At 59.5% G+C, this 55890-nt stretch carries 39 protein-coding genes and 2 pseudogenes; 26 read left to right on the top strand and 15 right to left on the bottom strand.

Annotated elements, in window-relative coordinates; translation table 11 throughout:
- Positions 1–1160: pseudogene (locus NMG80_RS37755) on the bottom strand (hypothetical protein); the annotation flags it as partial.
- A 1922-nt stretch (positions 1161–3082) separates the two neighbouring features.
- On the opposite strand from NMG80_RS37755, the gene NMG80_RS06640 reads away from it, so the two are divergent.
- The 4 genes from NMG80_RS06640 (at position 3083) to NMG80_RS06625 (ending at position 7571) form a co-directional block, all read left to right on the top strand.
- The gene (locus tag NMG80_RS06640; RefSeq protein WP_077376423.1) at positions 3083–3427 is read left to right on the top strand and encodes a hypothetical protein; all 345 of its coding nucleotides are present in this window, start codon (positions 3083–3085) and stop codon (positions 3425–3427) included.
- 402 nt (positions 3428–3829) lie between these two features.
- A complete protein-coding gene (locus NMG80_RS06635) occupies positions 3830–4720 on the top strand; it encodes a SctD/MshK family protein (RefSeq protein ID WP_254017400.1) in 891 nt (296 codons plus the stop codon).
- Positions 4721–4951: 231 nt separating this feature from the next.
- Positions 4952–7003: a type III secretion system export apparatus subunit SctV gene (sctV, locus tag NMG80_RS06630; protein ID WP_254017399.1), complete on the top strand. Its 2052-nt coding sequence runs from the start codon at positions 4952–4954 to the stop codon at positions 7001–7003.
- A gap of 58 nt (positions 7004–7061) precedes the next feature.
- Positions 7062–7571, top strand: a complete 510-nt coding sequence (locus NMG80_RS06625) for a tetratricopeptide repeat protein (protein ID WP_254017398.1) — start codon at positions 7062–7064, stop codon at positions 7569–7571.
- A 459-nt stretch (positions 7572–8030) separates the two neighbouring features.
- Here the strand turns inward: NMG80_RS06625 and NMG80_RS06620 are convergent, their stop codons facing one another.
- Positions 8031–9563, bottom strand: coding sequence for a hypothetical protein (locus NMG80_RS06620; protein ID WP_254017397.1), 1533 nt, complete (start codon positions 9561–9563; stop codon positions 8031–8033).
- Positions 9564–11951: 2388 nt separating this feature from the next.
- Here NMG80_RS06620 and glyA point away from each other — a divergent pair.
- The 4 genes from glyA (at position 11952) to tdh (ending at position 17322) form a co-directional block, all read left to right on the top strand.
- On the top strand, positions 11952–13289 hold the full coding sequence (glyA, locus tag NMG80_RS06615; RefSeq protein WP_254017396.1) for a serine hydroxymethyltransferase: 1338 nt from the start codon (positions 11952–11954) through the stop codon (positions 13287–13289).
- Positions 13290–13342: 53 nt separating this feature from the next.
- A complete protein-coding gene (metK, locus tag NMG80_RS06610) occupies positions 13343–14518 on the top strand; it encodes a methionine adenosyltransferase (protein ID WP_254017395.1) in 1176 nt (391 codons plus the stop codon).
- Between the two features lie 107 nt (positions 14519–14625).
- Positions 14626–15618: an adenosine kinase gene (locus NMG80_RS06605; RefSeq protein ID WP_254017394.1), complete on the top strand. Its 993-nt coding sequence runs from the start codon at positions 14626–14628 to the stop codon at positions 15616–15618.
- Between the two features lie 669 nt (positions 15619–16287).
- The gene (gene tdh, locus NMG80_RS06600; RefSeq protein ID WP_254017393.1) at positions 16288–17322 is read left to right on the top strand and encodes an L-threonine 3-dehydrogenase; all 1035 of its coding nucleotides are present in this window, start codon (positions 16288–16290) and stop codon (positions 17320–17322) included.
- Between the two features lie 229 nt (positions 17323–17551).
- Here the strand turns inward: tdh and NMG80_RS06595 are convergent, their stop codons facing one another.
- Positions 17552–18589, bottom strand: coding sequence for a cytochrome-c peroxidase (locus tag NMG80_RS06595; RefSeq protein ID WP_254017461.1), 1038 nt, complete (start codon positions 18587–18589; stop codon positions 17552–17554).
- A 538-nt stretch (positions 18590–19127) separates the two neighbouring features.
- On the opposite strand from NMG80_RS06595, the gene NMG80_RS06590 reads away from it, so the two are divergent.
- Positions 19128–19595 (top strand): Ros/MucR family transcriptional regulator, encoded by a 468-nt coding sequence (locus NMG80_RS06590; RefSeq protein ID WP_254017460.1) that lies wholly within the window; start codon positions 19128–19130, stop codon positions 19593–19595.
- A gap of 200 nt (positions 19596–19795) precedes the next feature.
- Positions 19796–21127, top strand: coding sequence for an oxygen-independent coproporphyrinogen III oxidase (hemN, locus tag NMG80_RS06585; RefSeq protein WP_254017392.1), 1332 nt, complete (start codon positions 19796–19798; stop codon positions 21125–21127).
- Between the two features lie 399 nt (positions 21128–21526).
- Here hemN and NMG80_RS06580 read toward each other — a convergent pair whose 3' ends face one another.
- A complete protein-coding gene (locus NMG80_RS06580; protein ID WP_254017391.1) occupies positions 21527–22360 on the bottom strand; it encodes a prephenate dehydratase in 834 nt (277 codons plus the stop codon).
- A gap of 755 nt (positions 22361–23115) precedes the next feature.
- Here NMG80_RS06580 and NMG80_RS06575 point away from each other — a divergent pair.
- Complete coding sequence (locus NMG80_RS06575) at positions 23116–24117, top strand: DMT family transporter (RefSeq protein ID WP_367185934.1); 1002 nt, start codon at positions 23116–23118, stop codon at positions 24115–24117.
- Between the two features lie 296 nt (positions 24118–24413).
- Here NMG80_RS06575 and NMG80_RS06570 read toward each other — a convergent pair whose 3' ends face one another.
- Complete coding sequence (locus NMG80_RS06570; protein ID WP_095777381.1) at positions 24414–24626, bottom strand: cold-shock protein; 213 nt, start codon at positions 24624–24626, stop codon at positions 24414–24416.
- Between the two features lie 797 nt (positions 24627–25423).
- Here NMG80_RS06570 and NMG80_RS06565 point away from each other — a divergent pair.
- Positions 25424–26731, top strand: coding sequence for a M16 family metallopeptidase (locus tag NMG80_RS06565; protein WP_436798560.1), 1308 nt, complete (start codon positions 25424–25426; stop codon positions 26729–26731).
- Between the two features lie 4 nt (positions 26732–26735).
- On the top strand, positions 26736–28136 hold the full coding sequence (locus NMG80_RS06560) for a M16 family metallopeptidase (RefSeq protein WP_254017388.1): 1401 nt from the start codon (positions 26736–26738) through the stop codon (positions 28134–28136).
- A 569-nt stretch (positions 28137–28705) separates the two neighbouring features.
- Here the strand turns inward: NMG80_RS06560 and NMG80_RS37245 are convergent.
- Positions 28706–29272 (bottom strand): HipA domain-containing protein, encoded by a 567-nt coding sequence (locus tag NMG80_RS37245; protein ID WP_367185931.1) that lies wholly within the window; start codon positions 29270–29272, stop codon positions 28706–28708.
- 248 nt (positions 29273–29520) lie between these two features.
- Here NMG80_RS37245 and NMG80_RS37240 point away from each other — a divergent pair, with 248 nt between their 5' ends.
- The 4 genes from NMG80_RS37240 (at position 29521) to NMG80_RS36985 (ending at position 35034) form a co-directional block, all read left to right on the top strand.
- The gene (locus NMG80_RS37240; protein WP_367185930.1) at positions 29521–29673 is read left to right on the top strand and encodes a hypothetical protein; all 153 of its coding nucleotides are present in this window, start codon (positions 29521–29523) and stop codon (positions 29671–29673) included.
- Between the two features lie 1838 nt (positions 29674–31511).
- Positions 31512–34349 carry a xanthine dehydrogenase family protein molybdopterin-binding subunit gene (locus NMG80_RS06550; RefSeq protein ID WP_254017387.1) on the top strand — a complete coding sequence of 946 codons (2838 nt, stop codon included), beginning with the start codon at positions 31512–31514 and terminating at the stop codon, positions 34347–34349.
- 23 nt (positions 34350–34372) lie between these two features.
- Positions 34373–34903: a (2Fe-2S)-binding protein gene (locus tag NMG80_RS06545; protein ID WP_254017386.1), complete on the top strand. Its 531-nt coding sequence runs from the start codon at positions 34373–34375 to the stop codon at positions 34901–34903.
- Positions 34900–35034 (top strand): hypothetical protein, encoded by a 135-nt coding sequence (locus tag NMG80_RS36985; RefSeq protein ID WP_301942873.1) that lies wholly within the window; start codon positions 34900–34902, stop codon positions 35032–35034. Before NMG80_RS06545 ends, NMG80_RS36985 begins: the two co-directional genes overlap by 4 nt.
- 150 nt (positions 35035–35184) lie before the next feature.
- Here NMG80_RS36985 and NMG80_RS06540 read toward each other — a convergent pair whose 3' ends face one another.
- From NMG80_RS06540 to NMG80_RS06520, 4 genes are all read right to left on the bottom strand, one after another.
- The gene (locus NMG80_RS06540) at positions 35185–35703 is read right to left on the bottom strand and encodes an SH3 domain-containing protein (protein WP_254017385.1); all 519 of its coding nucleotides are present in this window, start codon (positions 35701–35703) and stop codon (positions 35185–35187) included.
- 479 nt (positions 35704–36182) lie between these two features.
- Complete coding sequence (locus tag NMG80_RS06535; protein WP_254017384.1) at positions 36183–37148, bottom strand: omptin family outer membrane protease; 966 nt, start codon at positions 37146–37148, stop codon at positions 36183–36185.
- A 302-nt stretch (positions 37149–37450) separates the two neighbouring features.
- Positions 37451–37906, bottom strand: coding sequence for a GNAT family N-acetyltransferase (locus NMG80_RS06530; protein WP_254017383.1), 456 nt, complete (start codon positions 37904–37906; stop codon positions 37451–37453).
- Between the two features lie 1647 nt (positions 37907–39553).
- Positions 39554–39772 carry a hypothetical protein gene (locus NMG80_RS06520; protein ID WP_254017381.1) on the bottom strand — a complete coding sequence of 73 codons (219 nt, stop codon included), beginning with the start codon at positions 39770–39772 and terminating at the stop codon, positions 39554–39556.
- Between the two features lie 681 nt (positions 39773–40453).
- Here NMG80_RS06520 and NMG80_RS06515 point away from each other — a divergent pair.
- The 4 genes from NMG80_RS06515 (at position 40454) to NMG80_RS06495 (ending at position 43643) form a co-directional block, all read left to right on the top strand.
- Positions 40454–40720 carry a hypothetical protein gene (locus tag NMG80_RS06515; RefSeq protein WP_254017465.1) on the top strand — a complete coding sequence of 89 codons (267 nt, stop codon included), beginning with the start codon at positions 40454–40456 and terminating at the stop codon, positions 40718–40720.
- Positions 40721–41110: 390 nt separating this feature from the next.
- Positions 41111–41539, top strand: a complete 429-nt coding sequence (locus NMG80_RS06505) for a methyltransferase domain-containing protein (RefSeq protein ID WP_254017380.1) — start codon at positions 41111–41113, stop codon at positions 41537–41539.
- A 46-nt stretch (positions 41540–41585) separates the two neighbouring features.
- Positions 41586–42053: a hypothetical protein gene (locus NMG80_RS06500; RefSeq protein ID WP_254017379.1), complete on the top strand. Its 468-nt coding sequence runs from the start codon at positions 41586–41588 to the stop codon at positions 42051–42053.
- Positions 42054–42167: 114 nt separating this feature from the next.
- Positions 42168–43643, top strand: coding sequence for an NAD-dependent succinate-semialdehyde dehydrogenase (locus NMG80_RS06495; RefSeq protein WP_254017378.1), 1476 nt, complete (start codon positions 42168–42170; stop codon positions 43641–43643).
- Positions 43644–43971: 328 nt separating this feature from the next.
- On the opposite strand, the gene NMG80_RS06490 is transcribed toward NMG80_RS06495, so the two are convergent.
- Positions 43972–44202 carry a hypothetical protein gene (locus NMG80_RS06490; protein WP_254017377.1) on the bottom strand — a complete coding sequence of 77 codons (231 nt, stop codon included), beginning with the start codon at positions 44200–44202 and terminating at the stop codon, positions 43972–43974.
- Positions 44203–44908: 706 nt separating this feature from the next.
- Here NMG80_RS06490 and NMG80_RS06485 point away from each other — a divergent pair.
- Positions 44909–45682: an HAD-IIA family hydrolase gene (locus NMG80_RS06485; protein ID WP_254017376.1), complete on the top strand. Its 774-nt coding sequence runs from the start codon at positions 44909–44911 to the stop codon at positions 45680–45682.
- Positions 45683–46031: 349 nt separating this feature from the next.
- Positions 46032–46451, top strand: coding sequence for an aminotransferase class V-fold PLP-dependent enzyme (locus tag NMG80_RS06480; protein WP_367185933.1), 420 nt, complete (start codon positions 46032–46034; stop codon positions 46449–46451).
- Between the two features lie 760 nt (positions 46452–47211).
- Here the strand turns inward: NMG80_RS06480 and NMG80_RS37750 are convergent.
- The 4 genes and pseudogenes from NMG80_RS37750 to NMG80_RS06460 all read right to left on the bottom strand — a co-directional run bounded on the left by NMG80_RS37750 (position 47212) and on the right by NMG80_RS06460 (position 49339).
- Positions 47212–47514, bottom strand: coding sequence for a DNA -binding domain-containing protein (locus NMG80_RS37750; protein ID WP_254017458.1), 303 nt, complete (start codon positions 47512–47514; stop codon positions 47212–47214).
- A 328-nt stretch (positions 47515–47842) separates the two neighbouring features.
- A pseudogene (locus NMG80_RS06470) lies at positions 47843–48019 on the bottom strand (transcriptional regulator domain-containing protein); the annotation flags it as partial.
- Between the two features lie 413 nt (positions 48020–48432).
- On the bottom strand, positions 48433–48651 hold the full coding sequence (locus tag NMG80_RS06465) for a hypothetical protein (protein WP_254017375.1): 219 nt from the start codon (positions 48649–48651) through the stop codon (positions 48433–48435).
- Positions 48652–49057: 406 nt separating this feature from the next.
- Positions 49058–49339 carry a hypothetical protein gene (locus NMG80_RS06460; RefSeq protein WP_254017374.1) on the bottom strand — a complete coding sequence of 94 codons (282 nt, stop codon included), beginning with the start codon at positions 49337–49339 and terminating at the stop codon, positions 49058–49060.
- A 29-nt stretch (positions 49340–49368) separates the two neighbouring features.
- On the opposite strand from NMG80_RS06460, the gene NMG80_RS06455 reads away from it, so the two are divergent.
- The 3 genes from NMG80_RS06455 (at position 49369) to NMG80_RS06445 (ending at position 55252) form a co-directional block, all read left to right on the top strand.
- Positions 49369–51453 (top strand): prolyl oligopeptidase family serine peptidase, encoded by a 2085-nt coding sequence (locus NMG80_RS06455; protein ID WP_254017373.1) that lies wholly within the window; start codon positions 49369–49371, stop codon positions 51451–51453.
- Between the two features lie 177 nt (positions 51454–51630).
- On the top strand, positions 51631–52323 hold the full coding sequence (locus NMG80_RS06450; protein ID WP_077376143.1) for an OmpW/AlkL family protein: 693 nt from the start codon (positions 51631–51633) through the stop codon (positions 52321–52323).
- Between the two features lie 595 nt (positions 52324–52918).
- Entirely contained in the window at positions 52919–55252 is a 2334-nt protein-coding gene (locus NMG80_RS06445) for a S9 family peptidase (RefSeq protein WP_254017372.1), read from the top strand.
- Positions 55253–55890 lie beyond the last annotated feature (638 nt).

Below are 55890 nucleotides of genomic sequence, written 5' to 3'. Positions count from 1 at the left end.
AAGTTTGCGCCCGCCGCCGACGCACTCGCATGCGCCTCGCTCGCGCTCACGAGCTTCTTCGTGCCCAGATCCGAGCGCACGAGAACCTTGGCTGCTTGCGCCGAGTCGCTGACGGCCGCAACAACTTGCGGCTCGGGCCGCCCGGCCGCCGAACTCCCAGCGCCGGCGGCCGGCTTGTGGTTGCCTTTCCCTTTCTTGCGCGCTGCGGTGCCTTCGGTCATTGCAGCCTTGCCGGCAGTTTCGGCTGGTATCACAGCGCCAGCGTCGGGCGGCAGTGCAACGGCTGGCGGCTTCGGCTGCAGTTCCAGCAAGTGCATAACCTCGTGCCCGACGATCCACGCGCCTTCCACGATCTGGCTCAACAGTTCCAATGGGAGGTCGGCACTTGTTTGGTGATCGTTTAGGGCGGTCCGGATGACTTGCAACTCGGACGCAAACTCCGAAAGCCGCTCGATGACTCCTTCCAAAACGGCGCAGTGATCTGCGTCGAGTGGGTGCCCACCGCTGCTCAGAACAGCGTTCTGTGTCGAAAGGAATGCCGGTAAAACGTCGCCGCTGAAGGCTTCCAGCAGACGCACTCGCCCATTCTCAACCATGAGGATTTCCCTGACGGGTGCGTCGAACGTGCTCGCCTGCGGCTCGATCTTCGCCCGCGCGAGATCGATCCGAGATTGCAGATACACGAGCTTGCTATGCACTACCGAGCCGGTTGCCAGCCGCAGCGTGGCCTCTTCTTCCTGCCGCATCTTGGCTGTTGCACTTGGCAAGCTGGCAGTGGCGCGCCAGGCGGCTCGCCCCTGTTCGCTGTGCGCTACCTTCTTTTTCCACCAATCCACGCAGGCCGCATGCGCCTCCACCACACTCTCCGGGGTAGCCGTGGATTGAGTCAGCCCGATCGCTAATCCCTTGATTTTTTCTCGCAATTTGCGGATATCCGGTACCGCAAGGCGGCTATATTCTTGCACCGAATCCCACACGAGGTAGCGGCACTCAATCACCTTGCTGTCCTGAATTGTCCGCGCCACAGCCGGGGCTAGGCTCCTGTAGTGGTCCAGAGCTGCTGAGCCTGCAGCGATGACCTGATCGACCGGCCCTTGCACGCCCGGTTCTTGCCTGGCCGCCTTATAGCGAGCGTCCGCTACCGCCAGCAGAATGTCCATTCGTCGCTTTTCCTTCACTTCTTCGTCTGACAAGGAAAAGGGGACTGTCACATCCGAAGTTGGCGGCTCGCTGGCGACCGGCGCCAGGGCGGCCGCACCCTCCGACGTTGAGTGAACACTGCGCCGCCGCGAATTGGCTGGACGTGCCGCGCCAGTTGCATGCCGCGCAGGTTCCAGGGTTCGGCCTACGCCAACGACTGGACCAGACGGCCTGTCGCGCAGGGCATCATCGGCACCGCGAACGGAGGGCGTCCTTCTATCTATATTCACGGAGCGCATCTGCTCCACGACGGCATGGAACGCTTGGCCGCCCTGCCCAGGGGCAAGACTTGATTGCGAGCGCGAACTGCTCGCCTCCCCCGCACTGCTGGCTCCCTTTTCAGTCCGCGATCTTCCAGATCGGCCAATGCCCGTCATATTCCGTCTCCGTTATTAGGCGAGAATGTCTATGCTGTTAGGGGCCGATGTCGCTAGGCCCTCGTGTAACAAGGCATTGATGAGCGCAATCGCCAGATGGCACGTGGCATGGCGTCTCGGAAACAACGGCATCTTTTCCTCAGCCGTCCCGGTCAGCCGGGGCCCACGACGGCCAAAGTGCACCTTCACTAGCCGCCCAAGATCGGCCAGCCTCGCACGCTCCCGTTTCCCGGCACTACTCTTCGTGCACTTACACCGAAGATCGGCTGCCGCCTTGAACCGCTTCGGCAAAACTCATCGGAAACGCGCCCCACAACCTTGACTTCCTGATTGCTTTTGTGCCGCCGGCTCGAACTGATTTGCCTCGTCAGCTTCGCAATGCGTGTCTAATGCGGATCGGACGGGTACCAATTGCTATGCCAGCATTTGCACTGCTATCTTTACGTTGGCTTCGGGTCGGTTAGGCACGGCAAGTCTAGATAAACCGCTTGGCTGACGATTAGCTGACGGAGGGTTTCTTCTGGACGCCGACATCCGACCTCAAGCGTTTAACCATTGACGACAACACGCTGGGCCTACACCGGCCTGCAAAAGCGCCGTGTCAGGTCGTCGGGGTTGCGGAGACGCTGTCACTTTATCTAGGGTTACGTGAGGGGACAAAACGCTGTAGCACAGGCTCGGTTCCAGCCTGAGACAGCGTCGAGGTGACAGCGACGTATGTGGATGCAGAGCTTTGGAATCGACAGAGATCGCCCGTGCTGACACGGGCTGCCTCTGCGGCTCTCCAGCTCTGATCGGCTGAATTCACGCACAATCCGGCGTGGAGCAACGCCCTTGGATCTCGCTGGATTCGGCGGCGAGCCTGAGCTCCTCGGTGTGACGAGAAGGAGGAGCGCCGTGCTGTCAAATGGAGGCGAAACGTCGTTCCCGTTCGTCATGGGCCGGAAAAGCCCGAAGTTGGTGGTGTGACCTGGGTGCGGTGATGCGCCCCCGCGTCCAGCTACTAATGAAAATCACCGAGGGGGTTATGCTGCGATCAGATCATCGCTGCCCTCAGCAGCATCTGCCGATGCTGAGGTGAGATATCGTCCGGAAGTGCAGTTGTGCTGTCGACACTGCCGCTTGCTCTGGCGCAGGTCGGTATCTGAAGACGCTCCGGCCAAGCAAGGGCTCGGAGTTCGCCTATCGCGGCCTCAGCCCGCCACCGCGAGAAAGCTGGGAATATCTGCGTTGCGGCTCCATACAATGTTATCATAGCAAGGAAGCCTTGGAAATTTGTCGGAAGAATGTCGGCGGCTGTCAGGCTCCTGTCAGGCCCTATTCCTGCTGCAGAGCGCAGTGCCTACCTTTACCGCTTTGCAGGAGCCCGAACCCTGCTCGATCATTATTCTCCGGTAGCCGCTTTTTTGTCCAGACTCGTCAGGTTCTCGAAAGCTCCTGCTCGTAGCTTGATGAGATTATCTTTTGGGCGTCGCCGTCGATTGAAACGGATGCAGGAGTACTTGATGATCGCGGGAATTGGGAGTGGAGTTGGCAACATCGTTTCCTTGGCCAGTAGGGGGCGTGGAGATCCGAACAGCCAACCACAGGACCCGTCCACTGGCCAAACTGGTCACAACAAGCCGGTTGGTGGGAATGATGACCCGAACAAGCCGGTTGGCGGGAAAGACGACGATAGCAAGCCGGTTGGCGGGAAAGATCCGGTGGACGGTCAGACCATCTCTGGGGATGAAGCGCAAGCTCTAGCTGACGCCTTCGAAACAGTTCTCCACTCCGTTGCGCTAACTATTTTGAACGATGCCATGGCTGATGCCGACGAAGCGCTAGCAGACACTGAAGAGGATGCCTGACGCTGGATGGTCCGCGTCAGGAGGTGGGTGCCGTGGTAACGGCACAGTTTCAACAGAAAGGAAAACAATATGAGTAAAGCAGGTACGGCTACCAGTGCGGCTGGTACTGGCACTTCGATCGCTGCAGACGTAGCTACCAAAACCGCTGGGAATGCGGCTTTCCAGGCGCAAATCGCCGAGCTAACGGCGGTTAGCTTGGAAGCTACGGCTAGGAGTATACAGCTGCGCACCGTTACGACCAACCTCAACACAATCAAGAAGGCGGCCGACGAGCGCGTTCAGTAGTGTTGGAAGCGGGGCTCTAGGGTAGCCCTGATCGCGTCGCCAGGTGGCGCGATGTGGAACCGAAATGAGCCGCACGGCAATTGCCGTGCGGCTTCTCTCTTGTTCGGGAGGTCATCCTTGAATGACGCCGTTTCTCTTAATTTCGAAGTTCTGTCGGGGCTCTATTGCGGATTGACAGGTAAGACTGCTCTCGAAACGAGCTTAATCGGCAGCGGCTTAGACGCCGATATGATCTTCGTCGAGCAAGGATTGGCACCGCATCATTTTCGTATAACTCTTCTTGGCAACTCGATCGAGGTCGAGGCGCTTGCAGCCGGACTCAGCATCAAGGGTAAGCGGAATATCGCCGCGGGCGACTGCGCTGTGGTGCCACTTCCTGCCGTCGTTCTCGCAGGCGAGATGTCCATTCTCTGGTCCGTGCAGGATGAAGTGCTAAGTGGTCCGATCGGCATACCACGCCTCTCGATGCGTGTTCTGGCCATGGTAATGGTCAGCTCTCTAGCGGTCGGTACGCTCTCAGCCATTTTCTCCTATAACGGGGACGGTGGTGCATCGAGACTCAATTCACCCAGTGTCGATCATGAGTCGAAGCGGACCAATCACCGCGCCAACGACCAGATTGCGGAGGCAGCGGCCAAAGAGCTGCAGGAGGAAGTCGATAGGGCGGGTCTACTCAATGTTAAGGTCGGCTCGGCAAGGGGTGTTGTGACAGCGGAGGGTACCGTCACGTCTGAAACAGTCATCGGTTGGCGGAAGCTCCAGGAGTGGTTCGATCATCGCACCAAGGGCGCTCTAGCACTGGTCAATGGAGTGCTCATAAAAGACGAAAAGGCGCCATCCGCAATCGCAGTTGAAGCCGTTTGGCATGGTTCTCAACCGTATCTTATCATAGATGGTGAGAAGTATTTTGTTGGCGCCGTTCTGGATGATGGGTGGACGGTCGACAGGATCGAGGACGGTCGTGTGCTGCTGAGCCGTAATGGCCGCCTTGCTGCTCTCCCGTACTAGTCCGCACCTACTATCAGAATTGTATGGCCAGCAACCATTCTGCCGCGCCCGGTACCGACAAACCTGGACAGACTGAAACACCTGCTGACCAGCCAACTTCGCGCATGTCTCTGGTTCTCATGCACAGTCTGCCGCTGGCGGGCCGCCCAATGTGGACGAGGCTCTCAGACTTCGAATGCTACGCTTCACTGCCTAGCAGAATAATCTCAAGCGATCGTAAAGGGGGCCTCGATGGCCAACGTCCTGCGTAACTTCATCAAGCGTTCGCCGGCCAACCCGGACCTAATGGTCGCGTTGATGCTGCTTCTGGCTATCGCTATGATGGTCATGCCTATCCCGATCGTGGTGGTCGACGCGCTGATAGGATTCAATATGGGATTGGCCATCCTGCTGATGATGGTTGCCCTGTATGTCAGTACTCCACTTGATCTCTCCTCTTTGCCCGGCATCATTTTGCTTTCCACCGTATTCCGCCTGGCCCTCACCGTCGCAACGACGCGCCTGATCCTGGCCGAGGGGGAGGCAGGCGCCATCATCCATACGTTCGGCGATTTCGTGATCTCGGGCAATATCGTGGTGGGTTTCGTCATATTTCTGGTCGTCACCATGGTGCAATTCATGGTCCTGGCGAAGGGCGCCGAACGCGTAGCAGAAGTGGCGGCGCGCTTCACGCTCGACGCTCTGCCGGGAAAGCAAATGGCGGTCGACGCAGAGCTACGCAACGGCCACATCGATGCGAACGAATCTCGCAGGCGGCGCGCCGCATTGGAGAAGGAAAGCCAACTTTACGGCGCGATGGATGGCGCGATGAAATTTGTGAAGGGCGATTCCATCGCCGGACTGGTGGTTATCTTCATCAACATGTTGGGTGGAATATCGATCGGCCTGCTCTCGAAGGGCATGTCCTTCGGCGATGTGCTGCATCACTATACTCTGCTAACGATAGGCGACGCATTGATATCGCAGATTCCGGCCCTGCTGCTCTCAATTACAGCGGCGACCGTCGTCACTCGTGTCACTGGGGCGGCGAGGGTCAACCTTGGTACCGAAATAGTGAATCAGCTCACGGCCAGCAAGCGACCATTGCGGGTGGCAGCTTGCGTCCTGGTTTTAATGGGGTTCGTTCCTGGCTTCCCCCTGCCCGTCTTTTTGATATTGGCCGCAATCTTCGCCGCGATAAGCTTTGTCAAAGGCGATGTTGTCGATACCAGAACTGGAGCTGCAGGCGACACTCAAAAGCAAACCGCGCCCGCGCAGGAATGTCCGATCGCTTTCTTCCTTGCGCCAGACCTGATGCAAGCGATCGAACAAGTCGAATTGCAGCAGGAGATTGCGCGGGTTTCGCAACTAGTCTCAGCCGATCTAGGCATTGTCGTTCCCCCCATCCCTATCACCGTCGACCAGCAGTTGCTGGAGGCGCAGTTTCGAATAGACATCGAGGGGGTGCCAGTTGAACAGGATGTGTTAGATTCGAGCCAGCTAGTGCTCAAAGACGATGTGGCGAACATCGAATCGAGCGGTATCCCCTTTCGGCGTGATCCAAAAACGGACAGACTCGTGGCCGACCAAAGCCATGCACCGGCTCTCAAGGGTGCCGGCATCACGCATTACGGTCCTGGCGAATTCCTCGCGTTGCGCATCCATACAGCGTTGACCCGCTTCGCACCGCGGTTGGTCGGTATTCAGGAGACCCGCCAATTGATAGGCCGAATGGAGCAGGACTATTCTGATCTGGTGAAGGAGGTGCTGCGCACCACGCCGATCCCTCGGATTGCGGATGTGCTGCGCCGGCTCCTGGATGAAGGCATCCCGATCCGCCACACGCGGCTTCTCTTGGAAGGGTTGGCGGAGTGGAGTGAACGTGAGCAAAACGTCGCACTGCTCACGGAATATGTTCGTTCTGGTTTGAAGCGGCAGATCTGTCACCGCTATGCCAATACAGAGGGCATCGTGCACGCCTTGGTCGTCGAACGTGAGAGTGAGGATGTGATGCGTAGTGCAGTTCGAGATTCGGCTGCAGGTCCCTTCCTCGTATTAGAGGATCGGCAAAGCGAAGCGCTGCTGTCACAGATGCGTCAGATCCTTTCGAACGCAGCACCGGGTCAGACCCGCCCTGTCGTTTTAACCTCAATGGATATTCGACGCTTCGTCCGCGGCTTTTTCACCCGAAACGGGATCGATCTTGCCGTGCTGTCTTATCAAGAGCTCGCCTCCGATTTTACAATTAGACCCGCCGGTTCCGTCAAACTCCCGCCTGAACTGATCAGTGGTCTATCAGATTAAAGCCAATCCGCCTTGCAACTACTGAGTAATAGCGCCCCGTTATAATTGAGGATCAAACATGAATTCATACCATAATACAGTTGTCAGACCATTTAGGTATTTTCGTCTGAACTCACTTCTCTTTTCTGTACTCGCACTGCTGCCTCTCGGCGGTTGCGCCAGCTTGGACAGGCCTGCTCTTTCAGTGAAGGAGACGTCATCCCCAGAGCTGCTCAACGCCAAGCAAATCGATCCGGCTATGCGCGAACGCATCTTGCGGGCAGTCGGCCAGGATGCTCAAGAGCGGGCTTTGCGCGATGAGCTGAAGCAGCACCCGGACAATGTCGATGCGGCGATCCGTCTTACGAATGCGTTGGTGGCCCAGCAGCGCGCGCATGAGGCGCTTCAGGTAGTCGACACGGTCTTGGTTGCGGCCCCAGGAAATTTGCGCGCATTGAACGCGAAGGGAGTGATCTTGGACCTTGATGGGCGGCATGACGCAGCACAGGTGCTGTATCGGCAAGCTCTCGAAACAGAGCCTGGGAATGAGATGGTGCAGCACAATCTCAACCTGTCGCTTACGCTTTGAAGGAAGTCCGGACGGAGTGCGTTGGCGCGGTCCGCCTAGCTGTGCACATGCACCGCATTGCATGCACATATCAGAGCCTCGCAATCCGGCTCTTATTTCATCGAGTGGCAGCCGCCAGCTACTGCCATTCGCCAAGACTGATGTCGGAGCATCACCAGAAGCTCAGCTCAGCAGCTCGTTTTGTGGGCGTTTGCCGGCACGCAACGCAAGAGGCCACAAAGGCCCGGGAACGAAAGGTGACGCGGTCGCTCTTGAAGAGAGATACTCGATGCCCTCACTGTGAGGCTGACCCGCAAGCAAGATCGTCGCGGCGCGGCAGCTTTAGCTGTGCGTCCTTCTAGGAGCCGCGCCGAACTGCTGGGCCTTCGAACCTCAAGCACCGCATCGTTTATCGGCATCTGCTTACGGATCATGGCGTCGCGCAGCCGAGCGAGACGCGTCGAGGTCGATCCGCAGGCTTCAACTCCTTGGCCGCCGCCAAGTGTTCAAGCTACTTCTGCGTGGGAAAGGGGTAGTCTTCATGCAATCGATGGAAATAGCGGCTTTTCCGTTACCCAAAGCCTTGGCCAGTCTCTGTGGCTCGGACAACATCACGTTGAGCCGGACAGTTTTGTCGTGCGCGTCTTGTATTTGCGCAGGCGTGAGTAGGACGCGTCGACGAGGGTCATCCAGTGCGGCGAGACAGGCCTGCATCTCGGTGACCTGCGTTTGCAGGAGCTCGACCACGGTGCCCACGGCGTTTTCGGCGTCCTCTGGCTTCATCTGGCGCGCTTCCGGACCAGGCAGATCGAACTGCAAAAGTTTGTCCGCCCGTGTGACTAGTTTCTTCAGGGCCTCCACCGGCACCGGGGCTTGCCACATCTCCAAATCTGCCGCCCAACTCGCATGCGCTTCATTCGCGCTCACGAGCTTCTTCGTGCCTGGATCCGAGCGCACGAGAATCTTGGCTTCTGGCACAGAGTCGCTGACGGTCGCCACGATTCGCGGTTCCGGCTGCCGCGCGGCCGAAGCCCCGGCGCCAGCTGGCGGCTTGATGATGGCTGGCGCGTTCGGCTGCAGCGCGAGGAAGTGCATGACCTCGTGCGCAATGATCCTGGCATCGTCCACGATCTGGCCCAAATGTTCCAATGGGAGGTCGGCACCTGCTTGGTGATCGTCTAGTTTGGTCCGAATGTGCTGCAAGGCCGTCGCAAAATCCGAAAGCCGTCCCATGACTCCTTCCAAAACAGCGCAGTGATGTGCGTCGAGTGGGCGCCCATTGCTGCGCAGAACAGCGTCGCCCGTCGAGAGGAATGCCGGAAAGACGTCGCCCATGAAGGTTCCCAGCAGACGCACTTGCTCGTTCTCACCAATGAGAATTTCCCTGGCGCGTGCTTCGAACGTGCTCGCCTGCGGCTCAATCGTAACCCGCGCGAGAGCGATCCGAGATTGCAGTTGCATGAACTTGGTATTCAGCGCCCAGCCGGCGCGCAGCCGCAGCGCGGCCTGCTCGACTTGCCGCATCTCGGCTGTTGCACCTGGTAAGTTGGCAGTGGCGGCGCAGACGGAGCGCATCATTTCGCAGCGGCGTGCCTTCTTTTGCCACCACTCCATGCAGGCCGCATAGTGCGTCGCCACGGTGGAAGCGGCTTGGCTCAGCTGGTCGTGTGTGGCGTTGGATTGGAGCAGCATGAACACTTTAGCCGCACGGTTCCTATGCGCTTCCAGGGAGGAGATAGTACTGGAGCCTTTTGCGTTGCATTTGTCCCCCACGCAAAGGGCATGATCGCGGAGTCGACGGGCCTGATTGTCGGACAGAATGCTACGCGCTACAGACAAGGGCAGGCTCGCTCGGCAGCCCAGAACCGCAGAGGTTGCATCAACGACCCGATCGCGCAGCTCTTGCTTCTTCTCCGAGTCCTTGGCCTGCCCGGCCGCATCACGGCAATCTCGGAGTTCGTCAAGCAGGCCTTGCATTCGTCGCCTTGCTGCGGTGACATCTTCGTCGGTCACGGGAGTCGCACCGACCATACCCGAAGCAGACACCTGGCTTGTGACCGGCGTTGCGGCTCCACGCCCCGACACTGAGCGAAAACGGCGCCGCTGCTCAGTACCTGCGCCTGGCCCCGAGGTTGCACGTAGCGCAGTATCCAGGATTCGGGGTGTAGCAGCCGGGCCAGCGAAGACCTTCGTGCAGTGGCGACGGATGACGTCGTTCTATCGAGGCACAGAACGCATCCGGTGGGCTCCCCACGGATACCACCTGATTCCCAGCGTGAACTGCTCGATCCGGCCCCAGCATTCCCAATGCGCGATCTCCCAGTTCGGCCAAGGCCCGTCATATTCCATCTCCAGGTCGGCAATAGGCTGTCATGATGTTGAGGGCTGATGTCGCTCAGCCCAGTGCCTCAGGGCTTTCACCCCGAAACTTGGTGGGTTGAGTATTGCTCTCAAGTTTGCGGGGATTAGGAGCGGGTCGGTCGCACACCGCCTTTCACAGGCACCGTTGCTCGCCGTGACGCCGATGGGCTGCCACTGGAACCTGCACCGGCTAGGTGCATCCGGCCGAACGAACGGTTCCGCAAATCCCTTCCGGCGTTTTTGCTCGACGGCCAGCAACTGATTTGTTTCGTTAGCTTCACCAATTGGGCCAGTGAAAATAGGAACGAGCCAGCAGTTCGACCATACATTACGTCCGCACCCCATGTTTCGCATTGAGTTCAGCCTGAATAGGCGCGGCAGGTTTGATAGGCCGTGTGGCTGACGTCTAGCTGACGAAGGGGCTTCTCCCGGATGCACTAAAGACGGTGCGACCTAGCCTAAGCATCAGCGGTCAGGATCAGGATGCGGCTCACTGCGGCCCGAGTTGTGTACGTTAAGTTCCGCAATAAGCGGCTTGGCATTCAGCGATTACACTGGCGGCGCCGCACAGCCCCGTCTTAGCGGAGCGGCGGTACAATGCGGCCGCGTTAGGCGGCCCTAATTGAATGACGCGGTCAGCTTGCCTCGGATCCCTGACATCTGCTTTTCGGGGCGTCGCACCTGATTTTTTCAGAAGAGATGCAGGGTGGTTCGATCCGGCACTGACCCTTGAGCGGGGGGGCTGGTTTGAGCCGGTGCCAGACCGAACCGTCTCAGGGCAACGCCGGCTATCTCGTGGAAGATTGGGACAACGCCGCGGCTAAACGGTGGCGATAATGTGTCACGGAGTCACCAATTCCAACACGCACTTCGCAAATGTGACTAGACGTTTCGGAAACGGCGCAGCGCAGCTGGCTTTGGCCAGAGCTCTGCAGTTCGGCCGCGAAAACGCGAACCTTGGCTGTGGGACTGACCGATCACTGCGGTCGGATGGAAGAAGGAACACTCCCAATTGATTCCGCAGCTCGACGGGCGACACACACCACCGTGACCAGCAGGTGCGGTTCGACTGGAATCGACCAGACCCTCAGGAAGGACTCAGACTGGCAGCCACTGAGTGGCGCGATCATCTTGCCGGTTGCCCTAGCCTACCTGAGCGACGCGGATGAACGCCACACTTGGCTGTTCAGGCAAGCGCCGGGCACCATCGCCCCTGTCGCGTCGGACCCAGGTCCTCACAGGCAACGTTCTGGGCGGCCGCCGCAACGAGATGCTCCTCAAGGGTCGACCAGAACTCCTGAATGCTGAGACGATCGCAAGCAATGGGGCCAATGGTGGGCCTGTATTTTATCCTCATCGGACCAGCCGCCAATCTTATCCGATGGCCTGCTTGCAACAGATCCTTCAAAGAAAATCGTAGACTCTTAGCACTCCAATCCGCTGGGAATGGTTATCCTTTCATCTGACGCAAGTGGGTTCGAGACCGTGGCGCCGTGTACCGAGCCAAAAACCTTCAGCTCGGGTTTAAGCAATGCCGGCAAGAGCACCCACGTTGGCCGGGGAAACGAGTGCCATGCGGTCGAGCGGACAAGAAAATTGCCTCTGAAAGGCCTGGAGGACGCTAAATGGACGGAAGCAATAGGACGACTGCCCAACCGATGATGAAACTGGTCAGGAGCCTAAGGGCGGCTGCTCATCTTGATCGGCTTCGGATCCTGGGACTTTGCGCGCATGCGGACCTCACCGTCTGCGAGCTGGCAGAAGTTCTGGCTTTGCCCCGCGAGCACGTTATGGGACATGTCCGACAGCTCGCCAGAGCCGGATTTCTCGGCAACGAACAACGTCCGCGGCCCTCGTACCATCTCGAAGCAGCAGGAAGGGATGGTGGCCTAGTTCAACTGTTGGTCGATCTTCTGCCCCACGGCGATGGCTATCACAGACAAGACCTAAAACGCCTGGAAGCGATACAAGGCGCGCGGTCCAAGGGAACCGGCTGCATGTCTTGAAATAGGATTAGTCCAATTGGAGCGCGAAACTGCCATGGACAATTCGGCCGGCGGCGCCATCACGCAGCCCGACACTTACGGGCGGCCTCACCTTGCCGCCGTAGATTGTCGCGTTCACGAACTGCTTCTAAGACAGGAGCGCCAGGAGCGGACAACTCTCAAACTTATCGCCTCCGAGAACTTTGCCTCCTCCGCGGTGTTGGAAGCGACCGGGTCGATTTTCACCAACAAGTATGCCGAGGGATACCCCGGTGCGCGCTATTACGCCGGAAACGAGATCGTCGATGAGCTTGAGAGCCTCGCTATCGAGCGCTTGAAGGCGCTATTCGGCTGTGAACACGCTAACGTCCAGCCATATTCCGGCTCGCCGGCCAATCAGGCTATCTATCGAGCACTGTTGAGTCCGGGGGACAAAATGATGGGCCTGCCCCTTCCCAGTGGCGGCCATCTGACTCACGGTTGGGCAGTCAACTTCTCCGGCACCGATTATCAGCGAGTCCCATACGGGCTGCACGAAAAGACGCAGCAGATTGACCATGACCGCTTGCGCGAGACGGCCAAGCGGGAACGCCCGAAGCTAATTTGGGTCGGCGGAACTGCTTATCCGCGCATTTTTGACTACGCGGCAATGGCCGAAATCGCTTCGGAGGTGAACTCCTACCTGGTGGCCGACATCGCCCACATCAGTGGCCTAATTGTCGCAGGAGTGCATCCGAACCCCGTGCGCCATTGCGATGTGGTCAGCAGCACCTCTCACAAGTCGATCCGGGGCCCCCGCGGTGGCTTCATTTTGTCCAGGAATGAAGACCGTTATCAGGCGCTCTACCATTCGAAAAGCAACCACAATCTTGCCAAACGCATAGACCGTGCCGTGTTCCCTCTCCTGCAGGGCGGACCGCACATGAATACTATCGCCGCGCTAGCTGTCGCTCTGCACGAAGCAGCGAACCCGTCCTTCCGTGTCTACGGTCAGCAGATTGTTAAGAACGCCAAGGCTCTGGCCCAGGCGCTTCTGGAGCGAGGTTATGACCTGGTCACCGGGGGGACTGACAATCACATGCTGATCCTTGACCTTCGGGACCGGCCGCTGTCCGGCAAAGCCTATGCCGAGCGGTTATCGCAAGCAGGTATCATTACGAATTTCAATATGGTGCCGGGGGACTGGCGGCATCCGGCGCTCACAAGCGGCATCCGCTTAGGCACGCCAGCGGTGACGTCCGTGGGCATGGGCGAGGCGGAAATGGTGCAGATTGCCGCTTTCATCGACCTGGTTTGCCGCCAGCCCGATGATCCGGACGTCCATGCCTGCGTGCGGAGAGACGTTGCCGACTTCTGCGCCGCGTTCGACGTCCCTGGGATGTCCGACAGGTAAGACGGCCAAATCAAGTGTCACACCTAACTACACATCTGAAGCGAGGACATTTCATGACCAGGCAATTCGTGTTCTCTTCCGAATCCGTCGGCGCAGGACATCCCGACAAGATGGCCGACAATATCTCAGATGCCGTCCTCGATGCGATCCTTCGTAAGGATCCTGAGGCTCGCGTCGCTTGTGAAGCGTTGGTGAAGTCGGGATTGGTCGTTCTGGCTGGCGAGATCACCAGCCATGCGCAGATCGATTACAGCCAAGTTGCCCGCGATACCATTTTGGATATTGGATATGACGACGATGCCATCGGCTTTGACGGTCGGCATTGCGCGGTAGTCCTGGCCCTAACCGAGCAATCGGCCGACATCAGCCAGGGCGTCGACGAGGGACGAGGGCAGGATCTCGAGCAGGGAGCCGGGGATCAAGGACTCATGTTCGGTTACGCATGCAACGAGACCGAAACATTGATGCCGGTGCCAATCCAACTCGCTCACGATTTGACAAAAAGACAGGCAGAGGTGCGGAAAACGGGACGGCTTAGCTGGCTGCGCCCTGATGTGAAATCTCAAGTCTCCGTCCGTTATGAAGGTCTGCGCCCCGTGGCGATTGATACCATAGTCCTGTCGACGCAGCATGACGGGGAGGTCTCACAAGCCACGGTCCGCGAAGGCGTCATTGAGGAGATCATCAGGCCGGTCTTGCCCCCCGACTTGGATACGACGGGGATAAGATTCCTGGTCAATCCAACAGGCCGGTTCGTGGTCGGTGGGCCGCGCGGCGACTGCGGGCTCACCGGACGCAAGATCATCGTCGATTCCTACGGTGGGATGGGGCGTCACGGCGGCGGCGCCTTTTCGGGCAAGGACCCGTCCAAGGTTGATCGCTCGGCCGCCTATGCGGCGCGGTACGTCGCAAAAAATGTCGTTGCAAGCGGCCTTGCGGATGTCTGCGAGGTTCAGCTTGCCTACGCTATCGGTGTGGCCGCGCCGGTGTCTATCCTGATCAATACCTTCGGAACCGCAAAGATCGACGAAAAAAGGATCGAGCGCGTCGTTCTTGAGCTTTTCAATCTCCGACCGAAAGGCATCATCAAGATGCTTGATCTCTTACGCCCAATATACCGCAAAACCGCGACATACGGACACTTCGGCCGCGAAGAGCCGGAGTTCACGTGGGAAAGGACGGACAGAGCTGAGGACCTGCTGCGTGAGGCAGGACCGGCAGCAGCGTGATGCGCCGATGTTGGATGCAGCGGCATACGGCAACTCCATTCCACACCTGCAAAAACCCGCCCCGCCCGGCGCGGCAGAGGGTGGGTTTTTGGCGGAGATATGAATAGATGCCGAACTATGACGTGCTTTGTATCGGTAATGCCATCGTCGACATCATCGCCCAGTGCGACGAGGCATTCCTGGAGACGAACGGCATCATCAAGGGCGCGATGAACCTGATCGACACGAGGCGCGCCGAGTTGCTCTACAGCCGCATGGGCCCGGCGATCGAAGCCTCCGGGGGCAGCGCCGGCAACACGGCGGCGGGTGTCGCCAGCTTCGGCGGACGCGCCGCCTTCTTCGGCAAGGTCTCGAACGATGCGCTCGGCGAAATCTACGCCCATGACATGCACGCGCAGGGCGTCGCCTTCGACACCAGGCCGCTCAATGGCGAACCGCCGACGGCGCGCTCGATGATCTTCGTCACGCCGGACGGCGAGCGCTCGATGAATACCTATCTCGGCGCTTGCGTCGAGCTCGGTCCGGAGGATGTCGAGGCGGACAAGGCGTCAGGCGCCGCCGTCACCTATTTCGAGGGCTATCTGTGGGACCCGCCGCGCGCCAAGGAAGCGTTCCGGCAGACGGCGAAGCTCGCCCATGCCGCCGGCCGCGAAGTGTCGATGACATTGTCGGATTCTTTCTGCGTCGACCGCTACCGCGAGGAGTTTCTGGAGCTGATGCGCTCGGGCACCGTCGATATCGTCTTTGCCAACAGCCACGAGATCAAGTCGCTCTACCAGACAGCCTCCTTCGATGAGGCGCTGGCCCAGATCCGCAAGGACTGCAAGATCGCCGCCGTCACCCGCTCTGAAAAGGGCTCGGTCATCGTGCGCGGCGACGAGACCGTCACCATCGATGCGACGAAAATCCGCGAGCTGGTCGACACCACCGGCGCCGGCGACCTCTATGCCGCCGGTTTCCTCTACGGCTACACGCAAGGGCGCAGCCTGAAGGACTGCGGCGATCTCGGCTCGCTGGCCGCCGGGCTGGTGATCCAGAAGATCGGCCCAAGGCCGCGGCAGAATCTGCGCCACGAGGCTGAGCAGGCGGGGTTGTTGTAGCGGCTGGGCACTTCCGCGACGTGCTGGCCTCCTCCCCTTGTGCAGGCGGTCGAGGCAAGCGTGTGTAAATTGAAATGTCGTATGCCCGTCCGTGAAAGATGGCTTTCCTTTGAAGTTTCTGATTATCGAGGCTCAGGACCTTGTCGCACCTGAGGGTAGCAGTTCGGGGCGATCTTGATCATCACCATGCCGACGTTTGGCGCAAGTCGTTCAGAGCTCCACCCCAAGTACCCGGACTATGTTCTTTGAAGACAACGATCGTTCAGCGTGACGTCCCTGCCCTCCTCGATCGGCCCGACGATGAAGGCTACATGCGTCGAGGCTGGAGGGGGCGGCGGCAGCCTTGCGGGCCTGGCGCCCAGCTCACCGATCTTCGCCCGCACAATCCAGCGGATCGCGCTGGGCCCTCCCACGCTGAACGGCGCCACCGCTTGCGGCGCCAACATGCCCTCGTCCAAAGCCTTCGAGACCCGCGACCGAATGTCCCGTTCAATGCTCTTCCCATCGTCCACCTCCATCCCGGTGGATGTTGAATCAACCAGAACGCAGCCGTCACATCACAGTCGATTCAACGATCACAGGACGTGCTCTAGGAGCCTAACTTCCGTTGTGCAGGCTAATCCAAGGGATCGCGAAAAGCGCAATCACCATAGGTGTAAGGAGATTCTGATGTCGAACATGATGAAGGCGCTGGTCAAGGCCAAGGCCGAGCCGGGCATCTGGATGGAAGAAGTGCCGGTGCCGGAAATCGGCCCCAACGACGTTCTGATCAAGATCAAGAAGACCGCGATCTGCGGCACCGACGTCCACATCTACAATTGGGACCAGTGGGCGCAAAAGACCGTGCCGGTGCCGATGGTCACAGGCCACGAGTTCGTCGGCACGGTCGCCGATTTCGGTGCGGCGGTGACCGAATACAAGATCGGCCAGCGTGTTTCGGGCGAAGGCCACATCGTCTGCGGCCATTGCCGCAACTGCCGTGCCGGGCGAGGGCATCTCTGCCGCAATACGCTCGGTGTCGGCGTCAACCGTCCCGGCGCCTTCGGCGAATATCTGGCGATCCCGCAGCACAATGTCGTGCCGATCCCCGATGATGTGCCGGACCAGATCGCGGCGATCTTCGATCCCCTGGGCAATGCCGTGCACACCGCATTGTCCTTCGACCTCGTCGGCGAGGACGTGCTGGTCACCGGCGCAGGTCCGATCGGCATCATGGGTGCGCTGGTGGCGCAATGCGTCGGCGCGCGAAAGGTCGTCATCACCGACATCAACCCGGTGCGGCTGGCGCTGGCGAAAAAGCTTGGCGTCCAGCATGTCGTCGACGCCTCGAAGGAAAAGCTGCGCGACGTCATGCCGGCGCTCGGCATGACCGAGGGTTTTGACGTCGGCCTCGAAATGTCGGGCGCAGCACCCGCCTTCCGCGACATGATCGACACCATGAACAATGGCGGCAAGATCGCCATTTTGGGCATTGCGCCGACCGGCTTCGAGATCGACTGGAACAAGGTCATCTTCAAGATGCTGCATCTCAAGGGCATTTATGGCCGCGAGATGTTCGAGACCTGGTACAAGATGATCGCGCTTGTGCAGGGACCGCTGGATGTCAGTGGGCTGATCACCCACCGCATCGGCGTTGACGACTATATTTCCGGGTTCGATGCGATGAAGAGCGGCAATTCCGGCAAGGTGGTGATGGACTGGTGAGGGCGATGGCCGGCGTGACTTTGCGAAGGTGCTGACGGGACACCACCCTGGCCTGCCGGCGATCTCCCCGCGAGGGGCATCGCTGGTGCAAGGCAGTGGCTCCTCCCCAACGTGCGCCGCTCAATCGTCGGCGCGTATCGCGGCCCAATCGGACGACGCTTCTGGCAATTCGCCCAGATCGGTCAATCAATGCTCACAGACGCGACGCGATCGTCTGTTTTCCCAACGCCTACGACCGAGGTCGAGGTGTCGTGGGCGTTTCAGGCGGCAAGATGGGATATGCGATCTCCGGTCGCTTTCCGGTCAGCGAATGAAGGTAGGCAACGATCCGATCGATTTCGATTTGCGTTAGCTCTTGGCCAAGCTGGGTGGTGCCCATAATAGCGACCGCCTGTCTCAGATCCCAGACCTTGCCCGAATGAAAGTATGGCGCGGTGATTGCTACGTTGCGCAGCGACGGCACGCGGAAAACATAGGAATCCTCTGGTACATTGGTGACGGCAAATCGTCCCTTGTCGTTCTCCGGCAGAACGTCGGCGGTAGGCTTCTCAACGAGGCCGAATGGATAATAGCCTTGCCCACCAAGATTGACACCCGAATGGCAGGACGAGCAGCCCTTTTCGATGAAAAGGGCCAGGCCCTGTTTCTCTTCGGGACCGATGGCGGTGTCATCGCCATTGAGGAAGGCGTCGAAGGGGGCCGGCGTGACCAGTGTCGCCTCGTAGTCTGCGAGTGCATTGGCTACGTTTTCGAAGGTGATGGGATCGGCTTCATCCGGGAAAGCTGAATGGAACCACTCCACATATTGCGGCATCGATTTGAACGTCTCGACTACTCGATGCGATGTGTTGGCCATTTCGACACCGGCCTGTATCGGCCCTTTGGCCTGAGCTTTCAGGTCTTCGGCGCGACCGTCCCAGAACTGCGATTTGTTGAAGACAGAGTTAAACACCGTCGGCGCGTTGCGCTGCCCGTTCTGCCAACCATGCCCAATCGAAGTTTCACGATTGTCGTCGCCCCCGGTGGCCAGGTTGTGGCACGAGTTGCAGGAGAAAACGCCTGAGGACGAGAGGCGTGGATCGAAGAACAGTGCCTTGCCGAGGGCAATCTTCTCCGGCGTGCTCGGGTTGTTGGTGACCGCCGGCGTGAATGGCAAGGGCTCGAAGGTGGCCAGTGCCGTTTCTCTGAGATCTGGCGGAATGAACTGCGCAGCAAAAGCTGTGGCTGCCACCAGCGCAACAGCCATCGCAGTGAACAGAATTTTCATAATGGAGTCCTTACGATGTGCACGGAAACCATTCTCCACAGGCGGCTTGCGAACGCCCTGCGCTAGATCAGCGGATCGAGGGAATCGTGCCTGCCGACCAGCCAATCGAGCGGCGGAAACTGTGACTGCGGTGTATTATCGCCCGACGGCGGGTTCCAATGGTGGGCGCGCGCAATCGCTGTTTCTTCGCCTGAGGGTTTGGTCGGTTCCGTGGCCTGTCGCCATATGCTGCCGCAACGCCAACCTGTTTCATACGCGCAAGGTTTTCTGCCCCCAGCGAGTGCACGGCTCATGGTGCTTTACAAGCTTTCTGCGTCTTCCTTTGGCAGTTCAAACGGTCGAGATCGGGACTGAACGGCGGATACTGGCGCAGTTATGGACAGCCATTACCGCGCAGATAAGTGTCACGACAGCGTGATGTGCGCTATAGACCTCAATGTTGGACGAGCAACGAACAATCCTGTCGCGAGATTTGTTGCTTTCAACGGAAATCACCACTAGAAGCGACGCTCCGCAGACCAATCCACCGGAGAGTTTCATGCCAGAAGAAGACTTCAAAAACATCGACAACCTCATCCAGCTTACCGCAGATGTTGTCTCAGCCTATGTTTCCAACAATCCCGTTCCGGTGGGGGACCTATCTGCCCTGATCGGCCAAGTGCACGAAGCTTTGAAAGGCACGGCGGCCGGTCGCGTCTCGGCACAAGAGCCGACGGTGTTGACGCCGGCCGTCCCGATCAGAAAATCGGTGACGCCGGACTACATTGTCTCCCTTGAGGACGGCAAGAAATTCAAATCGCTAAAGCGCCATCTGTCGACCCACCACGGGCTGACCCCCAATGAATATCGCGCCAAATGGGGTCTGCCGGCGGACTATCCCATGGTCGCGCCGAACTACGCGGCTGCGCGCTCTGCCCTGGCCAAGACAATGGGACTCGGCCGCAAAGCGAAAGAGCCTGAAGTCTCGGCGCCCGAGAAGCGGTCTAGAAAGAAGGTACCAGCGTGACTTCCCCCACCCAGACCCGTTGTGGGCTGGCGGCTCGATCAGCATGATGTGAGCGAAACATCGAAAAGGCGGGATCAAATCCCGCCTTTTCCTTGCACGGTGTGATTACACGCCGCGAAGCGGAATGGAATTGACATAGCGCAGAGACACAGGAGTCCGCAGCGGTAAAAGGACCAACTTTTCAGCTTGGGACGAAACTGTTGCAGACCTCTATCCTGAAAGAATATCGCGAGGCTCTCCTGCCTTGGTACACCATCTATCCGACTGTGCCGGAGTTCACCGCCACCGTCAGGGCCGAAAGCTATGAGGAATGGCTAAGAGGTCTGCCGGCTGACGATCCGGTGTCGCTCTATCTCCACATTCCGTTCTGCCGATCGATTTGCTGGTATTGTGGCTTTCCGACCACGATTGCCCGCAATCAGGGTCCGATCCTCGACTATGTGGCCGTTCTGCGTGACGAGATCCGTTTGGTCTCGGAGCAAGTGCAGCAGGGGCTCGTCGTGAACGTGCATTTCGGCGGTGGAACCCCGACTCTTATCGGGCCAGCGGGGTTTTTGGCCATGATCGAACTCCTGCGCCGCCGCTTCGCGTTCAGGAAACCCGCTACGATCGCCGTCGAAATTGACCCGCGCACCTTCACGGCCGAGATCGCCGAAGCATTGGGAGCAGCCAACGTGAGCCGCGCCAGTCTCGGGGTGCAGAGCTTTGATCCGATTGTTCAAAAAGCGATCAACCGGGTCCAGAGCGAGGCGCAGACGGCCGCTGCCGTCGAAGAGCTGCGCCGGCATGGAGTAAGCGGCATCAACTTCGATCTCATTTTCGGTCTCCCGAATCAGACGGTAGAGTCCTGCGTCCAGACTGCGGCGGCGACTGTCGCCATGCGTCCCAACCGGCTTGCCGTGTTCGGCTACGCGCACATTCCATCGGTGATAAGGAATCAGCGCCTGATCGAGAATACTGCGCTGCCGGACAGCGTCGCCCGCGCCGAACAGGCTGCGGCCGTGGCAGAGACTCTGGTTGCGGCCGGCTACCGAGAGATCGGCCTCGACCATTTCGCCTTGCCGGACGACGAACTTACGCTGGCCCAGACCAGTGGTCGGCTACGGCGAAACTCGCTGGGTTACTCGGCCGACACCTGCAAAACCCTGATCGGTTTCGGCGCGTCGGCTATCGGGCGGGTCGGCGAGGGTTACGTCCAGAACGAGGTGAAACGTGAGTCCTACAGCCGGCATATAGCAGCTGGCCATCTGGCGACGTCAAAAGGTTACCGGCTCACAAACGAAGACCGCGCGCGAGCCGCTATCATCGAGCGGCTGATGTGCGATTTGGAGGCCGATGTGCCGGCAATCTGTGCGGCCCATGGATTTGATCCGATCCGTTTTCTCGATTCAGCTGAACGCTTGGCGATGCTGGCCGAGGACGGGATCGTGGACATCGAAAAGGGTTTCATCCGAGTGCGGCAGGAGCATCGCTTCGTGATTCGTGCTGTTGCTGCAGCATTCGATGCTTTTCTCGACCGGGTTGGCCCGTAAGCACATCCAAGCAGCGTGGGGCGAGGCCATAGGGATGACCGCTCGTTGCTAACGGCACGCTCGTAAATCACCGCAGCGCCGGTGATGGCGCTCTTGCGCCGCTTGAAGTGCTTAACGTTTTCCGAATGGACGAGCGTTGCCGCCTATGAACGCGTCACAATCACTCGACGGTGACTGATTTGCGAGATTGCGCGGCTGCTCGACATCTGTGCCCATGAATACCGCCGTTTGCTAGGCAAAAAGCTGGATCAGCAACGAGAAGACCATCGCGCGATGAGCTCGTCGGTAGCCGGCAGCTCGACCGTGTGCATCGGTCAAGTTTCGATGCGGCTGCCCCTTTTTCATCAGTGATGAGGATCAACAGTTTGGCGTCATGGACGAAAACTAGCTTAGCCATAGCTAGTAAAGACGTGGGTACGATCCCAGAATTCTAATGCCATCGATCGTCGCCAGGGCAGCCAGCGCCGGGTGCGTCGAAACGTGTCCAGCGACATCGATTGCATACTGATGGGTGTCCAGCCGCTCGCATGTCGGACGCTCATAGATATTGAGAACGACTAAATCTTCCTTCGAGAACATGTTCAGTACATAACTGAGGTTTTGCTCTGAAACGCGGAGATGAAGTGTCGTCCGGTCGAATCCTGTCGGCGCAGCGGTCTTGCGCCCAAGCACCCACCACCGGGTTACATTATGTAGGCCTTCTTCGATTCCTGTTCGCAAGATCTGCAGATTGTACAACTTGGCTCCAAGTGCAGGACCAAATGCCGCTATCGAGGCAGCTTTTTGCTCAGCCACGAAAGATGTCGTTCCCATGCGGCTCTCTCGCTCGACGTTCGGCATGTTCTCGTCAAGCCACGCGGCCACCTCCTGCAAGGCTACGGGATGCCCCATTACCTTGGTGATCGTCGAGAAACTCGCATCCTTGCTCGCAATGAGGCTGTAGCTCAGGACCTTCGGATACTCGGCGATAATCTTGGGAGACCTCAAGCTCAGGATCTGATCGAGGTAAGGAGTGGTTCCGACCAGAGAGGTCGTAGCTGGGGCGCAAGCAACGTCGACGAAGCCATTTTCATATGCTTCGAACAATCCGTCGCTGAATGGAACGAGTTCAACTTGGTCACCAAAGAGGTCCAGCGTGGCTTGATGGGTCCAGGTCCCCTCGGGGCCAATGTACCCGGCCCTCTTGATCCCGGAGATGTCAATCGCTGGAAGCTGCTTGAACTGCTCGTTCATTTCCCCGGCCACACTCGATCGAGAGTGCGTCAGACCTCTCATTCCATGATTCACATGTAGAGAGGTTCATGACATGAAAATATTCCGATCGATTGAACTCGAGGCTAGGCTTGGCTAGCCATCAGAATACAGAGTGCATTCAAACGAATCCCGACCAAGACGGGCTGTCTACCCATCGGCTGGAACTCAAGATCACCGAATCGGTCCTCATTAGCGATACGACCTTCATCGATCCAATCCTTCGAGCTCCGCGGGATAGGCATGGGTATTGCCCTTGACCACTTCGGCTTCGGCTCCGGCTTTGCTATTTAGCTGTGTCATTCACTATGCACAAGCTAACTGTCAAGCGGAGACAACACAACTTTCACAATTAATATTACACGTTCACATAAGATGCACATCTGCAAGCATTATTTTACAGTATCGACATCAAATCGTCGCCACTTTTGCCCAAATTAACTTAGATGATCTTCAGAACCTTGCAACAATAACGGCTTCATTACCGAACGGCCGCCAACCATTTCGGCGTTGCAGGCCAATGGTTATCTCGAACGTTGAGAAGCTCGGATTCTGGAGATCGCTGCGGCGGAGGGGAGTGTGCGCAATGGTGTCGTATGCAGCGGCTGCTGAAGTGAAGCCTCGTGAGGTGACGACGCTGCTTAGTTTGAGCTGCGCAACACAATACGTGAGTGTTCCTGATCCATCTTGCGCCAACTTCAGCCAATGGCTTCTCAGGAAACCGCACCCATCGCTCAATGGTGTCTCCTTTCTCGGTAAAGGCGCGAGCAATGGGTAGGCCACCAGATCGAGAGCGGTCGGCCACAGCACGTTCCGCCTGGTGGAGGCGGCTAGCACCGCAGGCGTTGAGCAGTGCGTCGACTGCACTGCTTCGGGACAATTATATACGCGCGATTCTCTTTCTTATAGTTTCTGCGGTCGCTACGAGCACTGCAGGAATGTTCGTAAGGGCCCTGCCGATTTCTACTTGGACAATTTTGTTTTGGCGCAGCGTGTTTGCGGCGGCTTTCCTTGCAGTTTATCTACTTGTAACTGGTCATAGAGCCGGCTTTCGGCCGACAATGCAGGGCATGGCCATCGCGATCTGTCTCGCTGTTAACATGCTCGCATTCATCCCAGCGTGTCAGTTTACCTCAACTGCCAACGCATTCATCATCTTTTCTGCTGGACCAGTCTTGACGGGCATCTTCGCGTGGTTATGGCTGAGTGAGGACCTTCGCCCAGCGACCATTGTAGCAGCGATAACCATCCTCATAGGCACTTATGTGCTCGTTTCTGGAGCAGGATCGAAATCTGGACTTTTTGGCAACGTCTTTGCGATTGTCACGACTGTCACGATGTCGATCACTACCGTGCTGATCCGTCGCCACCGAGAAGAGTCGGTTCTATCCTTCATCTGTTTGGCCAATGCTTTTGTTGCCCTGGTCAGCTTTTGGTTTTGCGAACCTTTTTTTCCGAATCTCCGAGATCTGGGACTTCTCGCTTTGTTCGGTTTCGTGCAACTCGCGTTTCCTGCTGTTTTCTTCCTGGCCGGCACTCGCCGACTTCCGGCGTGCCAGGTCTCTCTCATTCTGGCACTGGAAGCGCCACTCGCGCCATTGTGGACCTGGCTCGCATTCCGTGAAATGCCGACTCGTTCAGACCTCATCGGAGGAAGTATCATTACTGTCGCGGTGGTCGGCTATCTCGTAGTGATGGCGAGGTCCATCAGATCCGAACGCAAAGGCGCCGCGAGCTAGCAATCGAGCGGTGTGTGAAGGGACCGGGACCCACAAGAAGGTTGCAGCTTGATGTCATCTATCCACATTCGTTCTGATGCGTACAGCTGCGGGCAGTATCTGCCGCGAAGAATCTGCTGCAGAACATAAGAAGCCGGGTACCCGCCCCTCTTCACTCGCAAACATCTTGTTTCAGTAGAAATTAGCAACTTCCCACAATCCTGCCCCGGTCTGCGATGGGATCCGTGTTCTTGGCCGCTCTTGTGGGGCGAGTCAGTGGCACGTCTGCCCGGCTTGCCGGGCAGACGCAGAAAAGTTCAGCCAGCTTTGCTGAGACTGCCAGCGGAGGACTTCCCAGTACGGCGGTCCTGTTCGATCTCGTAGTTGATCTTCTGACCCTCATTAAGGGTCGAAAGGCCCGCTCGTTCGACAGCGGAAATGTGGACGAAAACATCCTGACCGCCATTGTCGGGCTGGATAAATCCAAATCCCTTGGTGCTGTTGAACCACTTTACCGTTCCGGTCGCCATAGACGTATTCCTTTGTATCCATTTCAATGTGGGCAGGCCATAAGCCAGTCCGATTCATATCCGAGATTTCAAAAGCAGCAAAAGCGAAAATTGCAAAAGCCAAGCCAATCGCAAAAGCGGCTCGCAAGGCTATCATGACAGCCTGGAAGTATGTCCCGCGCTGGCGCTCGGAATGGCCCAAAAGACAGCGATGCCTGCAACGCTCCGGAAAGTTGCAGATCCGCGTCTATCGCTGGTTGGAGTCCTACCACGGGATCTGTTATCTACCGATGTGAGCGAGGGTACGCTGACGACCCAGCAACTACGGGCGCGCGCTAACGCCACCATATTCGTCGCTCGGGTAGTTTACCTAGCCACCTTTTTAAGCGGCAAGCGCTCCCCATTTCGGCGGTGTAAGATGTCCGACAATGTCGGATACGCAACACAGCAGGGTCCGATCAATCACATTGCCCAAACGGTTTTCTCATTTGGCACCGTTCGTGCGCGGTCATCGCAAACGCGTCGTGAAGCCAGGAGAGTCGTCCTATGATCCCCCACCAAAAAATGCCGCGCCACCTTTCCCCGACGCACTCTGAGATAACGCTCGAGTCGGGCTTGGCAGCATGCTGAGGGCTCATCTGGCCCGGCGCTGCCCACCGATCCACTTTCTCCCAGTGAGGGCGACGAGGACGCAGCAGGCTCAAAATGAGGGACAACTCACTTCGGCTCGAACCTTGCCCATCGCCCGATCACCACAACCGAAGCCATCGACAAATCTTTGGTCTGGCTGGCTGGGCGGGACACTTTTTGCGACCGCGCTGGCGATTGTGACCACCGCTCCGGTTCTGGCGGCTACCGATGACATCAAGGCAACGAATTTCCTGCTCGACAACGGCATGGAGGTGGTCGTCATACCCGATCACCGCGCGCCCATCGTCACCCATATGGTGTGGTACAAGATCGGCAGCGCCGACGAGCCGCCGGGGAAATCCGGCATCGCGCATTTTTTCGAGCATCTGATGTTCAAAGCCACGGCCAATCACGCCGCCGGCGAGTTGAACCGCGCGGTGGCCGAGATCGGCGGCTCGCACAACGCCTTCACCTTTTACGACTATACCGCCTTCTACGAAAGAGTAGCGCCCCCGGCATTGGAGCAGATGATGAGCTTCGAGGCTGACCGCATGCGCAATCTCACCCTCACGGATGATGTCATCAACACCGAGCGGGATGTGATCCTCGAGGAACGCCGCTCGCGCATCGACAGCAATCCGCAGGCAGTGCTCGGCGAGGAGGTCGACGCCACGCTCTGGCAGAACCAGCCCTATCGCATTCCGGTGATCGGCTGGATGCAGGAGATGAAGAAGCTGAACCGCGCCGACGCCAAGGCTTTCTATGACAAATATTATACGCCCAACAACGCCGTGCTGGTGGTGGCCGGCGATGTCGAGCCGCAGGTGGTCAAGGCGCTGGCCGAAAAGACCTACGGCAAGGTCGCGCGTGGTCCAGACCTGCCGCCGCGCATCCGTCCGGTCGAACCCGAACAGAACACCAGGCGCACGGTGACGCTCGCTGACGCGCGTGTCAGCGTGCCAAGCTTTTCGACGCGATGGGTGGTTCCCTCCTATCACACTGCGAAGCCGGGCGAAGCCGAAGCGCTGGACCTGCTGGCGGAGATCCTCGGCGGCGGTAGCCGCAGCCGGCTCTACCAGCAGCTTGTCGTCAAACAAGGCATTGCCGCCGAGGCCGGCGCCTTCTTCCAGGGCGACATGCTCGATGCCACCAACTTCACCGTCTATGGGGCGCCGCGCGGCGACGCCAAGCTTGCCGACATCGAGGCTGCGGTCGACGCCGAGATCGCCCGCATCGCCAGGAACGGCGTCACCAGCGACGAGCTGGAGAAGTCCAAAGAACGCTTTATCCGCTCGGTAATCTTCGCCCACGACGAGCAGAACTCCGTCGCTAACATGTATGGCTCCACGCTTGCCACCGGCGGCAATGTGAAAGACGTCGAGGAATGGCCGGACCGCATTCGCAACGTCACCGCCGATCAGGTGAAGGCCGTTGCCGCCCGCTACCTCGTGTCTGACCATTCGACGACTGGCTATCTCTTGCCTAAGGAGAATTGATGTGATGACAACCCCACTCCGCAGCGACATTGCACAAGCGTTGCCCTCTGATGTTGGAGGAGGGAGGACCGCACGTTTCGCCACCTGGCTGGCCGTCCTTCCCCTTGCTATTTTCTTCCTCATCCTGCCGTCGCTCACCGCCCGTGCTGCGGTGAACATCCAGGAGGTGAAATCTGAAAAGGGGATCACCGCCTGGCTGGTGGAAGACCACACGCTGCCGATCGTCACACTCCACTTTGTCTTCGACGGCGGCACCAGCCATGACCCGGCCGGTAAGGAGGGGCTTGCCAATTTGATGACCGGCTTGTTGAGCGAAGGCGCCGGTGATTACGACAGCGACACTTTTCAGGTGAAGCTTGACGAGGCCGGCGCCGAAATGAGCTTCAACGCGTGGCATGACGGCATCTATGGCTCGATACGCCTGCTTTCCAAGCGCCAGGAAGCCGCGTTCGATCTGGTCGGGCTCGCGGTGAACAGGCCTCGCTTCGATCAGGGGCCGGTCGGCCGCATTCGCGCCCAGCTTCTCTCCGGCATCATCGCCAACGAGCGCGAACCTCATGCGATCGCCGAGCTTGCCTGGCGGCGCAGACTCTATGGCACACATCCTTATTCGAGGCCGCCCGAGGGCACCAAGGAGAGCCTGACCCGCATAACGCCCGCCGATCTAAGCGCCTTCCACAAGGCCGCTTTCGCCCGCGACGGGCTGCACGTGGCGGTCGTCGGCGACATAGATGCCAAAGCCCTGAGTGCTAGGCTCGACCAATTGTTCGGCGATTTGCCTCAGAAGCAGGCGCTCGCCCCGGTACCTGATGTCACCCCTAAGCTCGGCCAGTGGACGTTGGTTGCATACGCCCTGCCCCAGACTTCGCTCCAGCTGGCTTTTCCCGGTATCGGACGCAGCGACCCGGAATTCTATGCCGCGCAGCTGATAAACGATATACTCGGAGGCTCGCCATTTACCTCACGTCTTTTCCAGGAAGTGCGCGAAAAGCGCGGGCTTGCCTACGGTGTGTCTTCTAGCTTGGAAGGCTACCAGCATTCCAACATGCTTGTCGTGGCCACGTCGACGCGCGCCGACAGGGCGGCCGAGACGCTCAACCTGATAAGACAAGTAATCAAGGAGCTGGTGGACACAGGGCCAACAGCGGCCGAGCTCGAAGCGAGCAAGAAGTATCTGATCGGGGCCTATGCTATCCGCAATCTGGGTTCCTCCAGGGCGATTTCAGCCACCCTTGTCAGAATGCAGCTCGACAAGCTCGGCATAGACTACATCCACCGGCGCCCGGCCCTCATCGAGCAGGTGACGCTCGACCAGGTCAGGGCTGCGGCGAAGAAGCTGCTTTCGGCCGAGCCCGCCGTTATGGGCGTTGGCCCGCGGCTAGCTGGTTCCCGTGACACCGAATAATTTCGCGCTCTACAACAGTAGCTGAACGACTCCGCCGCCATGAGGTGCACATAAGTACAATTGTGCCATCTGATGCGTTTCCATTCGCCACATATCCGCGTCAAAAGACTTCCCTACCACGATGCTGAGAGCCCAGCCGTCAGCAATCGGAATCCACAGCGCCCGAGGCCAGAAGAACGCCGGCTCCAGAATCCGGCCTCCGATGGAGTAATCGGTTCCATGTTCGACGGGCTCGCGCCGATATCGCGCAACCCGCTGCCGCATCTCCTCCAAGGACGCAGCGCCGTTGATCGCGCCGAATGCCTCCCACCCGAGTGAGATCGGTACAATCGACGCATGTCCGAACAGCCCACCACCGACGGTGAAGTTGGCTATGGGCTTTAAGAGAAAGAGCTCGCCCGGTTGACCCGCGCGGAACTACGACCGCACCCCGGGCTGCCAGAAGTTCACTTCGTCTATGTCCTGGCAGCGGGGCAGAAATTGACCATTTCAGATCGGTGACGCCGACATAGATCCTGATCGCGTTGGTGCTCATGGAAACGCCTCGGCGCGGTCGCGCACGATCGCCTTCACTCGCTCCGCCGCTGTTTGAGCAGCATCAGCCCGTTCGAGAAACGACGGCAGAGCCAGCGTAGGCACTGCCTTGCGCAGGGCAGCGGCGATCGAACTGTCGCTTCTTCCGCACGAGCGACCGGCAGCTCGATCGTGCGCGCCAGGGTTAGGAAGTCCTGCCGCGTAAGCCGGTCGTCCTTACCGTTGAGCTTCAGGGCCATACGATCTCCACCAAGCCCCGGAAAGACACGGGTCGTAACAGCGTCGTAGAGGGGCGCGAACCGCACGGTGTCGAACCGCTTCGAGCCGGACTCTGCAATCTTGAGGAGCGCCAGATTTTTGAGATGCATGTCCCCGTCGGCGATTAGCCACGCGAAAAACGCGCGGCGGAACAAAGTCTCGATGTCGGCAGCAGGGTCGGTCGAAAGCGGCCGCAAACCCCGCGCCATACGCTCGATCGTGCCGTCGTATTTGGCGGAGGCCGGCAGATCGAGAACCGAACAAAAATCCTCGAGCGCCAGGTAGCGTCGATCAGTAGGCCCGCGTCGCACGTCGAACCGTTCCACGACCAATGCAGGCGACATCCCATCCGGCATGTCGACAAGCGCGGCGGCCGGAACCTGGAAGCCCGCAGCGCGACCAAGTTAAGACAGAGCCATTCGACGACTGGCAGCATTTCGAAGCCCGCGGTTCCGGCCGGCTTAAGCACGTGAGTAAACGGCAGGTCGATCGCGGGCAGCAGCTCGCCGTCCGATCCTAAATTCATCGGCGCCTTGATCTGAACACCCGATAGTCTGGGCGTTTCCGCGCGCGCAAACAGCTGAGCCAAGTTGTGCTCGAACGTTTCCTGGATCTCGCCTCGCAACGGGCCGAGGTATCGACCAGTGAAATGCCCATCGTCGATGAACGCGACAGGCTCGGTGTCGAGTTCGTCCCGCGGCAGGGCATTGAGCTCAGCTTGGCGCTCGACGACCGCGATATTTGACATGTAGCGTTTGCCACGTCGCAGCGCTTCGCGTTCGTCCTGCTGATGCAGCACTTGCGCGAGCCATCCTTCTGGGAGGAGCGACTCGATGAAGGCCGGCAGCTTGCCTGGTGCAGTCTGTCGAACGAGCGGCGCTGCGCCTCACAAGCTTCCAGCGCCACTCGGATCCATCGTCGATGAGACGACCGAGGGAATTCCTATGCCATGCCACAAGGAGATCCAGCGCCGCCTTGTTAACGGGGCGCTCGGCCGCCGACGGGCGCGCAGTCAGATAACGCTCAGCGGCCTCCCCTTCGCGGTACCATCCGTTCTCGCGAGCCAACGCCCAGCCCGCGTCAGAGGCCATATGTGGCGAGCCGTGTTCCTCTATGAGTCTTGCCGCCATCTCGGCGCGCATCGGTTCAGTGACGGCGCTGGCATGCTCACTGCGCAAGCGGAACGCTTCCAGGAAGCGTTGACGCGGCGAGGAAACGTCAATCGCAACTCGCCGAGATCTTCCCCTACCACCGCAGACGTCAGTCGAAGGATGGGGGGCGCCTCGTTCTGGATTATTTCGAGCGCCCGTTACCGAGTTCGTTGATTGCGCCGACCGCTAACGAACAGGCGGCCATCAGGTGTTGGAGCGAGAAGTTGGGCAGTGGCGGACGGTAGATAGGCTCTAGGATAGAGATAGCGTGCAATGCGCACGGCATGGTCCAGCACGGCTTGCTCGATGTCTTCGCCCGACCGGGCACAAACTCCGCGGACGAGCGGGACGAGCTCCCCTGCCGCCGCTAATGCACGCGCGCGTCTCTTATCTATCGTCTCTCCGACCAGCAATATGGACACGGACTTTCTCGCATCTGAAATGCGCAAGGTCATGCCTGTCTACTCGCATCGCCAGCCTGCTCGTCTCCCTTCTCGACCGGTTTGTTGCCGAATTCACTGCTAATTCCGATGGAGCAATGGGCCCCCGCCGGATGAGTGCGCGCGCCGAGCGGGAGCGACGAGTCTGGCATAGATTATGGCTCTGGGCTTGCGTGGTCTCGATCGAATCCCAAGCCATATGGCCAGCCAGGACGACAGTGTCGGCTTTGCAACAAAGTCAGAGGTCCGACTGACATGGGGTGGCTCACAACGTTGTAATTGAAAGCTTTTTTCTTTGGCACGCTTAGTGCAACAGATGATCCTCAAAAGTTGCACGGAACCGCGGCACACCGACAGGGGAATACCAAGAATGAAAATGACAGGTATCATTGCGTCGGACGCGCTGTCGATTTTGTCTGGCTGCCAGACGTTGGAACAGATGGACGCAGGCCTAATATCGTTACGAGGTCGACCATACAAAGCGGCATTTCACGTCCTCGGCTACCCCAATGCGGAGAGCAAGATAGAGGGTAAGCGTGTTTTCACGTGGGAAAGCCTGAGCCACCGGCTTGTATACGGTCCAACGTTTAATGCAGGTCGGCGGCGAAGTCTTGGCTGTGAGAATAAGACCGGCCGATCACGGTGGTCGGATGCAGGAAGGGAAAAACTCGCAATGTCGATTCCGCGGGTGAAGGGGGACACACCACTGTGAGCCAGCCGGCGTGGCTCGACCGCATCGATCTCGACCATGTGCTCCGGAAGGACTCACAACAGAGGACAATGTCTATCAGGACGTTCGGATCTGAAGCAGAAGTTATGCGCCTCAATCTTGCGGACTTATACAAACGAATTCCCGCGATTTTCATGATCTGGCAAGACTGTTCCGTTTTTCAGCATCGCCGGAATTGCGGAACGGCTCCGAGTCGGGAATATACAGTTGAGGCGAGCCGGCCGAGTGTGGGGTCGGGCTCTGGGCCGTTCGGGGAGACGGCATGAGCAGCAGGGTTTCGCGGCGCCAGTTCATCGCAGCGGCGGCTGGCGCGGGGATCGCAGTCAAGATCGGTTTTCTGGGCCGGCCCGCATCGGCGGCGCCCATTGCCAATTCGCCGGGCCCTTCGCCAAACTGGATCGGACCGGACGGTCGGCCGCGTTTTCGGATGGACGCCGTGGCCACGGTCACCGGGGATAAGACATTTACCCGCGATTTTCGTGCCCGTGACATAGCGGGCTGGCCGCAGGAACAGAGCCATGCCTTCCTGATCCGCGGCACACGGGCCGACGCCCCGTTCCACGGCCTGGACCTCTCACTGCTGGGCGAAGATCTCAAGCCCGACCGACTGATAGCCGGCGAAGACCTTGTCCGCGATGGTCTTGCGCCGCCGGAAACGACGGCTCCCGGCTTCTATGGCGACATGTTCCTGGTGCCGAAGGGACGCACTCCGCGCCTGCTCGGTCAGCCGGTCGCGCTCTTGATCTACAAGGATTTCGCGCGGTTCGACGCGGCCAAGCGGCTGGTCCGTTTCGCCGAGGGCGTCGTGCGCTGGGGGGCGGCCGACGGCTACGACACGCCACCTCATTACGGCGCCGGCCGTTTCGTGCGTATCGGCGGCGCGGCATCGGATAAACCCGACATTTATGCTCCGCTCGAAGGCACCACGATCTACGGCAGTTTCGACGGCGATCGGGTCGTCTGGCCGAAGCCGGATCAGAGCGGCGATGCGGCGGCCCGCGCCATGTGGGCGGCGGGCGAGATCGAGCATGAGATCACGGCTACCGGCTGCGACGCGTTGGTCCTGAAGCGAAGCTATTTCTCGCAGTCGACCGACGCCTCCGCGATGGAAGCCGACAATGGCAATGCCTGGTTTGAGCCGGGCAGTTCGACGCTGCACGCAATCCTTGCGACCCAATCGCCTTATGAGGTGGCGACCTCGACGCTGGAAATGCTGTCGAAATCGCGGTTCGCAGTGAAGGCGCTCGACCTTTCGATCGGTTACACGGTCGGATACGGTACCAAGGATCATTCGATCTTTCCCTACTACGCCATCCTGGCAGGCCTCTATGGCGACGGGCGGCCGGTGCGTCTTGCCAACGATCGGTTCGAGCAGTTCCAGATGGGGTTGAAGCGTCATGCCTTCTGGATGGAGAACACGCTTGTCGTGGATCGCTCCACGCACGCTTTCCGCATCATGAAAGGCAGCTATCGCACGGATGCCGGCGGGCGGCGCAATTTCTCGCCAGACGTTGGCAAGGTCGGGGCCGGCGCGGCGCAGAGCATTTATTATCTGCAGAAGAGCGATTTCTTGGTCGAGGTCCGCGCTTCGCGCGCTGTCGATGCTGGCTCGACGCGCGGGTACGGAACGCTGCAGACCATGGCCGCGACCGAGATGATGGTCGATGAGGCGGCCGAACTGCTCGGCATCGATCCGATCGAGCTTCGCCTCAAGAACGCGTTGAAGACCGGCATGAAGAACTCGCAGGGCGCCATTGCCGGCGAGGCGCTAAGGACCGAGGAGGTCTTGAAGCGGGCCCGTGCCCATCCGTTGTGGAGGGATCGCGCTGCAAACAAAGCGGCGTTCGATACCGCCAATCCGGGTAAGCGCTATGGCATCGGTTTCGCGCAGGTGCAGAAGGACTACGGCACCGGAGCCGAGGCAGCGGTGACCACGCTGTCATTCGATTCATCCGGCCGGCTCACCATGCGCCAGAACGGCAATGATATCGGCACGGGCCTAACCACCTCGCAGGCGGTGATGGTCGCCGACATCATCGGCCGGGTGCCGCACGACTGCGCCTTCGGGATCGTCGACTGGCCCGAGATGCCTCTCGTCTCCACCGAGGAGCCCTATACGACGCCCCAGGACAGGGAGGAGGCGCTGGCACGCAATCCGCGCTGGACGCCCTCGTTTATTTCACCGATGAGCGCCTCAAACAGCGCCTATTTCGTCGGCCACGCCACGCGGACTGCGGCGCTCGCGCTGCTGCGCCTGTCGCTCTGGCCGGCTGCGCTCGCGCTCTGGTCGAGTGGACCGGGCCGCAGGCAGGCGGGGACGCTCGCTAGCGACATGGCGGACCTGCGGATCGTCGACGGCAAATTGACGGCTGGAGGGATGGAGCCGCTCGCACTGGTACAACTCGCGGCGGCGGCGCACAGGCTCGGTCTGGTCACGGGGGTCAGCGTCCATGTCTTCAACCGCTGGCAATGGGCCGAGGCGGTGTTCGACGTGCCGAACGTCGGCGCCGTCCGTTTGCCGGTCGACGCGCTTTCGGTCTGCTATGGCCAAAGCGCGCCAGCTGAGTTGAAGGGACTGATGACCTCGGGCGGCTTCCATTTTCTCGACCGGCGCCAGGTCTTCTATCCGCCGGTACAGCGCCAGAACGCTGCCGGCACCTGTTATACTGGCATGGCGACGATCGCCGAAGTCGCCGTGGACACCGCCTCAGGCGACGTGAAGCTCCTTTCGCATCATTCCATCCTCGAATGCGGCACTCAAATAGTGCCGGAACTCGTCTCGGGTCAGCTCCAGGGCGGCCTGGCGATGGGCGTCGGCCACGCTTTGCTCGAGGAATTGCCGCTCTATGAGGACGGTCCCGGCGACGGGACGTGGAACTGGAACCGTTGTCGCCTGCCGCATGCAACGGATGTCGCGGTCTGGACGCAGACATCGGAAGTGTTGGCTCCGCTTTCCAAAATCGACCCACCAAAGGGAATGGCCGAGGTCGTGATGATCGCGATCGTTCCGGCGATCGTCAATGCCGTCAACCATGCCATCGGCAAGCGTTTTTATCAGACGCCGATCACGCCAGAGAAGATTTTGCAGGCCCTGCCGTGACCGTTGCCACGCGACCACTTTCGATGACCGTCAACAATCGCAAGGTCGGTCCGGTCGACGTACCCGACGATCTGATGATGATCGACTTCCTGCACGAATATCTGGGCCTTACAGGCTCGCGGCTTGGCTGCGGTCAAGGCATCTGCCACGCCTGCGCAATCATTTTCGATGGGCCGGACGGAAGTTCCCGGGAGATCCGGAGCTGCATCGCCGGAGCGCATTTCTTCGAGGGCAAGTCCGTCCGCACCATCGAAGCGCATGCCGAACGCGACGCGAATGGCGATGTCGTCCGGCTCTCCGCGATTCAGCAGGCCTTCGTCGAACATTTTTCGTTCCAGTGCGGCTATTGCACGCCGGGTTTTGTCACCGGTGCAACCGTGCTGGTTGAGCATCTCAAAGAGAAGCCGGTCCGCAGGGCCGATGTCGAACGCATGATCGAGCAGGCGCTTGCGCCGCACATTTGTCGTTGCACCGGTTATGTCCGTTATTATGAGGCGGTTCGTGACGTGATCCTGAGCACGCCCGGACTGGTACGGGCTGAGTTCCGGCGATGAGGCGCGCCTGGCTATTTCGCCTGCGGCAGTTTCTGCTTCTCGCTCTCGCGGTGATCGTGATCGCAACGCTGGCGGTGTTCCTCGGTCTGTTCGAAAGGAGCGCCGTCGGTACGGTAATGGGCAAACGGTAGTGGACAAGCCGCTGTCCGTCGAGGAGATGCAAAGATTGGCGCCGCCGGGCCGGTATCTTGCCCAAGCGGCCGATTGCGCCGCCTGCCACACGGCGCCCGGCGGCGCGCCCGGCGCGGGTGGCCTCGCCTTCCCAATGCCGTTCGAACGCTCTACGCCTCCAAATTTCGCCAGACAAAGAGACCGGCATCGGCGCCTGAAGCCGGGCCGGTGACGGCCGGAGTTCCGAAGTCGCCCACGGCCGGATGGCGCCATAGATCGCCATCGCCATGCTGGCGGCCACGCTGCGTGTCGGCGGCGTCAGTCCCCGAATGGGACCATAGCGGCCGTACGGGACCGGGCCCCAGGATTGGCGGGCGGGCCAACCCGTCCGGCAAGTTGGGCGGATTGAAATTGGGCGAGCGCACTGGGCCGGGGCCCATGACCTGCCCGGGACCGCGCCAGCGGGGCATACGCGGCACGATCTCCACGATCACTGTGGTGTCCTGTACTGGCCGGTAGCGGCCGATGAGCTTCGCGGAAACCCAGCCCTCGACATCCCCTCTGTCGATGAGGCACCATCTGGCGCGGCAAGCCTCCACCTCGATCGGCAGCTTTGCAATGCGCGCATAGCCGGCGCTTGGTCCCGCCCTGACACTGGCGGCGTGATCGCGTCCCTCACCAGATGCCATCTGGAATGTCGGTTCTCGGTTGGAAAGTACTCTCCTCTACTCTCTTCGTTCTGGATTTCATCGGCAGTAAAGGCGGAGGTCGAATGCTGCGCTGACGGTGATGCCCTCCCCCGCGCCCCGCTTCGACGGACCACGCAAGCCCGACGGCCATGGTCAGGACAGCTCCAAACAACGGATGCCGGTGCTTTAGGCGACCCCAGCACGTCAAACTTGGCTGTTCAGGCAAAACGCCGTGGCACCGTCGCCCTCGTCGCGTATATCCAGGTTCTGAGAGGAATGTTCCGTTCTGGGCGTTCGCAATGGGCCTATTCGATGGCCCATCCGGTTTGCATCTCCTCCTAATACCGTTTGTCGGGGACAAGGGCGACTGCTGCGGATCAGAGACGGTCTACCGCGGAACGACAGCTCGGCGAAAGTACGTCGTTCATATCGCGCCCACAGATTTCTGCGCCGTTGCGGACATCGGCTTGGCGTTCCGATCAGAACGAAGTCTTGATGCCGACCGTCGCCGTCGCCGCCGCAAAATCGCCGCCGATCGAGTCGTCGCCGTCACTCTTTGCGCCGGTCCGCATGTCATAGGTGTTGTAGTCGCCGCGAGCGGTGAACACCTTTTCGTAGGAACCGGAGACGAAGAAGCTGGTCCGCTCGTTGTACTGATAGCCGACGCTGCCGCCGACCATCAGAACCGGCGCCGATTCGAAATCCTCCTCGAAGCGCAGGTCACGCATCCAGTGATGATCGGTATCGCCAGCCGAGAAGGTCGTGCCGCCCTTCAGCGCAAAGCCGAAGTTCCAGCGATCCTGGACATAGGTCGCATCGATGCCGGCCAAGGCGACCGGCAATTTCTGCTGGTAGCTGATGACCTTTGGGCCTCCTGGGTAGTCGCCAACCGAATCCCGGAAGCCGACATCGCGGTGGACATAGGAGCCGCCATAGGCAGTCCACTTGATCGAGGTGTACTTGAAGCCACCGTTGACGTTGATCAGCAGTCGGTCGCTGACCTGGAAGTCGTGGCCGAGCGCGGCGGTTGCCGAATAGAAGTGATCAAGATCGGTCTCGGAAAAGCGCGAACGGTCGCTCCAGTCGTTCCAGCCATCATTGGTCGAGAATCGCGCGTTCCAGTCATAGTCTTCCATGTAGCTGTCGCCGCTGAATGCGATCTGGCCGGAAAGCTTGGCGGTCCAGCCGGCCTCGCTGCGCGCCGTCATCTCGGCTGAAATGACCGGAGAGTTGCTTTCCCAGATAAGGTGGCTCAGCTTCGAGCCGCTGCCGGGAGCCCGATAGACTAGCTCGTTGGCCTCGATGTCGATCACGCCGACGCTGCCAACGAAAGAGAAATTGGGATTGTAGGGCGCCGGTTCGCTTACCACCGCGTCACTGGCCATCGCCGGCCAGGCAGCGAGCAACGCTGCCGCTCCCCCAAAGACTTTCGCATGCATTTTCATAAAACTACCCTCATAGGAATGATTCGCCATTCGGCTATACGCAGCGTAACCGGGTGCAAGTCAGGTGCGGTCGTCTATGCAGGGCCCCTGTAGGTTGGCAAAATTGCCGCCCTCGGCTCTGTTCCTCAACACTGCCGATCCGTTCCGGGCGGCCGGCGTGACGGGAACCTTGCATTATCTGAGGCACACATTTGCGATGACGATGCTGGTACGATTGCAGCGGCAGGCAGCGACCACGCCGGACCTCGATCCGCTGAGATCGTGCAGGTTGCTTGAGCCAGTCCACAGCAGACACTCTGAGTCTAGATTATCCGACAGAGCCGAGGGCCGACTTCCTCGAACCCGTTCCGCAGATAGAAATCGAGCGTGCGCTTCCATTTTGGTTGCCCGGGCGCTCCAACCTCAAGTCGCTTCCAACCACGAGCACGGCTTTCCTGCGAGGCGACCTCAAGCAGATGAGGGGCAATCCCTTTGGAGCGCATGTCGGGTTGAACATACAGCTCCGAAATGTAGCCGAACCTGCCTCCTGCATAGATCGCCGTGCATTCATTCAGCACCATGATGCCGACCGGCTCGTCATCTGCACTTGCGATCACAGCGACCACGCCAGCGTCGGCAAGCACTGTCTCCGCGCTTTGTCTGACGACGTCGGGCGTGGGCGCTTTCCCGCCAGAGAGTTCATCGAGTAGCGCGTGAATGAAACGGGCGACCGTCTCTGCGTCCGTTGCGTTGGCGCGGCGAGTAGATATGGAAGGCATATTCTCTCCTGCTAGTGGTCAAAATCCCGATTCATGCTGCCATCCGCGTAGGCCCGACTCACTTTTAGATGTAATGTCTGGCTAACGAACAGCATTTTTTCATCAAATATATGTTAAAAAACTGCAAAACAAATATTACAAGCATGCAGGATTCCGGATGACTTGAGGTGAATTGCGCAGATAGGAGACCTTCTGACAGAAAAACAACCGGGTTACTTCGTTGTCGATGAGGATTTGAGAGCGGTGGCCGACGAACTTGACCTCGTGAGTCCAATCGTCTCCTTGGGGCGGCTTGGCCACCAAGGTGGGCATCATCGGAGAAATGAACTCCAGCCGGCCAGCACCGGCACTCACTCGTTTACGCAAGGAATCGAGTCTAGGCCCGTCCCATCTGGTGGCTAGTGGAACGGATCATGATCATTTTCTAAATTAGAAATTCTGCACGAAACGGCTTATTGTTCGTCCCAGCCGGCGGACACGCCCACACCCCGCCGGTTAGGCCCGCCGGTCGGGTGCCTACCCCGCAGCGGCTGTCGGGCCGTCCCCATCACAGTTCGGACAATCAACGTGAGCCGAGATAGAACCAACAACCCCGCAACCGGGATCAAGGGCAAGCGCGACGGGCCGCCTGTGAACGACGAAGCAGAGCATTTCGAGTCTGCCCTGTCTGTGGCCTCACGTTCGAAAAGCGAAACCGTGGCGAGGTGCTGCATTATTATCTTCCCGAACATGAGCCGTTGAAGTTCGAGGATAAATGAACCGTCTTTCCCATATAGAGCCATGACACCTCCTACTCGGGCGAGAGATACATCTCCGCCTCCTTAGCGGCAGCCACGAAAGCCTTGCGGACCACATGAGGGTCAATCGGATCGCCCTCCAGGGCTGACAGGCAAAGCGTCCAAGCCTTGTGCCAGCGAGTCCTCTCGGGGTCCACCTCTTGAGCTGCTCAAGGGCTGCCATCGCATTGTTGCAGCCATGCCTGCCGCCGTCCGGTTCAATCTTCACGAACACCGGAGGGACGAACCAAAGCGTTGTCATTGAGGGATAGCTAGAGTGGGTCGGAATGTTGGTAGAAATTTCTGAGCGGCCGATCGGAGAGGGGCTGCGCCGGCACAGTTATCCAGGAGACCTAACCGAAGTGGCGCAATACCCCTTCCTCCTCGGCAGCAGCGGGCCTCCTCAGCTTCCATCTTGTCGGCAATCACGGCAATGCAAACGCGCAGCGCGAGGTTCCACTTGGGGCCACGCTTGGTGCAGTTCAGGAGTTCCTCAACTGCTGCCTCAGCAGTGTCGACGCTGCGCGTCCGATCGGGAGGCTCAGTTATCACGCTGACCGAGGGGCTGAACAAATGCGGCACGTTGCTGGGAACTAGGGCAGCCGCGGTCTCCTCAGCCCATTCTTGCTCTCGCCGCTCAAGCTCCTCCTGAAGCTCCACCGCAAAAGCAGCGAGCTTCGGCGGCAAAGGTTGGTCGTTCTCCGGACCTAGCTCATTGCGCAACTTCCGACGATTATCTTCCGAACTGATCAATTCTCGGAAGGAACGATTATCCCTATTTCGGGTAGCCATAACGGTTTGCCTTAGCTTTTTACGCAACTCATTTGGTTGCTGAAGGTTCCCCGAGGCGGCCGGATGAGTTGTCACAGCATCATTCGTTAAGATCGAAGGCTACCGCGCGTCCAAACGCCGGAGCGGTCGCTACAATAAGGTCGACCAGGGCCGTGTCACTGATTCCGAGATAAGGGTTATCTTTGCGAACCGCAGCTATAACGGCCTTGACGGAGACTGCGCCACCGTGCGGGACCTTCTGGATGGCCTCGTGCACAAGCTCCACGGCCATGCGCTCGCAGTCCGTCTCGATGTCCACCTGAGGCCTCCCCTGGACATAACTCTAAGCACTCATTTGTTGGCACGCCGCTTGTAAAAATCAACAACCAATTTCGTACAATGGGACCGCGAACAACTGGTAGAGGGGCGAGGACAACTGGGGCGCGAAAATTGAACGGCCACTACTCAGCCGCATCGGAAGCCACGGACAGGCCTAAGGCAGTAGCTGCCTCTATAATAGCCTCCATTAGCTCGTCGTTGGATGCGACCAGATCAGGCGCGGCGTGCCGAATATGGTTTATTGTCGCTTTGACCGAAACGCTGTCCCCATGGTCCGCGCGGTTGAGAATTGCGGCGATTGCGTGCTCTTCAATTGGACCAACCCTTTGCACACTCATCCGACTCTCCGAACAGATGGCATTTCTGCACAAGAGGTGCCGAAGGAGCGAACTCTCCCTCCAACCAACGGTTCCATCCGGAGACAAAAAAACCCGCCGCACAGGAGAGCGACGGGTCGATCAAGCGATGCCCGGATCGTGAAAAATGATAGGCTGGCGGCTGCGTCGCATCTAGCAACCGGCAGTTGGCACTTTTCGGCACGGCCGGCTTATGGTGGCGTTTTGCCCCTAAGGAGAGTAGGGTTTCCCGGTCGCCCATACCTTCCGGCAATTGAGCGTTTGAGAGCGAGCATCGTGCTTTCGCCTGACCAGGGAGAAGTACGATGCAGCATCTATATTCCAGCCTCGTCACGCACTATGAAAAGGCGCTGTCCTTTGAAGACAGAGTTGTCGAGCATGAGCGCCGGTGCGGACATATCCTCCCGGAAAGCGAAGCCCTGCTAGAGATTCTGGCCGAGAATTTGGCCGAAGCCCGCCGCTCCCTTGATCGCGTGACGCACAGTCATCACTGGTGCACCGGCCAAGCGGCTGTCTGGAAGCCGAAAGAAGTTCTTCCTCCTCCCTCACGCCGGCCATATAATTGGCCATGATCCGAGATGCGAGTGCTTCACGTTGCTTCTCAGATTGAGCCCCAACCTTCAGCCGATCGAACACGCGGCCCAATAGCGCCAACTCAGAGGGGAGGAACACTCCCGCTCTCTCGGCTTGTCGATAGATCGGCATAACACTCCCACCCTGCGCAAGATCATCAGCTGTGCGCCCTAAAGACGCCTCAAGGTCACCTGAAGGCCTTCCGCCGTCCCATTTGTTGGCACATGGCGAGGGAAGATCAACAAGTCATTTCGTGGAATGGTGTCTCTGCGCTGTGTGCTTGATTCCATCGCCCGATCGCTTGTTTGACAGACGCGCGCTTATGATGGCTGCTTAAAAGCGCCGATCGAGCCTTTTGCCGAGCGGCTCGTTGTGCGGAAAGGAACGCTATGGCCGAGCAGGAGCAGTGGCAGCTGCAAGGCAGCACCGCGGAACTCTACGAGCGCAACCTGGTCCCGGCAATCACAGCCCTGTGGGCCGCCGACCTGATGGATCGCGCTGCGCCTCAATCTGGTGAGCGGGTTCTAGACGTAGCTTGCGGCACCTGTGTGGTGGCAGGCTCGGCGGCCGAGCGTATGGAAAGTGGGCAGGTCGTCGGCCTCGACATCAACACGCGCATGCTTGCCGTTGCTCGATCCCTCCCGAGCGGCACTGGACCGCGTATCGAGTGGCACGAGGCAAGCGCGCTCGAAATGCCGTTCCCTAACTCCGCCTTCGATCTGGTTCTTTGCCAGCTCGGACTGCAGTTTTTCCGGACCGATCGGGTTCGCTACGTGAGATGTTCCGGGTTCTGGTGCCTGACGGCCGGCTGGCCTTAACTTTTCAGCGCTATTGGGCATACCCCTGCGGCAAAGGCGTTGGTGGATGCCTTGGATCGACATCTCGGTCCAGGCGCTTCGGCAACGAAACGGTCCGAGCATTCACTCGCCGATGCGGACGAGCTTACCGATTGTTGGCCGGGGCGGGATTTCGTCAGGTGACCATCGACACGACGACACAGAACATCCGATTCCCCTCATCAAAGAATATGTGCGACTACAGCTGGCAGCGACTCCGCAGGCCGGGCTGGTCAGCGGAATGGATGCCGGACAGCGGAACGCAGTCATCGCAGCGATCATGGGTGATGTAAGTTCCTCGGTGCAGGAAGCTCCGACCCCAGTTTTGTTCAGTAATCTTTATAATGCCAGCCTCACCTTCGGATTTGCGGAGGACGCCGATCGTGATCCGCAGAGCTACCCGCGGTGGGAAGCCGATGTCCATTGTTCAGTTTGCGCCGGTGAGAACCGCGAGCCATCGACCAGAAGAGTTCAAAAATTCTCCCTTTCAAGCTGAGTGGAATGGTCTACCAGCCGTCTGGCCGAGGCCCTATAAGGAACCCGCAGGTGCGGAGTACACACCGACGCCCTGTCGACATACATATCCGCCGCGTTTGAGAGGAATCCGGTATTGCCCCTGTGCCTGCCGATGATCCGCCACCTGAAATCCCCGGACTTGTTTGGCGCTATCGATCGCCTGCCGGCGCTCGGCACGCCGGTTAGCGAGCGGACATTCGAGGTCCTCAACCCGTCGAGCGGCGAAGTGCTGGCAGAACTTCCCGACATGGGTGTGGAGGAGACACGCGCTGCGATCGACAAGGCCTACGTAGCGCAGCCTGGATGGGCGGCGCTGACTGCCCGAGAACGCAGTGACGTTCTGTGGCGATGGCATGAGCTGATCATTGACCACGCCGGTGATCTTGCCGCCATACTCACTGCAGAGATGGGCAAGCCGTTCCCCGAAGCCACGTCGGAGGTTTCGCATGCGGCCGCATATCTGCAATGGTACGCCGAAGAAGCCAATCGCATCTATGGCGAGACGATCCCCGCACCCTCGACAGACCGTCGCATGCTGGTGATCAAGCAGCCGATCGGTGTCGTCGGTACGATTACGCCGTGGAATTTCCCAGCGTCGATGGTGGCGCGCAAGATCTCGCCGGCCCTGGCGGCGGGCTGCGCGATCGTGCTCAAACCTGCTGAACAGACGCCGCTCGTGGCAGGCGCAATGTTCGCCCTCGCGCACCGAGCGGGCTTTCCCGACGGCGTCGTCAACCTGGTCTATGCGTCCGAAGGTGATGGCGTTGGCCGCGAACTCTGCTCCAATCCCAAGGTCCGAAAGATCAGCTTCACAGGCTCGACCGAAGTTGGGCGGCTGCTCATGCGCCAGTGCTCGGACCAGATCAAGAAGGTCAGTCTCGAGCTCGGCGGCAATGCGCCTTTCATCGTCTTCGACGACGCCGATATCGCCGCTGCGGTTGACGGCGCGATCCAGGCGAAGTTCCGCAATGCCGGCCAGACTTGCGTTTCAGCGAACCGCCTTTACGTTCAATCGAGCGTTCACGATGAGTTCGTCGAGAAATTCGTGGAGAAAGTCCGGCGTTTATCGGTTGGCGACGGCTTCGCGCCGGGAGTCGACATCGGACCGCTCATCGACATGCATGCTTTGGCGAAGATCGAGTCCCACATCGCAGATGCCGTTGCCAAAGGTGGCACAGTTCGATGCGGGGCCGAACGTATCGGCAAGGATGGCACCTTCTTCGAACCCACAGTCCTCACTGAAATCTCCAGCATCATGGCGGTTGCGCAAGAGGAGACTTTCGGGCCGCTGGCGCCGGTCATTCGCTTCGACGATGCGAATCAGGTTGTGCGTGAGGCCAACGACACGATCTACGGCCTCGCCGCCTATTTCTATGCCTCGAACCTTAAGCGCGTCTGGCGCGTGGCCGAGGCATTGGAATATGGCATGGTTGGCATCAACACGGGGCGTATGTCTTCGGAAGCTGCGCCCTTTGGCGGAATGAAGCAGTCTGGCATCGGGCGGGAGGGTTCCCGCCACGGGCTCGAAGATTACCTCGAAATGAAATACCTCTGCATGGGCGGAATCTGATCTCTATGTGGTGGACACCTCAGGCACAGAATGAACCAAAGGGATGATCGAGCGGTTTGGCGAACCTTCTTGCGGCTGGGGTCGTCTATCGCGACCCCAGCCTGCGCGCCTTAAGTGTGCATCTAGACGCCCAGCTACGTTGAACCGCCTCCACGGCGACGAGCCGAGGCGCCGGTACCGGACGGTACGTTGCTCATCCTATCCAACCGCGGCAAGCATCTCATCTGTGCGGGGCGACAGCATCGAGAAGTGCCCGGAGATCCACGCCGCCAACAGCTTACCCTTACATGGACATCCATGACAGGTTCGGCCGATCGCTCGTTTGGGCTCATAAATTGCGCCCTCGTGAACGACGTATAGCTTCTTCGAACGGGCAGGTCCCGATCGCCCTTCGGCGCCCATAGGGTTGAGGGCCATTTCCAACCCACTTTTTCGGCTCGCTGTCGTCAAATTCAATAACGGGATGAGCGCCCTTTCCGACGTGCTTGAATCGACGCTCGCCCTTGTCGTAGCGCCGCCCTGTTGCCTTTTCATTCTTTGCAATGCCGGCCGCTGCCATTTTCTATCTTCGCTATGCCAAGCATCGATACCCGGCCGCCGCCCAAAACGAAGTGTCTTCGGGCTCTGCTTCAAAAAACGCCCATAAGGCGCAATACCTCCTGTTCCTGTTGCCGCGGCCCAAGCTCGGCGACTAGGCTTTTGAACAGGTCAGGCTCGCGAAGGGACATCGCAGGCGCCCGACTGTTACCTGACTTGGCGGAAACGCGAATCAAATGAACGGGAAGACCACTCGCGGTCGGCGTCAAGTTTCGGTACTGAATCACACCTTGCGGGAGCGACCCCCGAAATCGTTCGATAGGCTGTCCAATTATGTGGGAAGTCCGCCAAGGCACCGGCTTGTTTGCGTCCGCGGAGCGAGACAATGCTGGGGTCCTTCACTTTGGAGCCGTCAATCACGATGGTTCTGCAGAGAAACGTCTCGCCAGGCCAGTGGTTCACGCGAACTAGGACGCGATCGTCCATCAGATGCGCTGACACAGCGAACGTCGTCAACCCAACGGTGCAGCGCGTCCGCACGGGCGAGCGGATGACGCCACCGACACTTTTTACGCCGCAGCGTCCTTATTGCCGCACAAGCAATTGAGCGCCCTTCGCGCATCGCTCTGAATCGGTACAGTCGCCGGCATTCTCGCCTGGAGAAGATACAGTGACACAAGACGTGTCCAAGCCGTGCATCCACGAAAGACATTGAGGGTTGAGATCCAATGATTATAGCGCATCTGCTCGACATGGACGGGGTCCTGGTCCGCGGCGGCCAACCGATTGCTGGCTCGGTCGACTATGTCGCCGGGCTAATCGCCAAGGGTGAGCCGTTTCAGATCTTCACCAATAACTCGCGCTTCACGCCCGAAGATCATGCCGAGCGTCTAAGAGCGGTTGGCTTCGCCGTGCAGCCAGAGCACATCTACACATCGGCGCTCGCCACCGCGCGGTTCGTGGAACTGCAAAAGCACGGATCATCTGCCTATGTCATCGGCGACCACGGTCTGGTCGAGGCCTTGCGGCAGGCAGGCTGCCGGATAACGGAGTTTGCCCCCGAGTTCGTGGTCCTCGGAGACACCACTTCGTACCACTACGAGCAGATCGCAACTGGCGCCGAGCTTGTGGCGAAGGGCGCGCGCTTTCTCGCCACCAATCCGGATGCGACTGGCCCGACCGAGCGGGGCTCCCATCCGGCATGCGGTGCAGTCGCAGCACTAATCGAGAAGGCCACCGGCTGTCAGCCCTATTTCGTCGGGAAGCCGAACCCGTTTATGATGCGCAACGCGCTCGACCGGCTAGGAGTGCGAGCTGTCGATACCATCATGGTCGGTGACCGCATGGACACCGACGTGCTCGCCGGGCTGGAATCGGGCCTGAAGACAGCCCTTGTGCTTACTGGGGTGACCAAACTGGCTGACATCGAGCGGTTTCCATTCAGACCGGACCACGTGGTCGAGTGCCTTGCCGATCTGGGCCAGATCATCGTGAACCAATAAGCCGAACGCACCCCTACACGAAGACCGAACGCTCCCTCTACGTTCCCAATGGCGGCCGTCAACCTGGGCAATTATCTGGAGGAACAGCTGGCCGCATCCAGAAAAGAAGTGATAAGCGGGACAACTTGGTCGAAGTACACCCATGTAGCCCAATGCAGGCCGGTCTTGGCTTCTATGAAGCAAGAGTCTTCGACCGAAGAGTCTCGCGCGCCGAAGTAGGCTACCAGCGAATGGGTCAGGCTGGATCGAGCCAGATGCGTTCGCTGCGACACTCACGCCCGACACCGCCTTCGTTTCTGTCATGGCTGCGAACAAACGGGTGTCGTTCAGCCCATTGGAGTTTTGACCGATATCGTCGCCGCCTCGCTCCGGAGGCAATCCTACACATGGACGCCACGCAGGTCGTATACCCATCGATCTGACAGAGGAGTTCGTCGAAGTCGACCTGCTCTCCCTATCGGCGCATAAATTCCAAGGCCCGAAAGGCGTGGGCGCGTTGTACATTAGGGAGGGGTTGCGCCTCGAACCGCTTTTTTATGGTGAACAGGAGGACGGGCGACGGGGCGGGACGCTGAACAGCGCAGCAGCAGCCGGACTGGCCGTTGCCGCGGACAGGCGGCTCGGCGGCTGCGTGTGGCGAGTGGCATCGAAGCGCTTCGAAAACAACTTTGAACGGGAGTTGGCAATCCGCCTGCCGCAAGTACGTTTTAATGGGCTTCAAGCACCGCGCCTTCCAAATACGTGCTCTTTGACCAATCCCGTGGTGTGAGGCCGATGCGATTGTCGAGCGCCTGGCGATGCGCGGAATCTGTCTCTCCACAGGTCCGCCTGCCGCGCTGGCTCCACCGCTCCGTCGCATGTGCTGACGACGATGGGGATCAGCTATGAAGATGCTAAATCTACGCTGCGAGTGGGCCTTTCCACATTTACTCCAAAGGCGGATCTCGAGTTGGCAATGGCTGAAATAGTCGCTGCCGTGAATACGGAGCCACAACGACCGCGCTCGAAGTCTGACAATTCTTCTAGGCCTTGCGCTTCGTTCACGTAATCATGGCAGACGCAGCGGCAAGTTTCGCCTCCTCGACTGCCTTTCGGCACCAGTCCGCATAGTCGGACGCGAAACATTGCGCCTCTAATTTGAAGTTCTGAACGCGAGTACGTCTGAACACGGATGCCCGGCAGGAGGCTGAGCTCGCTGCCGGGCCGGGTACGCCTTGGGAGGTGGCGTAAGTCAGCGACTCTCGTGGTGCTGGGAACCACTCAGTTCGCGCGTTTTGCTGAATAGCGTGCATGTACCGTGCCAAGTCAAAACAGCGTGTAAAACACCCGAGAGTCGGCTTCCTCTACGTTGCGTAGCCAACAGTGTCGGCTATTGGACAATACCGAACGTGCCTCTCGGCATCGGCCAACGCTGAACCAGAGCGCACCCGCAAGACCGTTCGCTGCCATTTCGACCGGGCGAACTGGTGGTGACCGGGTTCTAGCTCCGAACCGTTCGCCGGCTGACGCACGGCGCGGACTGTCACTTTTCAAGCGAGGAAATCTCTGTACCCTCCATTCATGAGCGCGCGGCCACGAGAGACGGCGCGGCGAATGCGGTCGCGCAGATGATCGCGAGGATCCCTCCAGTCGGCATGGACGCGCCGTTGACCCATCAGCGCTTCGGCGAGTTCGCGATGTGACGCCCCAGCAAGTGAGCCGTCGAGCGCACGAAGAACGAAGGTTAGACGGGGACCGCGTCTTTCCGCCGGAAACAAGCGGGCAGGCAGGTGTTGACCCAAACTTAGAGAATTGAGGCACTCGAGTGCCCTCAGGCGGGGCTTCGAAAGCATTGCTGGCCAGATTGCCTCGGTACGGAGGCAGACAGGGTGCAAGACATCGGCGCCAGAGACGGCGAGCTGGAGCGTATGCTCCACACTGCGAAGAAGAACATGCTGACCCTTGTCGGGCGCCAGCAGGACCGTCCCACGACATGGCAATGCAGAGAGCTCGAACGGCGCTGTCGCCGACCATGCAGACAGCTGTTCTGCAATGACCGGCAGCACATGAGCGCACCATAGCGGAGACCAGAATACGAGCGAATTGCGCCCATAAGACTCGGCGAAACAGGACACCCCAGCGTGACAGGTCACCGGCCGACGTGACCACGTCGAGCGAGGATCGGTGGGACAAAGTATTGGCCTGCTGGCTTGCAGCGATCACGTCACACTGGAATGCTGGATTGCGGCGTAAGAATTCCCAGGCCCATTCGCGCGGCGTCAGACCAGTGGTGTAGTCGTACGACCTTTCATCCCGCCAATCAGCCTCATCCGCGCCAGTCACGAGAACTGTAGGCATGACTGTGCCCCTCTGCCCGCCCCCAGGGACGTCGAAACACCGTGCCACTTGGCAAAGCACCGGCGCCGAGGGCACCAGAGGTCGATGGCGTCGTTTCGTCGAAGCGTGTGCCATTGGCACTGTCGAGGGCAGAAGACGCGCGAAAATAGCGACCAGGCCGTCGAACCCGCGCAGCGACAGCCAGCGCGGCCTGAGCACGCCAAGGGAGTCGGTTTGATAGCGGCGATCGGCTCCTGCATCCCGTTCGAGACGTTCCTTGAACGTGCAGTGGTGTGGCGCTGGATTGCACGCTCATTGTGGGCAAGTTGTCGTAGCGCCGGCGCTATAAGGTGAGTCATCGCAGGTCTCCTCGGGGGAATTTCCACCATTGGAGGCCAAGTTTCACGCTATGGCAGCCTGTATAGTTGTACAGGTTAAGCCGGCTGTTCAGTGGACCGCAAAAACGAACCGGCGAGGCGCGCAATCGCTTCTTTTGGCGGTGCTGACGCGGCGCTTTCTTTGCCGGCCGTTTCGAGATGGAGCGCGGCCGGGCTCGGCTTGCCCCTGCTGCAGCCGATTTCCCAGGCAGACTTGCCGCCGCACTGCCCTTGTTGCGGTATACCAATGCGCGTCAGCGAGACATCGTCGATCATTGGCTGCCTCGCCGAGAGCACGCCGAGCCGGAGCTTCCCTGTCTCCTGACCCTCGTAGCTTGCATATTGAACGACGGTTCGCCAGCAGCCGAAGTTGGCCTAGCGACCACTCCAATGTGCCCGTTGGAACGCAGCTTGCTGGCGCGATCGGCAGACTGCAAGAATGCAATCAAGGGGACAGTACAGACCAAGATTGCTTGCGGGGCCTGGACAACCATCAGGTCGGCCGAGCGGCGCCCCATCCCTTTCCTCGGATCTCCGATTTTACCGCTGGCGGTGTCCAGACTCACAGGCGCAGCCGGCTCCGTCACTCACGGCATCCATCACCTCATTTGTATCTGCCCATTGAATCCAGCTGCGTGAAGCGTTCCAGAGCGAAGATGTTGGGGTCAAGTCGTTGTGAGCTTCACTGCTTGAGTTCTGCACGGTGTCCGCGCCGGAGGTTGATCCGGTGATTACGCTGTGCGCTCGTTGTCGGATTCTCGACGATGTCGGACATGTGACACAACGCTGCCAGAGCGATCGCATTGGTCGGAAACGATTTTCCCAGTTGGCACGACAGATGCAGTCCTATGCGCAAAAGCACTGCGACCCGCACCGACTGAGAAGTAGCCAGCTGATGATCACGCTTTTCGAACATGCGGGCGCCGCCGCCAACACTGAGCGTTCTCGAGCAGACGGAAGCCATTGCGCTTTCATTCCTCTGGTTGTCCGGACATGACCGAATTCGATTTCCGGCCAACTGTGAATGCACCCGACGATGACCCCCACCTTTGGCTTGAAGATGTAGGAGGCGAACTGGCACTTGCGTGGACGGCAGGCCAGTCGGCAAACACCCTGAAGCACTTCGGTGGGACGCAGTTCGAGCGCGACCGGGCGGCGCTGACAGCGGAATTCGACCGCCCCGACAGGATTCCCCTGGTCACGCGCCGCGGTCAGTACCTCTACAATTTCTGGCGAGATGCCAGAAATCCGCGCGGACTGTGGCGCCGGACCACGCTTTCCGTCTACATGAAGGCGGATCCCCAGTGGGAGCTACTGATCGATCTGGACGCCCTCGCGGGTAGCGACGGAGAGGACTGGATCTGGGGCGGCGCGTCGATCGAGCCCGAGAGACGGGAAAGAGCCGTTCTGCGCCTCTCGCGCGGCGGCAGCGATGCAGTCGTGCATCGCGAATTCGACTTCAGCTCTCTGAGCTTTGTCGCCGACGGTTTCAATCTCCCCGAGGCCAAGGGCGACATTGATTGGCTCGACCCCAACACTCTTCTGCTTTCCAGTGCGCTTGGTGATGGTATGGCCACGCGCTGCGGCTACGCACGCACCGTGCGACTGTGGAAGCGTGGCGCAGATCCCCTCACCGCGCCGGTAATCTTCGAGACCGGTTCCGAAACCCTGGGTGTGTCTGGCCATCTGGATCGTACCGCCGAGAGCGAGCGCCTGTGGTTCGTCGAGCAGCTGGCCTGGCTCGAGAAGATAGTCCGCATTGGTGATAGAAGCGGGCCGAAGATTGAGATCGACCTTCCTCAGGACGCCAGGTGGGATAACTTCGGCGATTGGCTGGCGGTAAAGCCGCGCAAAGCATGGACGGTTGCCGGGACGACCTATTGCGCCGACGCGCTGATCGGCATCTCGCTTTCCTCTTTCCTGGCCGGCGAGCGTCGTTTTAGTACTTTGTTTGAACCAGCCGAGAGGCGCTGTCTGCAGTCATTCTTCTGGAATGACGGGAAGCTCATTATCGGGTACCTGGCGAACCTCGCTCCGAGATTCGAGGTGTTCACCCCGGGCCCGCAGGAATGGACACGCCGAGCCCTGGACACCCTGCCCGCGCAAGGGGCTGTTCACCTCTGGTCCCTCGATGCGGAAGATCACGAGACCAATGGAGAGGTCCTGGTTTGCGCTCAGGATCCGATCACCCCGCCGCAGCTTTTCCTATTCGATCTCAATTCCGCGCCGCCTCTCAGCGCTTCAGTAATCCTGAAGCGCAGCCCGGAGACTTTCGACGCATTCGGACTGGTGGTCACGCGCCACGAGGCAGTCTCGATCGATCATGAGATGATCCCCTATACGCAGGTTGGTCCGGCGAACGGGAACGGAGATGCCCCGGTTCACCTTTCCGCCTATGGCGGGTTCGGCATATCGCTCCTGCCCTACTACTACTCCTCGCTCGGCAAGCTGTGGCTCGAGCGCGGCGGCACGTGTGTGGTGGCGAACATCCGCGGGGGCGGCGAGTTCGGCACCCGCTGGCACGATGCCGGGCGCAGGGAGGGCAAGCGTCTCGCCCATGACGATTTCGCCGCCGTTGCCGCCGACCTCGTGCGAAGGGGCATTACGCTGCCGAGGCGGATTGCCGCCGAGGGGGGCTCAAATGGCGGTCTACTGATCGCTAACATGCTTACCCGCTATCCTGAGCATTTCGGCGCGCTGTTCTGCACGGTTCCGCTTGTCGACATGCGCCGCTACACCAAGCTACTGGCGGGCGCGAGTTGGATCGACGAATATGGCGATCCCGACAAGGCTGACGATTGGGCTTTCCTGAGGGAAATCTCCGCCTACCACGCCGCGTCGCCGGGACAGCCCTACCCGCCTATCCTGCTCGCCACCATGAGACGCGACGACCGCGTCCACCCGGGCCATGCGCGTAAGATGGCCGCGAAACTGCAAGCTCTTGGCTATCCCGCTTACTTCTACGAGCCCAGCGCCGGCGGGCACAGCTACGCCAAGGACAATCGCGAGCAAGCCGCATTCATCAGTCTTGGCACCAATTTCCTTCGCAGCGCCATCGGCTGGCACGCCTGTTCATAAACCAGGAGCCCGACAAGAGCGAATTTCGAACAAGTGAGTACAGGTCGATGGCTGCGAGAATAGTGCAAAAAAACGCGTGCACAATTTGCGCAAAATGCGCGCCCGCGCTCCGTCGATATCATCAATACTGGACTATTTACAGTGAAGCTTATCATTTATAGAGCAAGGAGAAATATCATGGCAACAAAGCGAATGAACTGGGCGCGGGGAGTAACAGCGGCCGTCGTCCTGATGCTGGTAGGGCAGCAGGCGGCCGCGGCAGACCTTGCAGAACCGTGCGACCCGGATCAGGGTGTCTTGTTCACGGAATGGCCAAGCCCCTGGCAGATCCGCCTGCGCGCGTTGGGGGTCATTACTGAGGATTCGGGCTACGTTAACGCGGTGCCCGGCTCCAGTCTTTCGTATTCCAACAGCGTGACGCCGGAACTCGATATTTCGTATTTCTTCACGGACAATGTCGCAGCCGAGCTTATCCTCGGCACCACCTATGCCAACATCACAGGCCAAGGCTCGATCGGCGCGCTGGGGAACATCGGCAAGGTTTGGCTGCTGCCGCCCACGCTGACATTGCAGTACCACTTTACCGATTTCGGCGCCTTCAAGCCCTATGTCGGCGCTGGCGTGAACTATACGATCTTCTATCATCAGGAAGCCGGCAGCGCCGATGATCTCAAGGTCAAGAACACGTTCGGCACCGCGCTGCAGGTCGGGTTCGACTACATGGTCGACCAGCACTGGGGCGTCAACTTCGACGTGAAGAAGCTTTTCCTGAAGCCAGACTTCGACGTCACCGTAGCCGGCAACAAGCAGACGGGGAAGGCGGAGCTCGATCCCTGGCTGATTGGCGCAGGCGTCACGTACCATTTCTGACGCCGGCGAAGTCGGCTTACGCACAGCCGAGTCGAATGAAGGGCGCCTCGTGCGCCCTTTTGCCGTGGGCCCGACGGTCCACTTTTGTCAACCCGAGATACACCCAAGTTCAATGTGACTTGGGGTTGTCCGAGCTGTCGGATATGCGACGTTAATGTCGTTCACCCGACACAGCCAGTCCGATCGATTGCCGTGATCTAAAAGGATCTCCTTTGGCGCGCATATTGCATCGTTCATCCGGACACGGATCAACGGACTGACGACAGCCATGCAGAGAATGTCGATAGCCAACGCTTTGTGCCGGGCCCAATTACGGCCCTTCCAGGTGCAGAAAAAGGAAGGGAGTGTGATTGCAAGCGTCATCGGGCTTTGAATTCCATCATTGTGGACATGGAAAATACCCTGCTGGCTCTTCAGTCTGGCTCACCCGGCCAGTTCCTGGATATCCGCGTAGGGCGCACGGGTCATTGTGACTGCCGTCTCGGCTACACCCGCGTGCTGACCCCTTCGAGCAACGCTCAGCGCTGCTGCACACCGGCGATGAAAAGCCAGATCCAACAATGCGTCTTCCGAAAACCGAAAGAGGTGAACAGATATGTTCAAGATCGGCGCTTTGGCGCTCGCGGTATTTATTCAAGGGGCATCGGGATCGGCAACCGCTCGAGCGCTGGCCAACGGTTCGAACGGTGCACATCCACCGCTAGCGCTGAGCGATTTGGAGCGGGCACTGACGATCAACGATCGCTATCGCGGGCTCACCGTGAATGTCCCCGAGGGGCCGTTCTGGCTGAATGGAGCCAACGCGTTCGTATACCGCCGGACTACCCATGGCGAGCAGCAGTTCATGCGGGTCGATGCTGCCACGGGTTTGAAACGGGCCGCCTTCGATCAGGCCCGTCTGGCGGCGGCGCTAAATGAAGCGAGCCATAAGAGCTATCAGGCCGGCGATCTTCCCTTCGAGCGTTTCGAATTGACCGAGGATGGTCGCAGGCTCGACTTCCTGATTGAGCAGGTCCGGTGGAGCTGCGACGTTGCAAGCTATGCCTGCACCAGCGCAAAATTGACCGCCCCGGACTTTCAGCTCAGCCACCACTACACGCCACCGGCTGAGAATAACCCCGACCAGCGGAGCGTCTCGCCCGACGGCAAATGGATCGTCTATATAAAGAACTACAATGTTTTCCTGCGCAGCAAGGACGGATTGCAGGATGTTGCGCTGAGCCGGGATGGATCCGAGGGCAATTACTACGTCTTTTCGACACTGAGCTGGTCGCCGGACTCGCGCCACCTCGCGGCTTACCGTGTTCGCCCCGGCTTCAAGCGGGAGCTCCACTACCTCGATTCGTCGACGGACCAGTTGCAGCGCGAATATTCGACAATGGTCTATCCCAAGCCGGGCGATGTCCTTCCGCTGCCCCAGCCGGTCCTGTTCGACATTGCCGGCCGCCGCCAGATAGTGATCGACAACGCCCTGTTCTCCAACCCCTTCGAACTTTCCGCTCTCCAATGGTGGGCGGACGGTCGCGGCCTTACTTTCGAATATAACCAGCGCGGCCATCAGCTCTACCGGCTGGTCGAGGTAGACGCCGCCACGGGCCGCGCACGCTCGCTGATCGAAGAGACCAGCACGACCTTCGTTGATTACCAGCCGCTGGTGATGAACCAGCACGGTACCGGGAAAATCTTTCGTTACGATGTCGACGACGGGAAGGAGATCATCTGGGCGTCCGAGCGCGATGGGCACGAGCACCTGTATCTGTTCGACGGCCAGACGGGCGCGCTCAAGAACCAGATCACCTTCGGTGAGTGGGTGGTTCGGGCGGTCAACCATGTCGATCCTGTCAAGCGCCAGATCTGGTTCGAGGCGAGCGGGATGAACCCAGGGGAGGACCCTTATTTCGTCCATGCGTACCGCATCGGCTTCGACGGTGAGGGGCTGACTGAACTCACGCCCGAGCCGGCCAACCACCATGTCGAGTTCTCTCCCGACGGCCGCTATTATGTCGATCTCTGGTCACGCATCGATCTGCCGCCCCGCATGATGCTCTACCGCGCCATCGATAATGCCAAGCTCATGCAGGTGGAGACCGCCGACATGTCCGAGCTCGTCCCCGCCGGCTGGCAGCCTCCACTCAGCTTCCACGCCAAGGGGCGCGACGGCAAGACTGACATCTTGGGCGTGATTCACCTGCCCGCCAATTTCGATCCGAAGAAGAAGTACCCGGTGGTGGAGAATATCTATGCCGGGCCCCAGGGCTCCTTCGTACCAAAATCCTTCTCAAGGCGGACAGAGCCGCTCACGCAGCTGGGCTTCGTCGTTGTGCAGATCGATGGCATGGGTACCAACAACCGCTCGCGCGCCTTTCATGACGTTGCCTGGAAAAATCTGAAGGACGCAGGCTTTCCCGATCGCATCCTATGGCACAAGGCGGCCGCCGCGAGGTATCCGTGGTACGATATCTCCAATGTCGGCATTTTCGGCTGGTCCGCAGGCGGCCAGAGCGCGGTGGGCGCGCTGCTCTTCCATCCCGATTTCTATAAGGTCGCGGTCGCCAACAGCGGCTCCTACGACAACCGGATAGACAAGATCTGGTGGAACGAAAAGTGGATGGGGTGGCCAGTCGGCATTGAATATTCCCAATCCTCCGCCATCGACAATGCTTACAGGCTGCGGGGCAAGCTGATGATCGTCGTCAGCGAAATGGACCACAATGTCGACCCGTCCTCCTCGCTCCAGCTTGCCGACCGACTCATCAAGGCGGGAAAGGATTTCGACATGGTCTATGTGCCTGGTGCCGATCACGGCGCCCCAGGCATCTATACTGAGCGCAAACTCCTGGACTTCTTCGTTCGCAACATTCTCGGTCAGACCCCACCCGACTGGGACGCTAAACGAACCGAGCTGCAAAAGAGCAAATCGTCACGATGATGGCTTCGGCAGTTTCTGCCTATAGCAATCCTCGCGCCCCTTTTGTTGGCTGTGATCGAGGTGGCGAGCGAGCGGAGAACCGCTCGGACGAGCGCCTGCGCCGATTCCTGCGCAACGGGCCTTAGCAAGACGGAAACGGGAACGATTTCCGACGCTCGACGGCCGCAAAGCGGAATTGAGGACATGGCGCCCGGCCTCTGCCTTCGATGACGGTACGCTTCTGGATTGCATGCTTCGTTTTGCTCCGCTCGCCAATCGCGGCTTTCCCTGGAAGCCGGACGGAAGCGGGGGTGGGCGGCGAGTTGCGACCGGAAGGGCCGCCGTCCAGGCGGACCGCATCCAAAGGACCGGAACGAAGAGAAGGACCCGAAGCGAGAGCGAAGGGTTGCGGGATGACGCGGCGGCCCTAGAAGGGAGTGCCGCCTACCCTGCTCCGCCGGGGGCCCAAAAAGAAGAGCTGCACCCGCCCATGCCCGCGCCAGGACGGGAGCGGAATGGCTGAGACGCCTGAGATTGCCGAATAAAACCGGGGCTGGTCCGCCCGGCAACCGTGGCTCCGGGAGGCGCACTGGCCCAGCTACGTTCGCAGGCTCAACAGAATCTCGCACGGGTCATGACCTGCCACCGGATTTTCATCC

This window comes from Mesorhizobium escarrei (assembly GCF_935825525.1).
Taxonomy (GTDB): Bacteria; Pseudomonadota; Alphaproteobacteria; order Rhizobiales; family Rhizobiaceae; genus Mesorhizobium; species Mesorhizobium escarrei.
The sequence above is the reverse complement of the archived record's forward strand: the minus strand, read 5'-3'. Positions and strand labels throughout refer to the sequence as shown.

Excerpts from the sequence above, each read along its gene's own strand:
- NMG80_RS06640 (WP_077376423.1), top strand. The coding sequence starts at position 3,083 with ATGATCGCGGGAATTGGGAGTGGAGTTGGCAACATCGTTTCCTTGGCC.
- sctV (WP_254017399.1), top strand. The coding sequence starts at position 4,952 with ATGGCCAACGTCCTGCGTAACTTCATCAAGCGTTCGCCGGCCAACCCG.
- NMG80_RS06625 (WP_254017398.1), top strand. The coding sequence starts at position 7,062 with ATGAATTCATACCATAATACAGTTGTCAGACCATTTAGGTATTTTCGT.
- glyA (WP_254017396.1), top strand. The coding sequence starts at position 11,952 with ATGGACAATTCGGCCGGCGGCGCCATCACGCAGCCCGACACTTACGGG.
- metK (WP_254017395.1), top strand. The coding sequence starts at position 13,343 with ATGACCAGGCAATTCGTGTTCTCTTCCGAATCCGTCGGCGCAGGACAT.
- NMG80_RS06605 (WP_254017394.1), top strand. The coding sequence starts at position 14,626 with ATGCCGAACTATGACGTGCTTTGTATCGGTAATGCCATCGTCGACATC.
- tdh (WP_254017393.1), top strand. The coding sequence starts at position 16,288 with ATGTCGAACATGATGAAGGCGCTGGTCAAGGCCAAGGCCGAGCCGGGC.
- NMG80_RS06595 (WP_254017461.1), bottom strand. The coding sequence starts at position 18,589 with ATGAAAATTCTGTTCACTGCGATGGCTGTTGCGCTGGTGGCAGCCACA.
- NMG80_RS06590 (WP_254017460.1), top strand. The coding sequence starts at position 19,128 with ATGCCAGAAGAAGACTTCAAAAACATCGACAACCTCATCCAGCTTACC.
- NMG80_RS06580 (WP_254017391.1), bottom strand. The coding sequence starts at position 22,360 with ATGAACGAGCAGTTCAAGCAGCTTCCAGCGATTGACATCTCCGGGATC.
- NMG80_RS06575 (WP_367185934.1), top strand. The coding sequence starts at position 23,116 with ATGGTGTCTCCTTTCTCGGTAAAGGCGCGAGCAATGGGTAGGCCACCA.
- NMG80_RS06570 (WP_095777381.1), bottom strand. The coding sequence starts at position 24,626 with ATGGCGACCGGAACGGTAAAGTGGTTCAACAGCACCAAGGGATTTGGA.
- NMG80_RS06560 (WP_254017388.1), top strand. The coding sequence starts at position 26,736 with ATGACAACCCCACTCCGCAGCGACATTGCACAAGCGTTGCCCTCTGAT.
- NMG80_RS37245 (WP_367185931.1), bottom strand. The coding sequence starts at position 29,272 with ATGTCGCCTGCATTGGTCGTGGAACGGTTCGACGTGCGACGCGGGCCT.
- NMG80_RS06550 (WP_254017387.1), top strand. The coding sequence starts at position 31,512 with ATGAGCAGCAGGGTTTCGCGGCGCCAGTTCATCGCAGCGGCGGCTGGC.
- NMG80_RS06545 (WP_254017386.1), top strand. The coding sequence starts at position 34,373 with ATGACCGTCAACAATCGCAAGGTCGGTCCGGTCGACGTACCCGACGAT.
- NMG80_RS36985 (WP_301942873.1), top strand. The coding sequence starts at position 34,900 with ATGAGGCGCGCCTGGCTATTTCGCCTGCGGCAGTTTCTGCTTCTCGCT.
- NMG80_RS06540 (WP_254017385.1), bottom strand. The coding sequence starts at position 35,703 with ATGGCATCTGGTGAGGGACGCGATCACGCCGCCAGTGTCAGGGCGGGA.
- NMG80_RS06535 (WP_254017384.1), bottom strand. The coding sequence starts at position 37,148 with ATGAAAATGCATGCGAAAGTCTTTGGGGGAGCGGCAGCGTTGCTCGCT.
- NMG80_RS06530 (WP_254017383.1), bottom strand. The coding sequence starts at position 37,906 with ATGCCTTCCATATCTACTCGCCGCGCCAACGCAACGGACGCAGAGACG.
- NMG80_RS06515 (WP_254017465.1), top strand. The coding sequence starts at position 40,454 with ATGCAGCATCTATATTCCAGCCTCGTCACGCACTATGAAAAGGCGCTG.
- NMG80_RS06505 (WP_254017380.1), top strand. The coding sequence starts at position 41,111 with ATGGCCGAGCAGGAGCAGTGGCAGCTGCAAGGCAGCACCGCGGAACTC.
- NMG80_RS06500 (WP_254017379.1), top strand. The coding sequence starts at position 41,586 with ATGCCTTGGATCGACATCTCGGTCCAGGCGCTTCGGCAACGAAACGGT.
- NMG80_RS06490 (WP_254017377.1), bottom strand. The coding sequence starts at position 44,202 with ATGGCAGCGGCCGGCATTGCAAAGAATGAAAAGGCAACAGGGCGGCGC.
- NMG80_RS06485 (WP_254017376.1), top strand. The coding sequence starts at position 44,909 with ATGATTATAGCGCATCTGCTCGACATGGACGGGGTCCTGGTCCGCGGC.
- NMG80_RS37750 (WP_254017458.1), bottom strand. The coding sequence starts at position 47,514 with ATGCTTTCGAAGCCCCGCCTGAGGGCACTCGAGTGCCTCAATTCTCTA.
- NMG80_RS06465 (WP_254017375.1), bottom strand. The coding sequence starts at position 48,651 with ATGATCGACGATGTCTCGCTGACGCGCATTGGTATACCGCAACAAGGG.
- NMG80_RS06460 (WP_254017374.1), bottom strand. The coding sequence starts at position 49,339 with ATGGCTTCCGTCTGCTCGAGAACGCTCAGTGTTGGCGGCGGCGCCCGC.
- NMG80_RS06455 (WP_254017373.1), top strand. The coding sequence starts at position 49,369 with ATGACCGAATTCGATTTCCGGCCAACTGTGAATGCACCCGACGATGAC.
- NMG80_RS06450 (WP_077376143.1), top strand. The coding sequence starts at position 51,631 with ATGGCAACAAAGCGAATGAACTGGGCGCGGGGAGTAACAGCGGCCGTC.
- NMG80_RS06445 (WP_254017372.1), top strand. The coding sequence starts at position 52,919 with ATGTTCAAGATCGGCGCTTTGGCGCTCGCGGTATTTATTCAAGGGGCA.